The 54297-nt window shown below is 66.1% G+C and carries 63 protein-coding genes and 1 tRNA gene (2 of these 64 running past the window's edge); 27 read left to right on the top strand and 37 right to left on the bottom strand.

Annotated features, from left to right (window positions below; genetic code table 11):
• Positions 1-907: the beginning of an excinuclease ABC subunit UvrB gene (uvrB, locus tag FV220_RS00655; RefSeq protein ID WP_056144239.1), read on the bottom strand. The gene continues 1781 nt to the left of window position 1, outside the view; the window shows 907 of its 2688 coding nt (coding positions 1-907); its start codon is at positions 905-907; its stop codon lies off the left edge, out of view.
• A gap of 77 nt (positions 908-984) precedes the next feature.
• Between uvrB and FV220_RS00650 the strand changes: the two genes are divergently transcribed.
• The 7 genes from FV220_RS00650 to FV220_RS00620 all read left to right on the top strand — a co-directional run bounded on the left by FV220_RS00650 (position 985) and on the right by FV220_RS00620 (position 7444).
• Positions 985-1485, top strand: coding sequence for a VOC family protein (locus tag FV220_RS00650; RefSeq protein ID WP_147829013.1), 501 nt, complete (start codon positions 985-987; stop codon positions 1483-1485).
• Between the two features lie 220 nt (positions 1486-1705).
• A complete protein-coding gene (locus tag FV220_RS00645; RefSeq protein ID WP_147829011.1) occupies positions 1706-2536 on the top strand; it encodes a transglutaminase family protein in 831 nt (276 codons plus the stop codon).
• Between the two features lie 128 nt (positions 2537-2664).
• A complete protein-coding gene (locus tag FV220_RS00640) occupies positions 2665-3723 on the top strand; it encodes an SDR family oxidoreductase (RefSeq protein ID WP_147829052.1) in 1059 nt (352 codons plus the stop codon).
• 29 nt (positions 3724-3752) lie between these two features.
• Positions 3753-4313: an ankyrin repeat domain-containing protein gene (locus FV220_RS00635; RefSeq protein ID WP_147829054.1), complete on the top strand. Its 561-nt coding sequence runs from the start codon at positions 3753-3755 to the stop codon at positions 4311-4313.
• Positions 4314-4348: 35 nt separating this feature from the next.
• A complete protein-coding gene (locus tag FV220_RS00630; RefSeq protein ID WP_246689346.1) occupies positions 4349-6127 on the top strand; it encodes a PQQ-binding-like beta-propeller repeat protein in 1779 nt (592 codons plus the stop codon).
• A 236-nt stretch (positions 6128-6363) separates the two neighbouring features.
• Positions 6364-6888 (top strand): hypothetical protein, encoded by a 525-nt coding sequence (locus FV220_RS00625; RefSeq protein ID WP_147829007.1) that lies wholly within the window; start codon positions 6364-6366, stop codon positions 6886-6888.
• A 130-nt stretch (positions 6889-7018) separates the two neighbouring features.
• Complete coding sequence (locus FV220_RS00620; protein WP_018042647.1) at positions 7019-7444, top strand: acyl-CoA thioesterase; 426 nt, start codon at positions 7019-7021, stop codon at positions 7442-7444.
• A 33-nt stretch (positions 7445-7477) separates the two neighbouring features.
• Here the strand turns inward: FV220_RS00620 and FV220_RS00615 are convergent, their stop codons facing one another.
• On the bottom strand, positions 7478-8698 hold the full coding sequence (locus FV220_RS00615) for a phosphopentomutase (protein WP_147829005.1): 1221 nt from the start codon (positions 8696-8698) through the stop codon (positions 7478-7480).
• Positions 8699-8712: 14 nt separating this feature from the next.
• Entirely contained in the window at positions 8713-10341 is a 1629-nt protein-coding gene (locus FV220_RS00610) for an ABC transporter ATP-binding protein (protein WP_147829003.1), read from the bottom strand.
• Positions 10342-10472: 131 nt separating this feature from the next.
• Between FV220_RS00610 and FV220_RS00605 the strand changes: the two genes are divergently transcribed.
• From FV220_RS00605 to FV220_RS00590, 3 genes are all read left to right on the top strand, one after another.
• Positions 10473-11336 carry a lytic transglycosylase domain-containing protein gene (locus tag FV220_RS00605; RefSeq protein ID WP_246689349.1) on the top strand — a complete coding sequence of 288 codons (864 nt, stop codon included), beginning with the start codon at positions 10473-10475 and terminating at the stop codon, positions 11334-11336.
• Between the two features lie 82 nt (positions 11337-11418).
• Complete coding sequence (locus FV220_RS00595) at positions 11419-12333, top strand: alpha/beta hydrolase (RefSeq protein WP_056158261.1); 915 nt, start codon at positions 11419-11421, stop codon at positions 12331-12333.
• Positions 12334-12362: 29 nt separating this feature from the next.
• Positions 12363-12554 carry a DUF1192 domain-containing protein gene (locus tag FV220_RS00590; protein ID WP_147829050.1) on the top strand — a complete coding sequence of 64 codons (192 nt, stop codon included), beginning with the start codon at positions 12363-12365 and terminating at the stop codon, positions 12552-12554.
• Here the strand turns inward: FV220_RS00590 and FV220_RS00585 are convergent.
• Both FV220_RS00585 and zigA read right to left on the bottom strand, forming a co-directional pair.
• Positions 12544-12873, bottom strand: a complete 330-nt coding sequence (locus FV220_RS00585) for a hypothetical protein (protein ID WP_147828999.1) — start codon at positions 12871-12873, stop codon at positions 12544-12546. The two genes, FV220_RS00590 and FV220_RS00585, sit on opposite strands and share 11 nt — an antisense overlap.
• Positions 12873-14093, bottom strand: coding sequence for a zinc metallochaperone GTPase ZigA (gene zigA, locus FV220_RS00580; protein WP_147828997.1), 1221 nt, complete (start codon positions 14091-14093; stop codon positions 12873-12875). The genes FV220_RS00585 and zigA overlap by 1 nt, the downstream gene beginning before the upstream one ends.
• 195 nt (positions 14094-14288) lie before the next feature.
• Here zigA and FV220_RS00575 point away from each other — a divergent pair, with 195 nt between their 5' ends.
• Positions 14289-14933 (top strand): TetR/AcrR family transcriptional regulator, encoded by a 645-nt coding sequence (locus FV220_RS00575; RefSeq protein WP_018042655.1) that lies wholly within the window; start codon positions 14289-14291, stop codon positions 14931-14933.
• Between the two features lie 82 nt (positions 14934-15015).
• The gene (locus tag FV220_RS00570) at positions 15016-15471 is read left to right on the top strand and encodes a DUF2852 domain-containing protein (RefSeq protein ID WP_056144279.1); all 456 of its coding nucleotides are present in this window, start codon (positions 15016-15018) and stop codon (positions 15469-15471) included.
• A 77-nt stretch (positions 15472-15548) separates the two neighbouring features.
• On the opposite strand, the gene FV220_RS00565 is transcribed toward FV220_RS00570, so the two are convergent.
• Positions 15549-15815 (bottom strand): hypothetical protein, encoded by a 267-nt coding sequence (locus FV220_RS00565; RefSeq protein WP_018042657.1) that lies wholly within the window; start codon positions 15813-15815, stop codon positions 15549-15551.
• A gap of 214 nt (positions 15816-16029) precedes the next feature.
• On the opposite strand from FV220_RS00565, the gene upp reads away from it, so the two are divergent.
• The 3 genes from upp to FV220_RS00550 all read left to right on the top strand — a co-directional run bounded on the left by upp (position 16030) and on the right by FV220_RS00550 (position 18266).
• Positions 16030-16692, top strand: a complete 663-nt coding sequence (gene upp, locus FV220_RS00560; RefSeq protein ID WP_018042658.1) for a uracil phosphoribosyltransferase — start codon at positions 16030-16032, stop codon at positions 16690-16692.
• 85 nt (positions 16693-16777) lie between these two features.
• Positions 16778-17794, top strand: coding sequence for an NAD(P)H-quinone oxidoreductase (locus FV220_RS00555; protein WP_147828995.1), 1017 nt, complete (start codon positions 16778-16780; stop codon positions 17792-17794).
• 169 nt (positions 17795-17963) lie between these two features.
• Entirely contained in the window at positions 17964-18266 is a 303-nt protein-coding gene (locus FV220_RS00550; protein ID WP_056144286.1) for a hypothetical protein, read from the top strand.
• A 195-nt stretch (positions 18267-18461) separates the two neighbouring features.
• Here FV220_RS00550 and FV220_RS00545 read toward each other — a convergent pair whose 3' ends face one another.
• From FV220_RS00545 to FV220_RS00490, 12 genes are all read right to left on the bottom strand, one after another.
• Complete coding sequence (locus FV220_RS00545; RefSeq protein WP_018042661.1) at positions 18462-19343, bottom strand: 3-hydroxybutyryl-CoA dehydrogenase; 882 nt, start codon at positions 19341-19343, stop codon at positions 18462-18464.
• A gap of 210 nt (positions 19344-19553) precedes the next feature.
• Entirely contained in the window at positions 19554-20504 is a 951-nt protein-coding gene (locus tag FV220_RS00540; RefSeq protein WP_147828993.1) for an FAD-binding protein, read from the bottom strand.
• A gap of 133 nt (positions 20505-20637) precedes the next feature.
• Positions 20638-21387 carry an electron transfer flavoprotein subunit beta/FixA family protein gene (locus FV220_RS00535; protein ID WP_147828991.1) on the bottom strand — a complete coding sequence of 250 codons (750 nt, stop codon included), beginning with the start codon at positions 21385-21387 and terminating at the stop codon, positions 20638-20640.
• Positions 21388-21607: 220 nt separating this feature from the next.
• On the bottom strand, positions 21608-22180 hold the full coding sequence (locus FV220_RS00530) for a cob(I)yrinic acid a,c-diamide adenosyltransferase (RefSeq protein WP_018042664.1): 573 nt from the start codon (positions 22178-22180) through the stop codon (positions 21608-21610).
• A 32-nt stretch (positions 22181-22212) separates the two neighbouring features.
• Entirely contained in the window at positions 22213-22830 is a 618-nt protein-coding gene (locus FV220_RS00525) for an acyloxyacyl hydrolase (RefSeq protein ID WP_018042665.1), read from the bottom strand.
• 145 nt (positions 22831-22975) lie between these two features.
• Positions 22976-23161: a twin transmembrane helix small protein gene (locus tag FV220_RS00520; RefSeq protein ID WP_018042666.1), complete on the bottom strand. Its 186-nt coding sequence runs from the start codon at positions 23159-23161 to the stop codon at positions 22976-22978.
• A gap of 99 nt (positions 23162-23260) precedes the next feature.
• Positions 23261-25891 carry a TIGR02302 family protein gene (locus tag FV220_RS00515; protein WP_187273286.1) on the bottom strand — a complete coding sequence of 877 codons (2631 nt, stop codon included), beginning with the start codon at positions 25889-25891 and terminating at the stop codon, positions 23261-23263.
• A gap of 114 nt (positions 25892-26005) precedes the next feature.
• Positions 26006-27280 (bottom strand): diaminopimelate decarboxylase, encoded by a 1275-nt coding sequence (gene lysA / locus FV220_RS00510; RefSeq protein WP_056144296.1) that lies wholly within the window; start codon positions 27278-27280, stop codon positions 26006-26008.
• A 76-nt stretch (positions 27281-27356) separates the two neighbouring features.
• Positions 27357-27665 (bottom strand): hypothetical protein, encoded by a 309-nt coding sequence (locus tag FV220_RS00505; RefSeq protein ID WP_018042669.1) that lies wholly within the window; start codon positions 27663-27665, stop codon positions 27357-27359.
• Positions 27666-27778: 113 nt separating this feature from the next.
• Positions 27779-28051: a hypothetical protein gene (locus FV220_RS00500; RefSeq protein ID WP_018042670.1), complete on the bottom strand. Its 273-nt coding sequence runs from the start codon at positions 28049-28051 to the stop codon at positions 27779-27781.
• Between the two features lie 158 nt (positions 28052-28209).
• Positions 28210-28932: a hypothetical protein gene (locus FV220_RS00495; protein WP_147828989.1), complete on the bottom strand. Its 723-nt coding sequence runs from the start codon at positions 28930-28932 to the stop codon at positions 28210-28212.
• 142 nt (positions 28933-29074) lie between these two features.
• Positions 29075-29707, bottom strand: coding sequence for a DUF1134 domain-containing protein (locus FV220_RS00490; RefSeq protein ID WP_187273285.1), 633 nt, complete (start codon positions 29705-29707; stop codon positions 29075-29077).
• Between the two features lie 135 nt (positions 29708-29842).
• Here FV220_RS00490 and FV220_RS00485 point away from each other — a divergent pair, with 135 nt between their 5' ends.
• Positions 29843-30319, top strand: a complete 477-nt coding sequence (locus FV220_RS00485; protein WP_244973542.1) for a YHS domain-containing (seleno)protein — start codon at positions 29843-29845, stop codon at positions 30317-30319.
• A gap of 10 nt (positions 30320-30329) precedes the next feature.
• Here FV220_RS00485 and FV220_RS00480 read toward each other — a convergent pair whose 3' ends face one another.
• Complete coding sequence (locus FV220_RS00480; protein WP_147828983.1) at positions 30330-31199, bottom strand: 3'(2'),5'-bisphosphate nucleotidase CysQ; 870 nt, start codon at positions 31197-31199, stop codon at positions 30330-30332.
• A gap of 192 nt (positions 31200-31391) precedes the next feature.
• On the opposite strand from FV220_RS00480, the gene FV220_RS00475 reads away from it, so the two are divergent.
• The 6 genes from FV220_RS00475 (at position 31392) to FV220_RS00450 (ending at position 38041) form a co-directional block, all read left to right on the top strand.
• Positions 31392-32126, top strand: a complete 735-nt coding sequence (locus FV220_RS00475) for a histidine phosphotransferase family protein (protein ID WP_147828981.1) — start codon at positions 31392-31394, stop codon at positions 32124-32126.
• A gap of 144 nt (positions 32127-32270) precedes the next feature.
• The gene (locus tag FV220_RS00470) at positions 32271-34985 is read left to right on the top strand and encodes a hybrid sensor histidine kinase/response regulator (RefSeq protein WP_147828979.1); all 2715 of its coding nucleotides are present in this window, start codon (positions 32271-32273) and stop codon (positions 34983-34985) included.
• 38 nt (positions 34986-35023) lie between these two features.
• Positions 35024-35512, top strand: coding sequence for a chemotaxis protein CheW (locus FV220_RS00465; RefSeq protein WP_026175731.1), 489 nt, complete (start codon positions 35024-35026; stop codon positions 35510-35512).
• A 23-nt stretch (positions 35513-35535) separates the two neighbouring features.
• Positions 35536-35919 (top strand): response regulator, encoded by a 384-nt coding sequence (locus FV220_RS00460; protein WP_018042678.1) that lies wholly within the window; start codon positions 35536-35538, stop codon positions 35917-35919.
• 80 nt (positions 35920-35999) lie between these two features.
• Positions 36000-37169 (top strand): chemotaxis-specific protein-glutamate methyltransferase CheB, encoded by a 1170-nt coding sequence (gene cheB, locus FV220_RS00455; protein ID WP_018042679.1) that lies wholly within the window; start codon positions 36000-36002, stop codon positions 37167-37169.
• Positions 37166-38041 (top strand): protein-glutamate O-methyltransferase CheR, encoded by an 876-nt coding sequence (locus FV220_RS00450; protein ID WP_147828977.1) that lies wholly within the window; start codon positions 37166-37168, stop codon positions 38039-38041. The genes cheB and FV220_RS00450 overlap by 4 nt, the downstream gene beginning before the upstream one ends.
• Positions 38042-38445: 404 nt before the next feature.
• On the opposite strand, the gene FV220_RS00445 is transcribed toward FV220_RS00450, so the two are convergent.
• On the bottom strand, positions 38446-39147 hold the full coding sequence (locus tag FV220_RS00445) for a response regulator transcription factor CtrA (protein WP_018042682.1): 702 nt from the start codon (positions 39145-39147) through the stop codon (positions 38446-38448).
• Positions 39148-39566: 419 nt separating this feature from the next.
• Between FV220_RS00445 and fliI the strand changes: the two genes are divergently transcribed.
• The 3 genes from fliI to FV220_RS00430 all read left to right on the top strand — a co-directional run bounded on the left by fliI (position 39567) and on the right by FV220_RS00430 (position 42610).
• On the top strand, positions 39567-40922 hold the full coding sequence (gene fliI, locus FV220_RS00440) for a flagellar protein export ATPase FliI (protein WP_147828975.1): 1356 nt from the start codon (positions 39567-39569) through the stop codon (positions 40920-40922).
• An 83-nt stretch (positions 40923-41005) separates the two neighbouring features.
• Positions 41006-41413, top strand: coding sequence for a flagellar export protein FliJ (fliJ, locus tag FV220_RS00435; protein WP_018042684.1), 408 nt, complete (start codon positions 41006-41008; stop codon positions 41411-41413).
• Between the two features lie 141 nt (positions 41414-41554).
• Positions 41555-42610 carry a lysylphosphatidylglycerol synthase domain-containing protein gene (locus FV220_RS00430; protein WP_056144318.1) on the top strand — a complete coding sequence of 352 codons (1056 nt, stop codon included), beginning with the start codon at positions 41555-41557 and terminating at the stop codon, positions 42608-42610.
• Between the two features lie 464 nt (positions 42611-43074).
• Here the strand turns inward: FV220_RS00430 and flhA are convergent, their stop codons facing one another.
• Positions 43075-45192 (bottom strand): flagellar biosynthesis protein FlhA, encoded by a 2118-nt coding sequence (flhA, locus tag FV220_RS00425; protein ID WP_238253871.1) that lies wholly within the window; start codon positions 45190-45192, stop codon positions 43075-43077.
• 458 nt (positions 45193-45650) lie between these two features.
• On the opposite strand from flhA, the gene FV220_RS00420 reads away from it, so the two are divergent.
• Positions 45651-45740, top strand: a tRNA-Ser gene (locus tag FV220_RS00420).
• A 109-nt stretch (positions 45741-45849) separates the two neighbouring features.
• Positions 45850-47163 carry a site-specific integrase gene (locus FV220_RS00415; RefSeq protein ID WP_147828973.1) on the top strand — a complete coding sequence of 438 codons (1314 nt, stop codon included), beginning with the start codon at positions 45850-45852 and terminating at the stop codon, positions 47161-47163.
• Here FV220_RS00415 and FV220_RS25305 read toward each other — a convergent pair.
• The 16 genes from FV220_RS25305 to FV220_RS00340 all read right to left on the bottom strand — a co-directional run.
• A complete protein-coding gene (locus FV220_RS25305) occupies positions 47127-47294 on the bottom strand; it encodes a hypothetical protein (RefSeq protein ID WP_187273284.1) in 168 nt (55 codons plus the stop codon). The genes FV220_RS00415 and FV220_RS25305 overlap by 37 nt on opposite strands.
• 58 nt (positions 47295-47352) lie before the next feature.
• On the bottom strand, positions 47353-47550 hold the full coding sequence (locus FV220_RS00410; RefSeq protein ID WP_147828971.1) for a hypothetical protein: 198 nt from the start codon (positions 47548-47550) through the stop codon (positions 47353-47355).
• Positions 47540-47776: a hypothetical protein gene (locus FV220_RS00405; RefSeq protein WP_147828969.1), complete on the bottom strand. Its 237-nt coding sequence runs from the start codon at positions 47774-47776 to the stop codon at positions 47540-47542. Before FV220_RS00405 ends, FV220_RS00410 begins: the two co-directional genes overlap by 11 nt.
• Positions 47763-48218 (bottom strand): hypothetical protein, encoded by a 456-nt coding sequence (locus tag FV220_RS00400; protein WP_147828967.1) that lies wholly within the window; start codon positions 48216-48218, stop codon positions 47763-47765. Before FV220_RS00400 ends, FV220_RS00405 begins: the two co-directional genes overlap by 14 nt.
• Positions 48205-48819 (bottom strand): hypothetical protein, encoded by a 615-nt coding sequence (locus tag FV220_RS00395; protein ID WP_147828965.1) that lies wholly within the window; start codon positions 48817-48819, stop codon positions 48205-48207. The genes FV220_RS00400 and FV220_RS00395 overlap by 14 nt, the downstream gene beginning before the upstream one ends.
• Entirely contained in the window at positions 48809-49423 is a 615-nt protein-coding gene (locus tag FV220_RS00390) for a hypothetical protein (RefSeq protein ID WP_147828963.1), read from the bottom strand. The genes FV220_RS00395 and FV220_RS00390 overlap by 11 nt, the downstream gene beginning before the upstream one ends.
• Positions 49420-50361 (bottom strand): hypothetical protein, encoded by a 942-nt coding sequence (locus tag FV220_RS00385; RefSeq protein WP_147828961.1) that lies wholly within the window; start codon positions 50359-50361, stop codon positions 49420-49422. Before FV220_RS00385 ends, FV220_RS00390 begins: the two co-directional genes overlap by 4 nt.
• Positions 50361-51695, bottom strand: a complete 1335-nt coding sequence (locus FV220_RS00380; RefSeq protein ID WP_147828959.1) for a hypothetical protein — start codon at positions 51693-51695, stop codon at positions 50361-50363. Before FV220_RS00380 ends, FV220_RS00385 begins: the two co-directional genes overlap by 1 nt.
• Positions 51695-52186 (bottom strand): deoxycytidine triphosphate deaminase, encoded by a 492-nt coding sequence (locus tag FV220_RS00375; RefSeq protein WP_147828957.1) that lies wholly within the window; start codon positions 52184-52186, stop codon positions 51695-51697. The genes FV220_RS00380 and FV220_RS00375 overlap by 1 nt, the downstream gene beginning before the upstream one ends.
• A complete protein-coding gene (locus FV220_RS00370) occupies positions 52183-52464 on the bottom strand; it encodes a hypothetical protein (protein WP_147828955.1) in 282 nt (93 codons plus the stop codon). The genes FV220_RS00375 and FV220_RS00370 overlap by 4 nt, the downstream gene beginning before the upstream one ends.
• A complete protein-coding gene (locus FV220_RS00365; RefSeq protein WP_147828954.1) occupies positions 52461-52676 on the bottom strand; it encodes a hypothetical protein in 216 nt (71 codons plus the stop codon). The genes FV220_RS00370 and FV220_RS00365 overlap by 4 nt, the downstream gene beginning before the upstream one ends.
• A complete protein-coding gene (locus FV220_RS00360; protein ID WP_147828952.1) occupies positions 52676-53008 on the bottom strand; it encodes a hypothetical protein in 333 nt (110 codons plus the stop codon). The genes FV220_RS00365 and FV220_RS00360 overlap by 1 nt, the downstream gene beginning before the upstream one ends.
• A gap of 3 nt (positions 53009-53011) precedes the next feature.
• Positions 53012-53401, bottom strand: a complete 390-nt coding sequence (locus FV220_RS00355; protein WP_147828950.1) for a hypothetical protein — start codon at positions 53399-53401, stop codon at positions 53012-53014.
• Complete coding sequence (locus tag FV220_RS00350; RefSeq protein ID WP_147828948.1) at positions 53401-53823, bottom strand: hypothetical protein; 423 nt, start codon at positions 53821-53823, stop codon at positions 53401-53403. The genes FV220_RS00355 and FV220_RS00350 overlap by 1 nt, the downstream gene beginning before the upstream one ends.
• Before the next feature lie 3 nt (positions 53824-53826).
• Positions 53827-54021: a hypothetical protein gene (locus tag FV220_RS00345; RefSeq protein WP_147828946.1), complete on the bottom strand. Its 195-nt coding sequence runs from the start codon at positions 54019-54021 to the stop codon at positions 53827-53829.
• Between the two features lie 114 nt (positions 54022-54135).
• Positions 54136-54297, bottom strand: the 3' portion of a protein-coding gene (locus FV220_RS00340; RefSeq protein ID WP_187273283.1) for a helix-turn-helix transcriptional regulator. The gene runs 432 nt beyond the window's last position; 162 of the gene's 594 nt are visible here — the last part of the coding sequence; its start codon lies off the right edge, out of view — the gene reads right to left on this strand; its stop codon occupies positions 54136-54138.

Here is a 54297-nt window from a genome sequence, read left to right as displayed (position 1 = left end):
CGATACCGTAGATGCACGAGACCGACGCGACGATGATGACGTCGTCGCGCTCCAGCAGAGCGCGGGTGGCCGAGTGGCGCATCCGGTCGATCTGCTCGTTGATCGAGGATTCCTTCTCGATGAACGTATCGGAGCGCGGCACATAGGCCTCGGGCTGGTAGTAATCGTAGTAGGAGACGAAATACTCCACCGCGTTGTCGGGGAAGAAGCTCTTGAACTCGCCGTAGAGCTGCGCCGCTAGCGTCTTGTTCGGCGCCAGGATCAGGGCGGGGCGCTGCGTCGCCTCGATGATCTTGGCCATGGTGAAGGTCTTGCCGGAGCCGGTGACGCCGAGCAGCACCTGATCGCGCTCGTTCTTGTTCACCCCCTCCACCAGTTCGGCGATGGCGCGGGGCTGGTCGCCCGCGGGCTCGAACTCGGATTTCAACGTGAAGGCGAGGCCGCCCTCGGATTTCTTCGGCCGCTCCGGGCGATGCGGCGCCCAGGTCTTGCCGTCCCGGAACAGCGGGTTGCCTTCGGTGAGGAGGCGCGACAGGGCGTCCACCGTGGCGGACACGCCGTCGCTGGCCAGCGAACCCTCATCCTCGTTCGCCAGCGCCTCGGGTGCCGGACCGTCTTCCGGCGACGTGATCCCCAACGCCTGCGCAAGGCGTGGGTCGACCTCGGCCGCGTCGCCGAGGGTGAACCCGGCCTGCGGCGCTTCACCGAAACCGCCGGGGGGCGATGCGGCTTTCTTGGGCCTGCCGGGCTTCTTCGGCGGAGCCGGCGGCGTGGGATTCTCCACGGCGGGCAGCCGGTTGCGGTTGAGCGCCGGGCTCAGCAGGGCCGCCAGATGCTCGTCGAGCGGTTTCAGCTCGGGCTTCGAAGCCTTCGCCGAGGAGACGCGGGGTTTGTTCGCAGGAGGCATGGGTGGAATATGGCCCCGCGGAACGAAAGGGGAAAGGGCGGCCCATCGCTTCGCGACGATCAGGAGCGAGACCCATCATGACGACGACGTCGAACCCAATCCATCCGCAGGCGCGGATCGGCCATGTCCATCTCAAGGTCGCGAACCTCGACCGAGCGCTGGCCTTTTATTGCGGAGTGCTCGGCTTCACCCTGAAGGCTCGCTATGGCACCCAGGCCGCCTTCATCGCTGCCGGGGACTACCACCACCATATCGGGCTCAACACGTGGGAGAGCGAAGGCGGCAGCCAGCCGGCGCCCGGCACGACCGGCCTGTTCCACCTCGCCATACTCTACCCCACACGCGCCTCCCTCGCCGATGCCCTGCGCCGCCTCGACGAAGCCGGCATCGCCCTCGACGGCGCCAGCGACCATGGTGTCAGCGAAGCGCTCTACCTGCGTGATCCCGACATGAACGGGGTCGAACTCTACCGGGACAGACCGGAAGCGGACTGGCCGCGTGACGCGGAGGGCGGCCTCACCATGTTCACCCGCCGCCTCGACCTCGCCGATCTCCGCGCGGCTGGAGAGCATTCATGAGGAGCGGCAAACCGTTAGGCGGCAACCCTCCGGTGTGCTACCTGCTTGTTCAGACGGTGCCACCCTCGGTGAGGGTGGCTGAGGCGAGCATGACGGCACCAGACCGTCGCCGCCTCGACGCCCCTCGCTCGAGCAAGGCCGAAGGCCGCGGGAGCGCGCCGGCGGCGGGTGGAAATGAGTAGCGATCCCACCTGTCCCATTGCCTGATGCGAGCGAACTTATGAAAATCCGGACCGGCTACACGATCGGCTACGACACGTTCGGCCCGACGCCGATCACCTTGATGCTCAACGTCCATCCCTCGCGCGCGGGAGACCTGCTGACACCGGAGACGATGACGATCGAGCCGCCGGTGGAGGCCCACAGCTACCTCGATCCGTTCGGCAACGTCTGCACCCGCATCCTCGCCCCCGGTGGCCGGATCACGGTGTCGGCCGATTTCATGATCGAAGATTCCGGCGAGCTGGACGAGCTCGTACCCGAGGCGAAACAGCATCCGGTGCAGGATCTGCCGGACGACGTCATGCCGTTCCTGCTCGGCAGCCGCTACTGCGAGACCGACAAGCTCTCGAACATCGCCTGGGGCCTATTCGGGACCACACCCGAGGGCTGGGCACGGGTCCAGGCGATCCACGATTTCGTGCATCGGCACATCAAGTTCGATTACCAGCAGGCCGACGCCACCCGTACGGCCTACGAGGCCTATACCCAGAAGATCGGCGTCTGCCGCGACTTCACCCATTTGGCCGTGGCCTTCTGCCGCTGCATGAACATCCCGGCGCGGTACTGCACCGGCTATCTCGGGGATATCGGCGTGCCCGTGGTGCCGCCGGGTGACTTCTCGGCTTGGCTCGAAGTTTATCTCGACGGGCGCTGGTTCACCTTCGACGCCCGCAACAACAAGCGCCGCATCGGCCGCATCCTCATCGCGCGCGGCCGCGACGCCACCGACGTGGCGATCTCCACGAGCTTCAGCACGGCCCTGCTCGCGAGCTTCGACGTGCATACCGACGAGATCAGCGAGACCGGCGAGCTGACCCCCGTCGCCTGAAGCGGACCCACGCCGGATCGACATCCGACCTCCCGCGTTCTGGTAGACACATTCCCTCCTTAGCCGGTCCCCCCATCGGATGGGCCGAGGAGGAATGCACCTCTATTGGAGACAGCATGTCGGACAGGATCAAGGGTACGGCGCTCATCGCCGGTGCGAGCGGCATCGTCGGCAACAACCTCGCCCGTCACCTCGTCGCCGAGGGCTGGAACGTCCTGGGTCTGGCACGCCGGCCCGTGGATATCGAGGGTGTGACCCCGGTGACGGCGGACCTCACCGATCCTGTTTCCCTGCGGGCGGCCTTGTCGGACCTCGCGCCGACGCATGTGTTCATCACCACCTGGATGCGGCAGGCGACCGAGGCCGAGAATTGCCGCGTCAATGGCGCCATGGTGCGCAACCTCCTCGACGCCCTGCAAGCGGCTCCACTGCGCCACGTCGCGCTAGTGACCGGCCTCAAGCATTATCTCGGGCCCTTCGAAGCCTACGGGAAGGGGACGCTGCCACAGACTCCGTTCCGCGAGGACCAGGACCGCCTGCCGGTGGAGAACTTCTACTACGTGCAGGAGGATGAGGTCTTCGCCGGTGCCGAGCGCCAGGGATTCGGCTGGAGCGTGCACCGTCCGCACACCATCGTCGGCTATGCCCTCGGCAACGCCATGAACATGGGTGTGACGCTGGCCGTCTACGCGTCCCTCTGCCGAGAGACCGGACGGCCGTTCCTGTTCCCGGGCTCGTCGCAGCAATGGAACGGCCTGACCGACGTCACCGATGCGCGGCTGCTGGCCCGTCATCTCGCCTGGGCTTCCACCGATCCCGCCGCGGCGAACACCGCGTTCAACGTGGTCAACGGCGACGTCTTCCGCTGGTCGTGGATGTGGGGCCGCATCGCGGAATGGTTCGGCCTCGAACCGGCTCCCTATCCCGGCTCGCCGACCCCACTCGAGGAGCAGATGGCGCAGGACGGGCCGGTCTGGGCCGAGCTGGCGAAACGCCATGGCTTGGTCGAGTCCGATCTCGACCGTCTCGCCTCCGCATGGCACACCGATGCGGATCTCGGCCGTCCGATCGAGGTTGTCACCGACATGGCGCGCAGCCGCCGGCTCGGCTTCCTCGATTATCAGCCCAGCGACGACAGCTTCCTCGACCTGTTCGGCCGGCTGCGGGCCGAAAAAGTCATTCCCTGAGACAGCATTCACTGAGACAGAAAGTGACGATGCAATCTGAAATGCCGGCCTCGCCCACCCCAGCGCTTCCCGAACTCGACTCGGAGACCCTGGCCTTCGCGGGCCGGGTGTTTCAATACGCGCGGGCGGGGCATGTGGACGAGTTGGCAGAACTGTTCGCCCAGGGGCTCCCGGCGAACCTCCTCAACGACAAGGGCGACAGCCTGCTGATGCTGGCCGCCTATAACGGGCAGGTCGAGACCACGCGCCTTATCCTCGACAACGGTGGCGACCCCGAACTCTCCAACGACCGCGGACAGACGCCGCTGGCCGGCGCCGCCTTCAAGGGCGACATGGCCGTGGTAGAGTTGCTGCTGGAGAAGGGCGCCACGATCGACGGCACCGGAACCGGTACGCGCACGGCGCTGATGACGGCGGCCATGTTCAACCGCACCGAGATGGTGGAACTGCTCCTGTCGAAAGGCGCCGACCCAACCAAGCGCGACGGAAACGGGCAGAGCGCCGCCGATCTCGCCCGCTCCATGAATGCTGCGGATACCCCGTTTCAGCTCGAGGCCGCCGAACGACTCGCCCGACTCGTGATCGATTGAGCCGGGTTTTCATGATTCACCAGGGGCGAAGCGGCATGACAACTCGGCTTTCGATCGCGCGCGCGTCCTCCCTGTCCCTGCTGGCCGGCACGCTGACGCTCACTCCAAGTGCGCACGCCGAGGAATGGCCGATGTTCGGCCGCGACCATACCAACCGGCATTTCTCGCCGCTCACAGTCATAGACCGAGGCAACGTCGCCAAGCTGCGCCCGGCCTGGATCTTCCAGACAGGGATCACCGGCTACTTCCAGGCCGAGCCGGTAGTGGTGGACGGCGTGATGTATCTCTCCACCACGCAGAACCACGTGGCTGCCCTGGAGGCGAAGACCGGCCGGGTGATCTGGACCTACACCCACAAGGCCCGGACGGAGAAGATCTTCGGCCCGCCCTCGAATCGCGGTGTCGCGGTCTCGGGCGGCAAGGTCTTCGAGGCGACCATGGACGGGCGGGTCCTCGCTCTCGACGCCAAGACAGGCAAGGTCTTGTGGGACCATGAGGCCGTCCGCCCGGAGGAGGGCGAGTCCGAAACCGCCTCCGATCTCGCCGGAACGCTCGGCGCGGGTGCGATCCAGGGATCGAGCCGGCTCGGGTTCAAGATGCCGCCCCTCGTGGCCGACGGGCTCGTCATCGTCGGCGTGGCCGGGGCCGGTTACGGCCTCCACGTGGAGGACGAGAAGGGCGGGCTCGACGGCGGCGCCGTGGTCGGGATCGAAGGCGGCTACGGACGCCGCGGCTGGCTCGCCGCTTACGATGCGGCCACCGGCGAGGAGCGCTGGCGCTGGTACGTCACCAAGGAGGATGGCTGGGAAGGCGGCTTCGTCGAGAAGACCGCCGATGGTGTACCGCTCAACCGCGACATCGCCGCCGAGAAGGCGGCAGCCCCCCGGCAGAGGGAGGCCTGGAAGGTCGGCGGTGGCTCGCTCTGGATGACCCCGGCCTACGATGCCGATCTCGGCCTGATCTATGTCGGCACCGGCAACCCCGCACCGCAGAATTTCGGCCTCTCGCGGCCCGGCGACAACCTCTACACGATGAGCCTCGTTGCGCTCGACGTGAAAACCGGCACGCTGCGCTGGTACTATCAGCAGGTCCCGCACGACGAATGGGGCTATGACGTCGCGAGCCCGCCCTTCCTGCTCGATTACGCGACGCCGCAGGGTCCGGTGAAGGCGGTGGCCGAGGCGAGCAAGACCGGCTGGCTCTACGTTCACGACCGGGCGACCGGCACGCTCCTCGGCAAGTCCGCGCCGCTCACGACTCAAAAGAACCTCTACGCACCGCCCACAGAAACCGGAACCGTGGTCAGCCCCGGTCCCCTCGGGGCGATCTCCTGGCATCCGGTCGCCTTCGATCCGACGACGAGCATGGCCTACGCCCAGGTCCGGCACGGCGCGACCACCTATACGGTGAGGACCGTCCCGGCCTCGAATAGCAGGCCGCAGATCCGCTTCACCGAGACGAGCGAAGCGAAGGGAGAGCCCTCCTTCAGCACGCTCACGGCCGTCGATCTCGCCAAGGGCGGCGCGATCAAGTGGTCGGTCAAGGCGGGAAGCCGCCTTTCGGGCGGCACCCTCGCTACCGCTGGCGGCTTGGTCTTCTCCGGCGAGGAGGACGGCCATCTCGACGCCCATGACTCTGCCAATGGCGAGATGCTGTGGCGGTTCCAGTGCGGCGCCGGGATCGGCGGGCCACCGATCACCTATTCGCTGGAGGGCCGGCAATACGTGGCGGTGGCGGCCGGTGGAGCCTCCTTCACCAAGGGCTCGGGCTTCGGCACGGGCGACGCGCTCGTCGTGTTCGCCCTGCCGGACTGACGGGCTCTCGTCATTTTGCATGCCTGCCTCGACGGACTTCACATCGCCTTTAAGCGTGGCGCATTCGGCCGCGGCGACTCCGTGCCGGACCTCCCTCCTGCAAGCTTGGCCTGCAAGGCTACGAACCACCGTGGTAGGGGTTCGAGAATCGGCATGATCGAGGGGTCGGCGTACGACGGACGCCAGCTTGCGATGACCGGGCGAAGCGCATTTGCCCAATGGCGGGAAGCGATCACATGAACCCCAACACCCGGCGCTGGCTCATCAGTAGCGTCTTCGGCCTGTTCGTGGGCTGGGCGATCGGCGGGGTGATCTTCCCCGCCCTGACCGCCCTCATCGGTATGATGGTCCGACCCAACCCCGGAATGCGGGATGCCGCCATACCCTGGCCGGGACCGGCTTTAGACATGCTGCCTTTCCTCGCCATCGGTCTTCAGGCCGCCGTGGTGATCGCCGTGACGCTCCTCCTTGCCCGCGTGGGCGATGAGCGTCGACGCATCGGCTGGGGCTGCCTCGCCGTCGGGGGTGCCATCCTGCTGAACGGTATCGTCCTCCTGGCGGTCACGGGCGTCCTGGGCTGGCTTCTCGATCAGAACCCTGGCGGCGCCAGCGGTGATGAAGCGAGCGTCGGCTTCTTCCTATTGCTGTTGAGCCTGCCCTACGCCCTGCTCTGCATCGCGCTGCTGGCGGGCGGGGCGGTGATTCTGCGCAAGCGCCCGCCTTCGCCGGCGCAGGGAGGAACAGGACGGTCCGGACTGTGATCAGGGCGTGACGACCTCCGCCACCCCTCAAGCGGCTCACCTGTTCGCCGCCGGTCGGATGTGACAGGAGGACACAGGCGGCGTGCCGCTTGCATTGGCCGGCCGAGATCACGGGAGCCCGCACCACCCCATGTCGACCGATGTTTCCGAGACGCGACAGCCCACCGACCGCGGCTCTCCCGTAGTTCGCACGATCGCGATGCCCGCGGACACCAATCCGGCCGGGGACATTTTCGGCGGCTGGCTGATGGGACAGATGGATCTGGCGGCGGGCAACGTCGCTGCGCGCCGCGCGCGGGGCCGCTGCGCCACGATCTCCGTGGATGCCATGACCTTCCATCGCCCTGTCATCGTCGGCGACGAGGTCAGCATCTATGCCTGGATCGTGAAGGTCGGCCGCACCTCGCTTCGCATCCAGGTCGAGGTCTGGCGCCGCGAGCGCGAAGGCGAGACCACCATGAAGGTGACGGAAGGCCTGTTCACCTTCGTCGCCATCGGCAGCGACCGCCGTCCGAGGCCGATCCCGCCGGAAGTGGAAGAGACCTGGGAGGTGTGAGGTTCGCTCCCGCCGGGAATGAGCGGGACCGTATCACCACCACGATGTACCGCGTCCCAATTCGCCGACGTCGAGATGGTGGGCGATGGAGGCGCCGATATCCGCGAAGGTTTCCCTACGCCCGAGTGACCGGGCGGAAAGACCGGGACCGAAGGCCAGGACCGGTACCTGCTCGCGGGTATGCTCCGTCCCCGGCCAGGTCGGGTCGTTGCCATGGTCGGCGGTGACGATGCAGACATCGCCCTCCGCGAGCACCGCATGGATCTCGGGCACGCGCGCATCGAAGCGCTCCAGCTCGGCGGCGTAGCCGGGCACATCGCGGCGGTGGCCGTATTCCGTGTCGAAATCGACCAGGTTCAGGAAGACCAGCCCGCCCTCGGGAAGGGTGCGGAACGCGGCCAGCGCCGCATCGAGGCAGGCAATGTTGCCGGCGGCCTTGATCTCGCGGCCCGTGGCGCGGTGGGCGAAGATGTCGCCGATCTTGCCGACGCTGACCACGACGCGTCCCCGCTCGCTCAGGCGGTCGAGGAGGGTTTCGCCCGGCGGCTGCGTGGCGAAATCCTTTCGGTTCGCGGTGCGCCGGAAACCGGTCTCCTCGGAACCGAGGAAGGGGCGGGCGATGACCCGGCCGATGCGGTAGGGATCGCAGATCTCGCGGGCGGTCCGACAGAGCTCGTAGAGCCGGTCCAGCCCAAACGTTTCCTCGTGGGCGGCGATCTGGAAGACGCTGTCGGCCGAGGTGTAGAAGATCGGCTTACCCGTCCGGACGTGCTCCGCCCCGAGACGCTCGACGATGGGGATGCCCGCGGCGTGGCAATCGCCGAGGATACCGGAGAGTCCGCCCCGTTCGATCAGCGTTTGGGTGAGCGCAGTGGGGAAGGCCGGCACCCTGTCGGGAAAGTAGCCCCATTCCTCGGTGACGGGGGCGCCCGCGATCTCCCAATGACCGGAGGGCGTGTCCTTGCCGGGCGCGGTCTCAATGGCATGGCCGTATGCCCCATCGACCGAGCCGGATGGCTCGAGCCCGGGCGGGATGCGGCCACTCGCCCCCTCGGCGGCGAGACCGAGGCCGAGACGCGTCAAATTCGGCAGAGCGAGGGGGCCGCCTCGCAGGCCCTCGCGATCGCCCACACCGGCGGTGCAGGCTTCCGCGATATGGCCAAGCGTGTCCGAGCCCTCGTCGCCGTAGCGGGCAGCGTCCGGCCCTCCGCCGATGCCGACCGAATCGAGGACGATGAGAAAGACGCGCGCCATGGGTCCCGTCGTGTTCAGGCCGGGACCACGTCTTCGGTGGTGGCGCTGTTAAGATCGAAGGCGGCAGCGAACAGGGCCTTCGTGTATTCGGTCTGCGGCCGGGCGAAGATGGCCTCCGCCGGGCCTTCCTCCACGACCTTGCCGTTCTGCATCACCAGCACGTAGTTCGCCAACGCGCGCACGACCTTGAGGTCGTGACTGATGAAGAGGTAGGCGAGCTTGCGCTCTTTCTGCAGGTCGCGGAGCAGGGTGACGATCTGCGCCTGAACCGACCGGTCGAGGGCCGAGGTCGGCTCGTCGAGGACGACGAAGCGGGGTTTCAGCACCATGGCGCGGGCGATGGCGATGCGCTGGCGCTGGCCGCCGGAGAACTCGTGCGGATAACGATCCATCGTCGCCGGATCGAGACCGACATCGGTGAGCGCCTTGGCGACCACGGCGCGACGCTCTGCCCGCGACTTCACCGCCCCCTGTACCACGAGGCCCTCGGCGACGATGTCGGCAACCGTCATGCGCGGCGAGAGCGAGCCGTAGGGATCCTGGAAAACCACCTGCATGTCGCGGCGGAACGGTCGCATCGGTCCGGGGCCGAGCCCGGCGATGGACTGGCCGAGGAAGACGATAGGGCCCTCGCTGCCGGTGAGGCGCAGCAGGGCGAGCCCCAGAGTGGTCTTGCCCGATCCGGATTCCCCGACGATCCCGATCGTCTCCCCCTCGCGCACGGCGAGGGACACACCATCCACCGCTTTCACGTGGAAAGTGGTGCGCCGGAGAAGCCCCTCGCGGACCGGGAACCACACCTTGAGCGGACCGGCTTCGAGCAGGTGCGGAGCGTCGTCCGCAACCGGGTTCGCACGCCCCTTCGGTTCCGAGGCGAGCAGGCGCTGGGTATATTCGTGTTTGGGCCTGGCGAAGATCTCGTCGACCGGCCCCGCTTCGACGATGCGGCCGGCGAGCATCACGCAGACCCGCGAGGCGATGCGCTGCACGATGCCGAGATCGTGGGTGATGAACAGCATCGACATACCGAGACGCTTCTGTAGGTCGGCGAGCAATGTCAGGATCTGCGCCTGGACGGTGACGTCGAGGGCGGTGGTCGGCTCGTCCGCCACCAGCAGGTCCGGCTCGCAGGCGAGCGCCATGGCGATCATGACGCGCTGGCGCTGCCCCCCCGACAGTTCGTGCGGATAGGCGCCCATGCGCCGCTCGGCGTCGCGGACGCCGACGAGTTCGAGCAATTCGAGGATACGGGCACGGGCCTTGCGGCCGGACAGGCCGCGATGAATCTCCAGAACCTCGCCGATCTGCCGCTGGATCGTGTGCAGCGGATTGAGCGAGGTCATCGGCTCCTGGAACACCATGGTGATGTCGGCACCGCGGATCTTGCGCAGCTCCGGCTCCGGCAAGGCCAGAATGTCCCGTCCCTTGAACAGGATGCGACCGCCGGGATGGACGGCGCTGCCATCGAGGAGACGCAGGATCGACAGGGCCGTCACCGACTTGCCCGACCCGGACTCGCCGACCAGGGCCACGGTCTCACCCTTGTGAATCGTGAAGCTCACGCGATCCACCGCCAGCGTCTCACGCTCACGCGAGCGAAAGGCGACCGACAGGTCTTGGACGTCGAGCAGCGTGTCAGTCATCGAGGGAAGGGCACCGGGTCCGCGGATTGGGGAAGCCGAGGTTCTTATAGCGCGGCGCGATGAGATCGGCGAACGGCGATTGATCCGGCGCCAGACCGCATTACAAACGCCCCGTGACGTCCCTCCGCAGCCTGATCCTCGCCTGTTGTCTCCTCGCCGCCGCGCCGGCCTCGGCCGAGGTGGCGACGGAGACCGTGGAGCAGGCGCTCTGCCGCCTGATCGAGGATTCAGCCAGGGTGCGCGGCCTGCCCGTGCCGTTCCTGACACGGCTGATCTGGCGGGAAAGCAGTTTTCGCGTCACGGCCGTGAGTCCGGTGGGCGCGCAGGGTGTCGCGCAGTTCATGCCGGGCACGGCACGCGAGCGCGGGCTGACCGACCCGTTCGATCCCGAACAGGCGATCCCCCACGCCGCCCATCTCCTCGCCGATCTCAATCGCCAGTTCGGAAATCTCGGCCTCGCGGCCGCGGCCTATAACGGCGGCGCGGGCCGGGTCTCGGGCTGGCTCGCCGGAACGGGCGGCCTGCCCGCCGAGACGCGCGCCTATGTCATGGCGATCACCGGTGCACCGGCCGAGGATTGGCGCGGGGGCGCGGCCGTCAACGGTGCCGAGGGGGAGGCAGAAGCCCCCAAGAAGGAATCATCGAAGGCGGAAGCGCCGAAGACCTGCCTGCAGGTCACCGCCGCGTTGCGGATACCCTCACGCGGCGATCGCTTCGCCCTCGGCGGCAACGAGGGGCCGGCCGCCCCTTGGGGCATTCAGCTCGCCGGAAATTTCTCGAAATCCCTCGCCCTCCAGAGCTTCTCCCGCACCCGGAAACTCTATGCCGGCGTGATCGGCGAGGTGCGGCCGATGATCATCGGGACGCGCCTGCGCAGTCGCGGCACACGCGCCTTCTACCGGATCCGCATTCCGGCCGAGAGCCGGGCGGCGGGCGATATCCTGTGCGGCCGCATCCGCAAGGTCGGAGGCGCCTGCATCGTGCTGCGCACCTGAATCCGAAAAACCCTTCTTCCGGTCATGAATCCGCCGTGCGGCACGTGTCATTCGGGTCTTCGTTTCCCCGTTTGAGAGATGCATGACCCGCGCCTTCGCCGCCTTCGCCACTCTCGCCTGCCTCGCACTGGCCGCCCTCGGGGTCACGGCCTGTTCGCCCCTCGCCCTCTTCGATGCCATCGGCCCGCGCGACCAAGGCGGCCGGCTCGCCCAGAAGAGCGCCGCCTTCGGCACCCATCCGCGGCAGCGCCTCGATGTCTTCACGCCCGTCGGCGGCGCGGCGGATGCGACGGTCTTGGTCTTCTTCTATGGCGGCTCGTGGAAATCGGGCGCAAAGGACGATTACGAATTCGTCGGTCAGGCCTTGGCGGCCCAGGGTTTCGTCACCGTCATCCCCGATTACCGGGTCTACCCGGAAGTGCGGTTCCCCGACTTCCTCGATGACGGTGCCGCCGCAATCGCCTGGGTCCGCGACAACATCGCCGAATATGGCGGCGACCCGCGCCGCATCGTTCTCGCGGGCCATTCGGCCGGGGCCTACAATGCCCTGATGCTCGGGCTCGATCCGCGCTACCTGCGCAAGGTGGGGGTCGACCCGAAGGTGATCCGGGCCGTGGCCGGTCTATCCGGCCCCTATGACTTCCATCCTTTCGACCAGGACACCTCGCGGGACGTATTCGGACAGGCCCCCGATCCGGCGGCGACGCAGCCGATCACCTTCGCCGGACCTCATTCGCCCCCAGCCTTCCTCGCCAGCGGAGACAACGACACCATCGTGCGCCCGCAGAATACCCAGAGCCTCGCGGCGCGGCTGCGCGCGGTGCGCGTGCCGGTGCAGGAGCGGATCTATCCCGGTCTCGACCATGCCGACACGCTTCTAGCCCTCTCGGTCACCTTCCGTTCGAAGGCGCCGGAACTGTCGGAAATGACGACATTCCTCAAGCAATATGCCGGCACTCAACAGCACGTTCGCTCGGTCTCGCGGTGGGACCGTTAGGAGAGCGCCGGATGACAGGGGGACGAGCCATGCGCGACGACGACACGGACCGGCCGAAGCGCACGGTCTCCCATACGATGGGCGAGAGCCTCGACACCCTCTCCCTCGACGAGATCGCCGAGCGGATCGCCCTGCTGCGCGCCGAGATCGAGCGGCTGGAATCGGCCCGAACGGGCAAGAAGACTGCCCTGGACCGGGCATCCTCGATTTTCAAACTATAGGCGCGGAAGCTCCGGGCGCGGCCGCGCCCTCCCGCCTCATGGCATCCTCTTCCGCCCCCAGCCGGGCGATGTCATCGGCCACGACCGCCTCGAGTCCACGCGCGATCTTCAGCACCCGCGTCGGCTCGCCGACCCGCATCACCAGGACGATGGTCTCGCGATCGGCGCAGCCGGGCTCGCCACAGGCGATTTCGTTGACGGCAAGGACGTCATCCTCGCCGAGCCCGAGACCCAGGCGAAGCTCGCCTTTCAGCCTCGCCGCATCGGCCAACCGTGCGGCCGAGCGGGCGCGGGCATCCTTGAGGGAAAAGAACGCCATCAGGCGGCGGCACGCTGCCAGGCGGGAAACGGATCGGGCAGGGCGCGGTACGGCGCCGGATCGAACCGCGTCACATCCTCGGAACCGACCAGGCAGGCATCGAGTGCGGCGGTGATCGCTTCCTCGTCGAGACCCGTCCCGATGAAGACGAGTTCCTGGCGGCGGTCGCCCCAGGGCTCGCTCCAGTTCCGGGACAGGTGACTGCGCCACTCCGCATCCTCCGGCCAGCGCGCCTTCGGCACGCAGGCCCACCATGCCCCCATCGGCGAAACCCGCGCGATGGAACCCGCGAGGGAGAATTCGCCGACCCAGTCCGGGCGCGTCGCCAGCCAGAAATGCCCCTTCGCGCGGATGAGGCCCGGCCATGTCGCCTTGGTGAAAGCGTCGAACGCCTCGGGGGCGAAGGGACGGCGGGCGCGGTAGACGAAGGAGCCGATTCCGTATTCCTCGGTTTCGGGCACATGTTCGGCGGCACCGTAGAGCTCCTTGAACCAGAGCGGGTGCTCCTGCGCCTTCTCTTCGCTGAACAGGCCGGTATCCAGAACCCGATCGAGCGCGACGCGGCCATGGGAAGCCTCGACGATGTGGGCATCGGCATTGAGCCCGCGTATCACCGAGCGGACCAGAGCGAGCTGATCCGCCCCGACATCACCCGCCTTGTTGACGACGACCACATCGGCGAACTCGATCTGTTCTACGAGAAGGTCGACGAGGGTCCTGGCATCTTCCTCTCCCGCGGTCTGGCCCCGGTCGCGCAGGAACGCCGTCGAACCGTAATCGCGCAGGAGACTCACCGCGTCGGCCACGGTGACCATGGTGTCGAGGCGAGCGACGTCGCTCAGCGCAGCCCCGTCTTCGTCGCGGAAGGAGAAGGTGCTCGCCACCGGCAGCGGCTCGGCGATGCCCGTGCCCTCGATCAGGAGGTAATCGAACCGCCCTTCCTCGGCGAGCGTCCGGACTTCGGCCAGGAGATCGTCCCGCAGCGTGCAGCAGATGCAGCCATTGGTCATCTCCACCAGGCGTTCGTCGGTGCGAGAGAGGTTGGCGCTGCCCTCGCGGATGAAGGCGGCGTCGATATTCACCTCACTCATGTCGTTGACGATCACGGCGACGCGTCGCCCCTCGCGGTTGTTGAGAATGTGGTTCAACAGCGTCGTCTTGCCGGCACCGAGAAAGCCGGAAAGGACGGTGACGGGGAGACGGTGATCGCGCTGGCTCATCAGATATCCACAATGCAATGTAATACCATTACATTTTGTAGGATCGTGCCTGTCAATCGCCGTTCGAAAATCTCTGTCCACGGGTAGACAGAGGAGGGTCGAAAAGCGCGCTCCGCGTGTTAGGGGAGGGCCATCCCGGCAGAGTCGCGGCAAAGGTGCAGCCGCTGGCCGGCGATCGCCCGAGGATGGAATCCAGTGCGACCCTGGCGAGAAGGACCGGGAGACCGGCGAAGCTACCATCACGGCAACCTCAAAGAGGCGCTGATCGAAGCGGCGCGCCGGTTCATCGCCGAACGTGGGGTGGGCGGTTTCACCCTGGTGGATGCGGCACGCCTCGTCGGCGTGACACCGGCCGCGCTCTATCGCCATTTCCGGGGTCGCGAAGCTCTGCTGGAGGAGGTGGCCGGCCGTGGCTTCACCGACCTCGCCGAGCGTCTGGCACGCTCCCTCACCTCACGCGGAACACCACTGGAGCGCTTCACCCGAATGGGGGAAGCCTATCTCGCCTTCGCGGAGGAAGAGCCCGGCTATTATGCCGCCATCTTCGAGACGCGAGGCGCCCCGATGACGGCGGAGCAAGCAGCCTCCGACGTCCCGCCGAGGCCAAGCCCCTTCGACCTTCTGCTCGAAGCGCTGAAATCGACGTTTCCGGATGGCTTCGGCGGAGTCGAGCCTCGTTTCGTCGCCCTGGAAGTCTGGGCCCTCTCGCACGGGCTCGCCACGCTCTCGGCCTCCGGCCATCTGCCGAAGGGGCCGGGCATGCCGGACAAATACGAACTGTTACGCGCCGGCGTGCTGGCCCTCGTCCATGGCGCGGGTCGTCCCCGACACTCGGCCTGACACTCTCTGAGAACGACCCTTGAAACCACCACGTCGCGTTCGCAAGTAAATGTGGTTCACATTAACATCGGAGCTGTGAGCCGTGAGCTTTTCCTCGACCTCTCCCTGGGCCACCGGCAAAGCCTGCCGCAGCGGTCCGTTTCCCCGCCGCTCTTTCGAGATCGGCGCCGTCGTCGTCGCGTTCTTCTACTGGTGGCCGCTGGCGGCGGCCTACATCGCCTGGAAGGTGGCGGGTTACCCGGCATTGTCCGAACTGCGCGGCATGATCGGCCGCGGCTCTGATTGGCAGGCGGGCATGCGCAAATCGCGCTTTGCCCAGGCGTTCGAGGCCGCGGATCTGCGCGGCACCGGTAACCTCGCCTTCGACGATTACCGCCGCGCCGAGCTCGACCGGCTCAACGCCCAGCGCAAGGCGCTGCAGGAGGAGAGCCGTGCCTTCGCCGAGTTCGTAGAGGAACTGAAGCGCGCCAAGGACCGCGAGCAGTTCGACGCCTTCATGGCCAAGCGCAATACGAGCGGCCCGACGCAGAACGTCTGATCGATACCCCATCCGGGGTCACGGAGGGCTTCCGGCAGCAATGCCGGGAGCCCTTTTTCGTTCGTCCAGTGGCCCGATCAATCCTGCAGTTTCTTCAGGTGATGCAGGGCAATGAAATGCAGGCAGAAGCCGAGGATCAGCGCCGTCACGCTCACCGCACCCGGCTCGGTCTGGAAGAACCGCAGCGAGACGCTCCACGCCTCGGCGCGGGACAGGCGGTGGTCATACCCCTCGTAGAGCCGCATCCCCGGCAGGAAGAAGCCGACCATCACCAGGGACGCCCCGAGCGTGTTGAGGAACGTGGCGCGATAGCGGACCCGGTCGTTACGGGCGGACTTGCTCATGGGCGTGCTGTTTCGGATAAGTTTCATCGACGATCCGGACCACCCTGTTTGCCTCGCTCCGACGACCGGGACGCGCCCCCACCGCGTCATGGCCGCGCTTCTTTATCGGATTTTCATGCCCCGGGGGGCCATAAGGGCGGGAGTTCAAAAGAGCGTGGGGTCGGTCCGGTGCCGCTCGTGGCACGGTGGGCCGCTTCTCGGGGGAGTGAAGGCGATGGCGAATACGGACGTTACCGGCGCGGAGATCCGCGCGACGGTCACGGTGGTCGACCATCCCCTGGTCCAGCACAAGTTGACACTGCTCCGACAGAAGGAGCGCTCGACCAAGGGCTTCCGCCAGATCCTCAACGAGATCGGGATGCTCCTCGCCTATGAGGTCACCCGCGACCTTCCCCTGGAGCGGGTGACGATCGAAACGCCGATCCAGGCGATGGAAGCGCCGCAGATCGCGGGCAAGAAGCTGGTTCTCGCCCCGATCCTGCGCGCGGGCGTCGGCTTCCTCGACGGCATGCTCTCGCTGGTGCCCTCCGCGCGCGTCGCCCATGTCGGGCTCTATCGCGACCCCGAGACGCTTGAGGCGGTGGAATACTATTTCAAGGCACCGTCCGACCTCGCCGACCGCACCGTCCTCGTCCTCGACCCTATGCTCGCCACGGCCAATTCGGCCATCGCCGCCATCGACCTCCTGAAGCAGCGCGGCGCGCGCGACCTGCGCTTCGTCTGCCTTCTCGCCGCGCCGGAAGGCGTCGCCAAGCTCCAGGCGAGGCATCCCGACGTGCCGGTCTGGACCGCCTCCATCGACAGCCACCTCAACGACCACGGCTATATCGTGCCCGGCCTCGGGGATGCCGGCGACCGGATGTACGGCACCCGTTGAGACAGTCCTCGCTTACCAACTGCGCCCTTGCCAACCCGCCCTCCGGCCGCACATGACGGGTCAAGCCAACCGGAGATGTGATGCGATGACGTCAAGCCCAGACCTGCCCGAGACCATGCGCCAGATCCGGTTCGCGGGAGCAGGTGGGCCGGACGTCCTGACGCTCGAGACGGTGCCGCTGCCCCAGCCCGGTCCCGGCCAAGTGCTCATCGAAGTGGTCGCGGCCGGCGTGAACCGGCCCGACATCCAGCAACGCGAAGGCAAATATCCGCCGCCGAAGGGCGCCACCGAAATCCCGGGCCTCGAAGTCGCCGGCCGGATCGCGGCCCTCGGCGAGGGGGCTGAGGGCTTCGCCATCGGCGACGAGGTCTGCGCCCTCACCATCAGCGGCGGATATGCCGAATTCGCCGTGGCCGAGACCGGACAATGCCTGCCGCGCCCGGCTCCGCTCTCGCTGATCGAGGCCGCCGGACTGCCGGAGACCTATTTCACCGTCTACAGCAACGTTATCGAGCGCGGACGCCTGAAGCCGGGCGAAAGCTTCCTCGTCCATGGCGGATCGAGCGGCATCGGTTCTACGGCGATCCAGATGGCGAAGCTGCACGGCGCGCGGGTCTTCGCCACCGCCGGCTCGACCGAGAAATGCACGTTCTGCAAGGAGCTCGGCGCCGACGAGGCGATCAATTACCGCGAGACGGATTTTGCCGAGGAGATCAAGCGCCTCACCGAGGGCAAGGGCGTCGACGTCATCCTCGACATGGTGGGCGCGCCCTACCTCGCCCGCAACCTCGCCTCCCTGGCGATCGAGGGACGCCTCGTGCAGATCGCCTTCATGCAAGGCTACAAGGTCGAGAGTTTCAGCATGACGCCGATCATGATGAAGCGGCTCACATTCACCGGTGCGACCCTGCGGGCGCGTCCCAAAGCGGAGAAGGCGGCCATCGCCGAGGGCCTGCGTCGGGACATCTGGCCACTCCTCGCCGACGGCCGGATGAAGCCGATCATCCACGCCACCTTCCCTTTGGAGAAGGCGTCCGAGGCCCATGCGCTCATGGAGTCGAGCGCGCATCTCGGCAAGATCATGCTGACGACCGGGCGCTGAAGCAGGACTTCACCTCGATAGCGGTGCGGCTTTTCCGTCAGATGCCACCGCCAGGGCCGATCGCGTCGGAACAGGGAGCTCGGCCGTCGCGTTCAACTCACCAGATGGGACATCAATGTCTCAGGTTGAACATGACGGCCGCACTCGGCCGAGCTCCGAAAGATTTTCCATGGCAGAACGACTCGACGGTCAGAACGCACGTCAAGGCAAGAAGGGCAAGCCGGTCCTCTACGTCCTGATCGGCAGCCTCGTCCTCCTCGCCATCGCGATCACCGGTCTGATGACCTGGCAGGGTGCGAATTCCCCGAAGGACTACGCGTCGCAGAGCCAGGACGCTTCCCGCGCTCAAGTCACCGGTTCCGTGAATGGGGCCGGAAACGGAGCGTCGTCCGCGAACACCGGCAACGTTCCCGCTGGAAACCCGGCCTACCCGGCGCCGGCCCAGCCGTCGGCTAACGGTGGCCAGAAATAAGCCAGACGTCATGTCGGTTCTAACGACCGGCAACGACGACAGCGCGCTACGGCATTGCAGCGGACTTAACCGCTTCGAAGCCGTAGCGTTTTTTTTGAGAAGCGTCGTTGATCTGGAGAGATCCATCGCAAGATGTCTTCGCCCGATGAGCCACGACCCTCACTCGGGGCCTGAGCTTTCACGGACTGCCGTCTCTCAGCGGGTCGGAACCGGGACTTCGCCGCGATAATCGTAGAAGCCGCGCTTCGTCTTCCGGCCGAGCCAGCCGGCTTCGACATATTTCACCAGAAGCGGGCAAGGGCGGTACTTCGAATCCGCCAGCCCTTCGTAGAGCACCTGCATCACCGAGAGGCAGGTATCGAGACCGATGAAATCGGCCAGCTGCAGCGGGCCCATCGGATGGTTGGCGCCGAGCTTCATCGCGGTGTCGATGGCCTCCACGGAGCCGACGCCCTCGTAGAGCGTATAGATCGCCTCGTTGATCATCGGCAGCAGGATGCGGTTGACGATGAAGGCCGGGAAATCCTCCGACATGGTGGAGGTCTTGCCGAGCTTGGCGATGAAGGCCTTGGCGGAGACGTAAGTCGGGTCCGCCGTGGCGATGCCCCGGATCAGCTCCACGAGCTGCATGACCGGAACCGGATTCATGAAATGGATGCCGATGAACCGCTCCGGCCGGTCGGTCGCGGCTGCGAGGCGCGTGATCGAGATCGACGACGTGTTGGTCGCCACGATGGCATCAGGGTTCAGCGACGGGCACAGGGCGGTGAAGATCTGGCGCTTGGTCGCCTCGTCTTCCGTCGCCGCCTCGATGACGAGATCGCAGGGGGCGAGGTCGTCGTAGCTTTCGGCGGCGAGGATACGCGCGACGCCACTGCGCCTCTGCTCATCGGTGATCGTGCCTTTGGAGACCTGACGTGCCAGATTGCCGTCGATCGTCGCGAGCCCGCTATGGATGCGGGCGGTGTCACGGTCGTTCAGCCGCACGTCCAACCCGGCCATGGCGCAGACATGGGCGATGCCGCTTCCCATCTGGCCGGCGCCGATGATTCCGACGGTCTTGATCTCGATGGCCATCGCTTGAACTCGCACCCCTGAGGCGCGGCCGGTTCGGCCGCAGAACGCCCGCCTAGCGATCGAGGCGTTGGCACCGCAATTGAAATGCGGCGCACAAAATTCCTAGATCATTTTCTCGCTGAGGTGCAGCCCGGGCAAGCGCTTAAATGGGAAAAGAACTCCGCCGCGGATGCCCGCGGCGAAGTCCTGTCGTGGTTCAGGGACCCGGGATCAGCCCTTGGCTTTGGCGATCTCGGCCTGAAGCTCGGGGACGATCTGGAACAGGTCGCCGACCAGGCCGTAATCCGCCACCTGGAAGATCGGCGCGTCCTCGTCCTTGTTGATGGCGACGATGACCTTCGAATCCTTCATTCCGGCCAGATGCTGGATCGCGCCGGAGATGCCCACTGCCACGTAGAGGTCCGGTGCCACGACCTTGCCGGTCTGGCCGACCTGCCAGTCGTTCGGGGCGTAGCCGGCATCGACAGCGGCGCGCGAGGCGCCCACCGCCGCGCCGAGGGCATCGGCCAGTGGCTCGATGAGCTCCTTGAACTTGTCCGAGGAGCCGAGCGAGCGGCCGCCCGAGACGATGATCTTGGCAGCGGCCAGTTCGGGCCGGTCGGACTGGGCGATCTCCTCGCCCTTGAAGGTCGACTTGGAGGAAGCCGGCGCGCTCGCCGAGACCGGCTCCACCGGGGCCGTCGATCCCCCGGCGGCAGCGGCCTTGAACGCCGCCATGCGGACCGTGATGACCTTCTTGCCCTCGGCGGCCTGGACGGTCTGGATCGCGTTGCCGGCATAGATCGGCCGGTCGAACGTGTCGGGCGAGATCACGCTCATGATGTCCGAGATTTGCGCCACGTCGAGGAGGGCGGCCACGCGCGGCAGCACGTTCTTGCCTGTGGTGGAGGCGGCGGCGATGATCACGTCGTAATCGCCCGCGAGCGAGACGATCAGCGCGGCCGTCGGCTCGGCCAGGGCGTGGTCGTAGGCGGCGTCTTCGGCCAGCAGCACCTTGTCGACACCGTCGAGAGCGCCGGCGGCGTCCGCTGCGGGACGGCTTCCGGCACCGGCCACCAGGGCGTGGATCGGTCCGCCGATTTCCTTGGCGGCGGAGAGTGCCTTCAGGCTGGCGTCGCGCACGGCGCCGTTATCGTGCTCGATGAGGAGGAGAATGGCCATGCTATGCGTCGAACCTCATTGCGGTGCGGCCTGGCATCCGTCGCGGCGTCGCGCCGGTCTGCGGCCGAAGGGAGGGATTGTGGGCCGGCACCGGCCATCCTGCGACGGCCGATGCGCGAGCGGGGCGTAAAGCTCAGATGACCGAGGCTTCGCCCTTCAGCTTCTGGACGAGTTCGGCCGCGGAGCCGACCTTGATGCCCGCCTTGCGTCCGGCCGGCTCGACGGTCTTCAGCACCTTGACACGCGGCGTCACATCGACGCCGAGGGCATCGGGGCTGAGCTCCTCGAGAGGCTTCTTCTTCGCCTTCATGATGTTGGGCAGCGACGCGTAACGCGGCTCGTTCAGACGCAGATCCGTAGTCACGATCGCCGGCAGGGCGAGGGTGACGGTCTGCAGGCCGCCATCGACCTCACGGGTGACGTCGATCAAACCCTCGCCGAATTCGAGCTTGAAGGCGAAGGTGCCCTGTGGCCAGTCGAGCAGGGCGGCCAGCATCTGTCCGGTCTGGTTGGAATCGTCGTCGATGGCCTGCTTGCCGAGGATGACGAGGCCGGGGGCCTCCTTCTCGACGATTGCCTTCAGGATCTTGGCCACCGCCAGCGGCTCCACGAGCCCGTCGGTCTTCACCAGGATCGCCCGGTCGGCACCCATGGCCAGAGCCGTGCGCAACGTCTCCTGCGCCTGTTGCGGTCCAATGGACACGGCGACGATCTCGGTCGCCTTGCCCTTTTCCTTGAGACGGATCGCCTCTTCGACGGCGATCTCGTCGAAGGGGTTCATCGACATCTTGACGTTGGCGAGTTCGACACCCGAACCATCGGCCTTGACGCGGATCTTGACGTTGTAGTCGACGACCCGCTTGACGGGCACCAGAACCTTCATGGCGGTCACAATCCTCCAATGATTTTCTTGGCAAGGGCCGGCGCAGCGCGCGAGGGGCCTTCGACGTGGTCGAAGGTCCGGGCACCCTCTTGGAATGAAGCGGCGGACCGTAACGGGGGGATTTCAGACTTGTCAACGCGTGCGACAGTCTAGCCCCGCGTCGAACACATGCGAATCGTAATCCACGTTCGCTTGTATGCGGTCTACCAGATATCCCGCTTCAGCGGTTCTTGCCCGGAACCCAGAGCACGTCGTCGGCTCCATTGGCATTTGCCGTGCGGCTCGCCACGAAGAGGAAGTCCGACAGGCGGTTCAGGTATTGCAGCGCCTCCGGCGAGACGCGCTCGCCTTCCACGGCAGCGAGGGCCACCGTCAGGCGCTCGGCCCGGCGGCAGATCGTGCGGGCGAGATGGAGCGCGGCGGAGGCTGCCGAACCGCCGGGGAGCACGAAGGATTTCAGCGGCGACAGCTCGGCGTTGAGCAGGTCGATATCCGCCTCGATGCGCTTCACCTGGCTCGCGACGATACGCAGGGGCTCGTAAGCCGGCGGCTCGTCGCTTTCCGGGGTGGCGAGATCGGCACCGAGATCGAACAGGTCGTTCTGGATGCGGCCGAGCATGGCGTCGAGGACGATATCGGCATGGAGCCGGACGAGGCCGATGCAGGCATTGGTCTCGTCGACCGTCCCGTAGGCCTCGACCCGCAGATCCGCCTTGGAGCGACGTTCGCCATTGGCGAGCGCCGTGGAGCCCTTGTCGCCGGTTCGCGTGTAGATGCGGTTCAGGGTGACCAAGGGTTATCCGATCTCAGATCCAGGCGTCGGGCTTAGAACGTGTAACCGATCTTGCCGCCGAAATTCGTCAGGCCGCGATTCTCGTGGCACAGGCCGGCATTCGACATGTGCTCGACGGTGGCCATGATGCTCCAATGCTCGGTCAGACGATAGCCGAGCGCCGCGGCTTCGCGGAACAGCGGATTACAACCGAGGGAGTTGAAGCCGGCCGGTGCGTTGGCTTTCAGGCCGGTATAGCCGTTATGCGCGCCCGCGCCGAAGAATCCTTCGAGGAAGACCCGGTTGTTCAGGGTCTGCGGGAAGAGGTCCACCGTCCAGGTCAGGCCGATATAGGCGTAGCTGGTGCGGCCATCGAAGTTGTAGCTGCCACCCACGGTCGGGCGCGCCACGAAGGCCTGCCAGAACGGGTCGAGGCTCACGATTGGCTTGTAGAACAGGATCTCGCCGTTGATGGCGTTGGTGTTCTTCTCGGCGCTGCCGGGATCCTGGACGGCCCCGCCGATACGCACCTCGGAGACGATGCTCAGCGGCTGGACAGGCGTGACGTAGGCCGCGGCGGGAGGCGGCGATCCGAGATCGGCGGCCTGGGCGGAACACACGACAGGCAGGGCGAGAATGCCGGCGACCAGGCGAGAGCAGATGGCTTGCATCGATGACGGATCCAAAGTGAACGGAACCTTCCTACCACGCGGAAATACGCTGGCGGCAGTCCGACGGCTCAGTAATCCCGCCTCGTCATCGTGTTAGATCGCGTGTGAGGCCCGTCCGCCACACTCACCGAGATGTGATCGTGGCTCAGGCGGAGCGCCACCACACCACGCCCATGATGAAGACGATCGCCACAAACTGCAGCAATACGCGCAGACGCATGAGGCGTTGGGACGTGTTGGCGCTGCCGCCGCGCATCATGTTGACGAGGCCGAGCAACAGCACGACGGCCACGGCGAGACAGGCGACGAGGACGAGGGAGTTGGAGGACATGACGGCTCGGGCTCGGAACGCGGGGACGAAGCCCATATGGCTCCGATGCTACCCTAGCCCATAGGGCAGGGCATCGCACCCGATGAACGGATGCGCTCCTCAGTTTCGCCGGAGCAGTCGCTCGAAATAGTCGAGCTCTTCTCTCGGCCGGCTCGGATCGCCGAGCTTGCGGCGCAACTCCTCCATGATCCGGCGCGTGCGCTGGACCGCGGATTCGTCGGCGGTCGGAACCTTGCCACGTCCGTCGGAGAGGTCGCGGCCCTTCGTGGGACGGCCGAGCGGATCGTCGTCGCGATTGCCGGCCTGCCCCTGCTGACTGGGGTTCTCGCCGCCCTCCTGCTCGCCCTCGCCTTCACCCTCGCCCTGGGCCATCTCCTCCATCTGCTTCTGCATCCCGTCGGCCCCGCGCTTGAGGCCATCGAGGGCGCGGCCCTGAGCGTCGACGGCATCGCCTTCCTTGCCCTCGCCGAGGGCGCCTTCGGCGTCGCGCATCGCCTCCTCGGCGTCGGCGAGGCCTTCCTCGCCCTGCATCCCGAGCTCCTTCATCCGCTTCTGCAGATCCTCGAGCCGCTGGCGCAGGGCCTGCTGGCGTTCGCCGGCGCCGCCCTGGCCCTGCTCGCCTTTCTGGCCCTTCTGACCCTTTTGGCCTTGCTGCCCTTGCTCTCCGCCCTGCTGGCCCTGATCGCCATTCTGCTGCTGCCCCTGCTGGCCGCGCTGGGGCTTCTGGCCCTGCTTCTGCCCGGGCTGCTGGCCGCGCTTGTTCTGGCCGTCCTTGAAAGTCTCGTCGCGGAGCGCCTGCTGCTCGCGGGACATCTTGTCGAGTTCCTCGGCCTGCTTGCTCATCTCACGGCCATTCGGGTCGGATTTAGCTCCCGGCTCGGCTGTCTGAAGATTTTCGAGGATGCTGCGAAGCTCTTCGAGCAGGCGTTGCGCCTCGGCGGTGTCGCCGCGCTTCATCGCCTCTTCCATGTCCTTCAGCATCTTGTTCAGATCGTCCGGAGTGACGGTCTTGGCGTTCTGCTGCGACTTGCCCTTCTCGCCCTGCTGCTGAGGCTGCTTCTGCTGGCGCTCGGCCATCTGCTTCATGAACTTGTCGAGGGCCTGTTTCAGGTCCTCCGTCAGCTTCTTGATCTCCTCGTCCGGCGCGTTGCGCTCGATGGCGTCCTTCAGCTTGTCCTGTGCGGCGCGCAGGCTCTTCTCCGCGTCGGACAGATCGCCGTCCTCGATCTTGAGCGCCATCTCCCACAACAGGTCGGCGACCTCGACGAGGGCTTCGTCGGTCCGCGCAGCTTTGAGCCGGCGGGATGCGGTGCGCAGCCCGAGGAAGATCGACGGCTGCGGTGTGAACTGGTCCGGCGCGATCATCAGCGCGTCGAGGGCGGTCTGCACCCGGCGCCGACTTTCGTCGGGAGCGGTGACGAGGCGTCGGCGCTCTTCTGCCAAGGCGCGCGCCAGAGGCTCGCGGAACGGCCGCGCCGGCAACGTGATCTCCGCCGTCTCGGTCCGCCCCTCCTGGCCGGCCTCGTCCTTGACCACGAGGGTGAGGCGGACACGCGCGCCGGACCATGGGTTGTCGGTCAGATCCACCAGCGTCTTCGTGTCGGTGTCCCCGCTCACATCGGAAGGCAGGGCGAGTGGCATCTTCGGCACCGGAACCAGGGAGCGCGCGCCGGCCAGGGGCTCGATGATCCCGTCGGCCGAGCCAATGCCGTAATCGTCCTTGGCTCGGTAGGTCAGGTTGAAGGTACCGCGTGCATTCACCTCCAGGCCGCCGATACGCCTGACTTCCGGGGCGAGATCGGGGATGGTCTCGACGATGAGATGCTGCGTGGGCGCCGAGCCCGCGGCGATGACGAGATCGGCGGTGCCACCGACGAGCTGGAAGCGGTCCTCACGGAGGTCCGGACGCGCTTCCTTGCCAGGCATTGGCTTGAAACCGGCATTCGGGGTCAGCACGACATCGCCCTGGCCGGCGATCCGGACGATCAGCGTCGCGTTCACCGGTGCGCGCAGGCGCTGCTCGGTGCCGTTCATGGTGACGACGAGGGGCGGAAGCCGGGTGTAGAGCGGCGGATCGATCCAGGCATCCACCCGAAAGCTCGGTGCAGGGCCGGCGGCCTCGTGCCAGTCGAAGGCGCTGCCGATGCGCTGGCGCCATTCCGGGCCGGCGACGAACAGGCTGGCGACCGCCGCCACGACGAGCCCCGCACGCAGGGCGAAGGGGTCTCGGCGCGGCATACCCGGACGCGGTAGGCCGACGTTCAATCGTGCCACCGCCTCGGCCGCACGGCGCTGGTGCAGGGCCCAGAGAGCCTGTGTCGCCGGATCTGTCGTCCCGACGGCGAGCGTATCCTCGATGGCGGAAGCGGGATTGTGGGACAGGCTGGAATTGCCCGCAGCGGCATCGCGGTCGAGCCGCGCGAGGGCATCCCGGCGGCTCGGGCGGGAAAGCCGGATCAAGGGAACCAGCGCGGCGAGGAGTGCGACGGCGAAAGCGGAAAGCCCCGAGATCCGCCAGATCGGTGGCAGATCGAGCCAGAGCCCCAGCCATGAGACCGCCAGGAAGGCGAGGATCACGGCGAGCCCCCGCCAGAGCAGGGGCCATGCCCGCTCCCACAGCCCGGCGGCCTGCGATCGCGACACGAGCCGATCGAGCCGGCTTCGCGCGGCCGGCGGCTTCGGGGTCGTCATCTGGCTCGCACCGGAGGTCGTCGCGTCGGCCTCGTCCATTCTGCTGGGCTCCCGAGGCGGTGAGTGCTCGCCGCATCCCGCGCTGTCAGCCTAGCATGGTGGCGGCGCACGGCGATCGGGTCAAATCGGCCCACCCGCATCGCGGGCGCGCGGCTATTCCGACCGCAGCCAGTCGGGCACGCGGTCGAGGCCGATGAGGTCGTCGTAGGTCTGGCGCGGCCGGACGATGGCCGCACGGTCGCCGCTCACCAGAACCTCGGCCACGAGGCGGCGCGTATTGTAGGTTCCGGCCTGGACAGCCCCGTAGGCGCCCGCCGTCATCACGGCGACGAGGTCGCCCGGTGCGACATCGGGAATGTCGCGGCCCAGCGCGATGTAATCGCCGCTCTCGCAGACCGGTCCGACCACATCGGCGACGAGGCGTGGGGCGTCGGCACCGGGCTCGATGACCGGACGGAGGGCGTGGTAGGCCTCGTAGAGCGTCGGGCGGATGAGGTCGTTCATCGCCGCGTCGACGATGACGAAGGTCCGGCCCTCCGTGCGCTTCACGTAGAGGACGCGGGTGACCAGGATGCCGGCATTGCCGGCGATCATGCGGCCGATCTCGAAGACAGGGCGCAGGCCGAGGGACCGATAGTGAGGGCGCAGGATCTCCGCCAGGGCGGCGGGCTCCGGGGGAGGGGCGTTGTCCTCGCGATAGGGAATGCCGAGGCCACCGCCGAAGTCGATGTGATGCAGGGGGTGACCCTGCGCCATCAGGCTGCGCGCCAGTTCCGCCAACAGCCCGGCCGCATGGGCGAAGGGCGCGAGATCGGTGATCTGACTGCCGATATGCATGTCGACGCCGGACACCGCGATCCCCGGCAGCGACGCCGCGCGGGCATAGACATCGGCCGCGCGCCCGATGGGGATGCCGAACTTGTTCTCGGATTTTCCGGTGGAGATCTTGGCGTGGGTTCCGGCATCCACGTCCGGGTTGACCCGGACGGAGACCGGAGCGGTCGCGCCAAGAGAAGAGGCCACCTCGGACAGGGTTTCGAGCTCGGGCTCGCTCTCCACGTTGAAGCAGTAGATGCCGGCATGCAGCGCCGCCGCCATCTCCTCGCGGGTCTTGCCCACGCCGGAGAACACGATCCGCTGCGGATCGACGCCGGCGGCAAGGGCGCGGCGCAACTCGCCCTCGGAGACGATGTCCATCCCCGCGCCGAGACGCGCCAGCGTGGTGAGCACCGCCTGGTTCGAATTCGCCTTCATCGCGTAGCAGACGAGGGCGTCGTCCCCGGCGAAGGCCTCGGCGAAGACGCGGTAATGCCGCTCGAGCGTCGCGGTGGAGTAGCAGTAGAACGGGGTACCGACCTCCGCGGCCAGGCCGGTCAGATCGACATCCTCGGCCGCCAGCAGGCCGTCGCGATAATGGAAATGGTGCATCGACGGGCCTTGGGACGCGGATCCTGAAACGCGGATTTGAAAAGGAGAGCGCGGCGGTCGGCCCGCCGGCGATCCTCTACAGCAGCGGATCGAGGATGAAGGGCTGTTTGGGAATGGTGTAGCCGCGCTTGACGCCCTTCGATGTCTGCACGGGCGCTTCCTTGATCGCCTGAGGCGTGCCGGAAATCGCCGAGGGGTCGAGATCGTCGCCGTCGGCCACGGCGGTGGAATCCGCCACCGGGGACGATCCGAGCCCGACTCCGGAGGATTGCACCGGTGCCCGCGTATCGGGGGCCTGCAGGGCACCGCGTCGGCCGCAGCCGGAGCCGGCCAGGGACACGCAGCCCAGAACGAGGAGCAACGTCAGTCGGGAACGAAACAACATCAACGTGGGTCCGGAGCCTCGGGCGTCGGCATCATAGCCGTTGCGTCCCGCTGATGCGAGCGCAACGGCCACGCTTTGTGCTGCCTGAGGCACCGGGGCCTCAATGAAGGGGATCAGCCCTTCTTGCCGCCCGTCTTCTCGTAGGCGTCGATAGCGCGGCGGCAATTCTCGGACAGCTTGGTCCAGTTGGTCTGGAAGCACTTGTCCACCGCCGGATCGTCGGGAGAGAGGTTGCCGCAATAGGTGAGGTAATCGCCGGTGCAATACTTCTTGAGCGTCTCGTTGCCCCGCTTCGTCTGGGGAGCGGCTTGGGCGAAGGCCGCCGCCGACGAGAACACGGACACTGTCACGAGTGCGAGGGCAAGCGAAGTCATCTTGGAAGTCATAGGGAACGCGATCCGTCTCAGACAGTGAGGATGTAACGAACCCGATGATGCCTTTGCATGGTCGAAACAAGGCACGCCGGTGGTCATCCCATGAAGACGCGGCTTCTACGCCACTCCTCCGGCCGCCTGCAACGGCCCTCTCTCCACCCGCGGGTAAATCAGACGGGTTCGGTCTGTTTCACCGGAATCGAACCGGCCTGCGAGCCCGGCATGGCGAAAACATCGACGGACGGAAGCCGGTTCTGTCGCAGCAGCGAATCCGCCACCTCGACGATGCGCTGGCGAAGGGCGGCGATCTCAGCGTCGGGAGACGCCTTTGCCGTGCGCAGGGCCTCACATTCGGCGAGGAGCGCCGAGTAGCGCTCCTGTAGGTCCTGCCCCGCCTCGTCGTCGGCTGGCGCGTCAGCCTGCGCCGCTCGCGCCTCGCGCAGGGCGTGGAGATCGTCGAGGAGATCGCGATGGGCGTTCTCGAGAACTTCGAGCGTGGCGAGGCTGAGGGTTCCCTCCGCGCGGGCGGTGGCGAGGTCGCGCTCGACTCCGTCCAGGTTCGCCCGCGTCGATGCCAGGGCGGCATCCCGCTCCTCCACGTTCCGCGACAGGGCGGCGATCTCAAGGGTCCGCGCGCCGATGGCCGCCATATCCGCATGGCGGCTGGCGCGCGCCGCTTCCACCTTCCGCTCGAGGCGGCGCTGGGTGACGGCGAACCGCGCGCGCAGATAATCCTTCTCGGCGGCGATTTCGGAGGCAGAAAGGGGAACGAGGCCTTCGAGCCGGCGCTTGGCCAGGCGGGTCGCCCGGGCGTTGACGGCCGGCAGGACCATGAGGGCGCACAGGCTCGCCGCGAGGAAGCCGAGCGCGAAGATCATCACGGTTTCGATCACGCGGGAATGCTCTTCCTAGCCCCTGGCGCGGTCGGAAAAACCGCGACGCGCATGTCTTTAGACCATTTCCCCCAGGCGAGACCAATCCTTTGACGGGTTAGAGACGAACCGCCGCCGGCCGAGGCCCACGAGTCGGGTCGGATCAGAAGGGGTTCCAGGTCGGCTTCGACGTGAATTTCAGATAGCCGACATTGATCCCCAGGCGCGCACCGACGCCGGTCCTGATCGGCACCACCACCATTCCGTCATTCGTCACGGCGGTCATCCCGAACCCGCCGATGAAATAGGCGGAGCCGTCGACCCCGGCAAAACGCCGGTAGAGGCCGGAGACCGAGGGCATGTTGTAGAGAAGCATCATCGTGCGATCGCCGTCGCCGCCGAGGTCGAACCCGATGGACGGACCCTGCCAGTAGATCCGGCGCTGCCCGGCATTGCGTGTATAGAGTGTGCCTTCGCCGTAGCGGACGCCGCCGACGATGGCGCCGGACGCTTCCTGCCCGAGGATGTAGCCGTTGGGCTCGCCCCAGCGCCGGGTCGCCTCTTCCACGGTGAGGGCGAGACCCCGCGACATCGAGCCGAAGAACTTATGCCCGTTATCCACGATCTCGGCGGGCCGGAACCGTCCGGGGGGCGGCTCGTCGAAGGCCAGGGCCGGAGCTACGGGCGCCGCGATGAGCAGGGCGACCGCGGCTGCACCGAGGATGAGAGCGCGGCGCCGGGCTGTCAGCGGCGAGGGCTCGCCCGATGCGGCGAGGGGGTTCGAAGGATCTGTCATCCGGAGCACCATGTTCGCCCATCACAAGGTTCGACATCCGTCCCGTTCGCCGACATTCTCCTGGCCGGATTTGTCCGAGCCGGGACAAGCGGAGGCACGAGCCCGCGTAGCGCCGATTAGAGCATGAAGTACCGCATGATAGGGTTAACGCGCCGTAACCTTGCAGGAATCGCACTGGCATCGTGCCTCGTCGCACCTCGTGCCTCCTTCGCGCGGCCAGGACTCATCGCCCTCGATGGGTTCGACGCGGTCAGCTATTTCCTCGATCCCGAGGGACAGCCGGTACCGGGCAAACCGGCCTTCGAATGGGATTGGAAAGGTCGGACCTGGCGTTTCTCGCGCCCGGGAAACCTGGCGGCCTTCCGCGATGCGCCCTCCGCCTATGCGCCGCGTCTGTCCGGCTACGATCCGATCGGGGTGCTCGATGGCCGGATCGTGGACACGGACCCGCAGATCTTCGCGATCCTGGCCGGTCCGGCGGGGGAGGGTCTCTACCTGTTCCGCAATCGGGAACACCGTTCGAGGGTCGTCGCGTCACCGGCCATCGTCGCGGCGGCGGAAGAGAAATGGCCGGCCCTGCGCAAGCTCACCGAGGATGGCGCGCCACCCTGAGAAGGCTTTCTCACACCCGAGGCGTTGTCTGCGCGGCAGATCCCTGGCGGACCGTGTTCAGGCTCGGCCCGCGATCGGGCAGGCCGAGGCGGCCCGTATAGCTCGGATCTCCGAGGGCCGCGAAAGGGCCGTTACGGTAGAAAATGCCGTAATGGCCATAGGTGATCTCACGCCCCGACGACACGATGACGCAGCCGCCGGCGGTGGTCAGCACATGGTCTCCGGCGGCGGTGTCCCATTCCATGGTCGGGCCGCAGCGCACATAGATGTCGGCCTCGCCGGACGCGATGAGGCAGAATTTCAGGGCCGATGCGACGCCGCGCCTCTGGCCGATGGGAAGTCCCGCGAGGCAGGCCTCCGTCTCGGTATCGCCGTGGCGCCGGCTGACCAGGGCGACGAGTCCGTCCTCCGGCACCTTCCTGACCCGGATCGCATTCCGCGTCGTCGGTCGCCCGCGATGGATCACCGCCTCGAAGGCCGTGGCGCCGGCCCCCCAAACGCGGCCGATGCCCGGACCCGCCACGGCCGATGCGACCGGCCTGTTCCCTTCGATCAGGCAGATATTGACGCTGTAATCCGGGTTTCCGGCCAGAAAATCGCGCGTGCCGTCCAGAGGGTCGACCAGAAAGAACAAGTCGGCCGGCGGCAGGTCGTGAGTGGATTCCTCGGAGACGATGGGGATCGTCGGGTAGCGCTGCCTCAGGGCATCGAAGATCAGCTTTTCGGATGCGATGTCGGCGACGCTCGACGGAGTCCCGTCCGGCTTGATCACGTGCGCGCAGTCGCCACCATGATGTCGTCGGAGGATGTCGCCGGCTTCGCAGGCGATGTCGGTCAATGTCGTCGCGATGCTGTCGCGCATCCGCGGATCGAGGGGCATAGGAAAGTCTTGCCTTGCGAGCCGCGCCTTGTCGACTCTAGAGTCGGCTCCGAAGCGGACTACGCACTCCTCGCGTCGCTTTTCAAAGCATCCTGTGCCGTCTATCGGTGCCGCCCTCGGTTGGTTTCATCTCTCGAAGCCGACGGACCGGCCGCATCCGCGGCCCCTTCATTGCCCTGTGCGGAGAGCACGATGACCCCCGTCGATCTCGATTCCCTCGATCTCTCCGCGCTGCTTTGCTCGCGCGTCTGCCACGACGTCATCAGCCCGGTCGGCGCCATCGTGAACGGGCTCGAAGTCCTAGAAGACGAGAGCGACACCTCGATGCGGGAATTCGCCCTCGAACTGATCGGCAAGAGCGCGAAGCAGGCCTCGGCACGGCTGCAATTCGCCCGCATCGCGTTCGGCGCCGCCGGATCCGCGGGCGCGTCGATCGACCTGGCCGATGCCGAGAAAGTCTCGCGCGGGATGTTCGGCGACGAGAAGACCCAACTGGCCTGGAGCGCACCGCAGGCGCTCTATCCGAAGAACAAGGTCAAGCTCCTCCTTAACCTCGTGATGATCGCCACCACCACCATTCCCCGTGGCGGCCGGATCGACGTGGTCGTCAGCGGCGACGGAGAGGCCCCCTCCATCGTCATCACATCGAAGGGGTCGCACGCCCGAATCCCCGCCCATGTGGAGGATCTGATCGCGGGAACGCCGGAGAACGGCGCGGTGGACGCCCACAGCATCCTGCCGTTCTATGCTGGGCTCGTGGCCCGCGCGGCCGCGATGAACGTCCGCTTCGGAATCGAGGGCGACGAAGTGACGATCCGCGCCGAGCCGGTGGCCGCCACCGTCGCACCGGCTGCGGCACCCGCCGGGCGCCCCCTGGAGGATACGCGCCCCTCCGACAGCGAGCCGCCCGAGACGTCGCTCGCCTGATCGCCGGAACGACCGTCGCGGCAGGCTGGATCAAATCCTGCCGCGACCTGTGAATTTGTCTCTCTCTCGAAACTCTTCACTAACCTGTCGGCCTCAAGGTGGAACTCGCACAAACCTAGTGCGCGTCTGGACCGAGTGCCTCTAATGGATGACTTGCTGCGTGAGTTTCTGACCGAGAGCGCAGAGCATCTCGATACCGTGGACGCCGAGCTCGTCCGCTTCGAGCAGGATCCCAACAACCAGACGATCCTCCGAAACATTTTCCGCCTCGTCCACACGATCAAGGGGACGTGCGGCTTCCTCGGCCTGCCGCGCCTCGAAGCGCTGGCGCATGCGGCCGAGACGCTGATGGGCCAGTTCCGCGACGGCATGCCGGTGAGCAGCCCCGCCGTCAGTCTCATCCTCGTGACGCTGGACAGGCTCAAGCAGATCCTCGGCGATCTCGAAATCACCGGCACCGAGCCGACCGGCAACGACGACGACCTGATCAACGCCCTCGATGCGATGTCGGCCGCCCCGTTCGTAGCGCCGGCCCCGGTGGTCGAAACGAAACTCCCCGACCCCGTCGTTCGTGAGCTGAAGCCCGGCGAAGTCTCCCTCGACGATCTTGAGCGCGCCTTCCTCGAAGCCGAAGGTCCCGACCTGTCGGAGCCGCTCCCCCTGGAGCCGGCACCCGTCGCCATGGCCGAACCGAAGCAGCCGGAATTCACAGCTCCCGAGTTCGAACCTGCGTCGCTCGCCGAGGATTCGTCCTCCAAGGGCGCCAACCGGAAGAACGGGTCGGACGCTCCCTCCGGAGAATCCGAGGGCGGAGCCTCGAAGGTTCAGAGCATCCGCGTCAACGTCGACACGCTCGAACACCTCATGACGATGGTGTCCGAGCTGGTGCTGACCCGCAACCAGCTCCTCGAGATCGCCCGCCGCCACGACGACTCGACCTACAAGGTCCCCCTGCAGCGCCTCAGCCACGTGACGGCCGAGCTGCAGGAAGGCGTCATGAAGACGCGCATGCAGCCGATCGGCAACGCCTGGCAGAAGCTGCCCCGCGTGGTTCGCGACCTCTCGTCGGAACTCGGCAAGCAGATCGAGCTCATCATGAGCGGCGCCGAGACCGAGCTCGACCGTCAGGTGCTCGAGGTCATCAAGGACCCGCTCACCCACATGGTGCGCAATTCGGCCGATCACGGCATCGAATCCACCGCCGACCGGAAGGCGGCGGGCAAGCCTGCCCGCGGCACGATCCGTCTGGCCGCCTATCACGAGGGTGGCACGATCACGATCGAGATCGCCGATGACGGCAAGGGCCTCGATCTCGCCGCCATCCGCCGCAAGGCCGTGGAGCGCAACGTCGCGAGCCAGAGCGACATCGACAAGATGACCGACGCCCAGGTGGCGAAGTTCATCTTCCATCCCGGCTTCTCCACCGCGAAGGCGGTCACTTCCGTCTCCGGCCGCGGCGTCGGCATGGATGTGGTGAAGACCAATATCGAGCTGATCGGCGGTGTCATCGACATCAACACGCAGCTCGGCCGCGGCACCACCTTCACCATCAAGATCCCGCTGACCCTGGCGATCATCGCCGCCCTCATCGTCAAGGCCGGCGACCTTCGCTACGCCGTGCCGCAGGTGGCCGTGCTGGAACTCGTGCGCGTCGACAAGGCCACCGCCCAGAAGGTGGAGCGCATCAACGGCTCGCCGGTGCTGCGCCTGCGCGAGCGCCTTCTGCCGATCGTGACCCTCACCGGGGTGCTGGGTCAGAAGGAGAATGCCGAGAGCATCGATTCCGGTTTCGTGGTGGTCGCACAGGTCGGTCGCCAGCGCTTCGGCATCCTGGTGGACGAAGTCTTCCACACGGAAGAGATCGTCGTGAAGCCGATGTCGTCCAAGCTGCGCCACCTGCCGCTCTTCGCCGGCAACACCATTCTCGGCGATGGCGCGGTGGTCCTGATCGTCGATCCCAACGGTATCGCCCGTCAGGTCAGCCAGGGCACGCAGACGGGCGCCATCCCGGTTGATGCCGAGCCGGAGGAGACCGATGCCGCCGACGCCAAGGCGACGCTGCTGGTGTTCAAGGGCGGCGGAGGCAGCTTCAAGGCGGTGCCGCTCTCGCTCGTGACACGGCTCGAGGAAATCGAGGCGAGCAAGATCGAGTGGGTCGGCGGACGCCCGCTGATCCAGTACCGTGGCCGGCTCATGCCGCTGGTCCCGGCCGATCAGTCGATCGAGATCAGGAGCGAGGGGACACAGGCCCTGGTGGTATTCTCGGACGGCGAACGGGCCATGGGCCTCGTGGTCGACGAGATCATCGACATCGTCGAGGAGCGTCTCGACGTGGAGATCGCAGCCGAGCGTTCGGACCTCATCGGTTCGGCGGTCCTGCGCGGCCGCGCCACCGAGATCATCAACATCGCCCACTTCCTTCCGCTGGCCTATGACGACTGGGCCCGGGGCGCGCACAAGCCCGAGAAGCGCAATGCGACGCTGCTTCTCGTGGACGATTCGGCCTTCTTCCGCGACATGCTCAGCCCGGTCCTGAAGGCCGCCGGCTACAACGTGATCACCGCCGGAAGCGCGGAAGCCGCCCTCACCACGCTGATGGCCAACGGTCGTATCGACGTGGTGGTGTGCGACCTGGAAATGCCGGGCCGAAACGGCTTCGACCTAGTCGCCGCCATGCGGAAGGGTGACGAGCGTCTCTCCCAGCTACCGGTCATCGGCCTCTCCGGCACTGTCGGCGTCGACGCCATCGAACGGGCTCGCTCCCTCTCGATCCTCGATCTGGTGGCGAAGTTCGACCGCAGCGGGCTGATTTCGGCCCTCGGCGAAGTCGACATCGTCAGCCTTCCCAAAGCCGCCTGAACTTGGCCCTCGAACGAGATCGGACAATCTGAGCCATGATGCAGGCCGCCAACAGCAACAAGGGCGTCGAGAACGGCGCCATCACCGACTTCATCACGGTCTTCGTCGCCGACACCATGTTCGGCCTCGCCATCGACCGGGTTCACGACGTCTTCATCCCCGCCGGGGTGACGCCCGTACCGCTGGCTCCGCCGGAGATCGTCGGTCTTCTCAACCTGCGCGGACGCGTGGTCACGGCCCTTTGCCTGCGCCGCCGTCTCGGTCTCCCGGATCGTGCCGACGATAGCCAGAAGATGGCGATCGGGCTCGAGCAGGGCGGAGAAACCTTCGCCCTCGTGGTCGACGGTGTCGGCGAGGTGCTGAAGCTGGGAGGCGACACGCACGAGCCGGTGCCGATCAACCTCGATTCCCGCTGGCGGAATCTCTCCCTCGGTGTGCACCGCCTCGATGGCCGGCTCCTCGTCATCCTCGATGTCGATGCGCTTCTCGCCTTCGGAACGCAGCGCGACATCGCTGGCGCCGCCTGACCTTCGAGATCGAGGACAGCCCCATGAAAAACTGTCTCGTCGTCGACGATTCCGCCGTCATCCGGAAGGTCGCGCGGCGCATCCTCGAGACCATGAATTTCAAGGTCGGTGAAGCCGAGGACGGCGCCAAGGCCCTCACGGCCTGCATCGAAGCGATGCCCGACGTGATCCTGCTCGACTGGAACATGCCGACCATGGACGGCTACGAGTTCCTCCGTGCCCTGCGCCAGACCCCCGGCGGGATGGTGCCGAAGGTTTTGTTCTGCACCACGGAGAACGACGTCGGCGCCATCGCCAGGGCCCTGCATGCCGGCGCCGACGAGTACATCATGAAGCCCTTCGACCGCGACATCGTCACGGCCAAGCTCGAACAGGTGGGTTTCGGCCAGGAGGCCGACGCCGCCTGACACGGAAGGCGGCGTGGGTCTCTGGTCTCGCAGGATCGTCGCTGAATCATCCCCGTCATCACGACGAAGCGTAGAGTTCCATGGCCGCTGCCGCCTCCGTTCCAGTCTTCGCTCCCTCCGCGGGAGGCACCGCGAACAACGCCGCTCGTGTGCGCGTCATGATCGCCGACGATTCGGCTGTCGTTCGCGGCCTCGTCGCCCGATGGATCGGCGAGGCGGGATTCGAGGTGGTGGCGACCGCCTCCAACGGCCGGATCGCACTGGACTCCATGGCGCGCACCGATCCCGACGTGGTGCTCCTCGACATCGACATGCCGGAACTCGACGGGACGCAGGCCCTGCCTCTGATTCTCGCCAAGAGCCCGGGCGTCCAGGTCGTCATGATGTCGACGCTGACGACGCGCAACGCCGACATCTCCCTGCGATGTCTCGCCCTCGGCGCCGTCGACTACCTCGCGAAGCCGGAGAGCAATCGCGGCGTCACCACCTCGGACACGTTCCGCGTCGAACTGATCGAGCGAGTCCGCGTGTTCGGAGCCGCCCGTGCCCGGCGACGACCGCATGCGGCTCCGGCTGCGGTGGGAGCGGTCCACATCGCCCCGGCGCCGGCTCAACGACCGGCGACGCCGTTCGTCCTACGCCCGAAGGCCCGCACCGGGATCCCGCCGCGCTGCCTCCTCATCGGTTCCTCCACGGGCGGCCCGCGCGCGGTCGGCGAAGTACTGGAGAAGATCGGCAGCGCCACCCTGCGCCAGTTCCCGGTGCTGATCGTCCAGCACATGCCCCCGGTCTTCACGGCAGTCTTCGCCGAACATCTCGGTGCCAGAGTCGGCCTGCCGGCCGCGGAAGGGAAGCCCGACGAGCGTATCCAGCCGGGCCGCATCTACGTGGCGCCGGGGGGCCGCCATATGGGCCTGCAGGGAAGCCGGAACGACCTCTCGATCCGGCTCGACGACGGACCGGTCGTGAATTTCTGCCGGCCCGCGGTGGACGTGCTGTTCCACGATGCCGCCGCCCTCTACGGCGCGGCGGCCCTCGCCGTGATCCTCACCGGAATGGGATCGGACGGGACCAACGGCGCGCGCTCCCTCACGGATGCCGGTGCGCCCGTGCTCGCCCAGGACGAGGCGACCAGCACCGTCTGGGGCATGCCCGGCAGCGTCGCAAAGGCGGGCCTCGCCCAGGCCGTCCTGCCGCTCGGTGAGCTCGGATCGGCACTCCGCAACCTCCTGACGGGGCATGGCGCATGACCGACCTCGAGTTCGACTTCCTGCGCGGCTACCTCAAGATGCGCTCGGGCCTCGCCCTCAGCGCCGAGAAGCGCTACCTCATCGAAAGCCGGCTCACGCCGGTTTGCCGCCGCTTCAATCTCGCGACCCTCCACGATCTCGTCACCATGCTGAAGGCATCACGCGACCAGAGCCTGGAACGCGCGGTGGTCGAGGCGATGACCACGAACGAGACCTTCTTCTTCCGCGACCGCGTCCCCTTCGACCTGTTCCGGGACGTGCTGCTGCCGGAAGCCCTGGTCCGCCGTGCGGCCCAGCGCCGCCTGCGGATCTGGTGCGCGGCGTCCTCCACGGGCCAGGAGCCGTATTCCCTGGCCATGCTGATCCAGGACGCGGCGCCGCGCCTCGCCGGATGGCAGGTGGACATCGTTGCCACCGACCTGTCCACCGAGGTGCTGGAGAAGGCCAAGGCCGGCCTCTACAGCCATTTCGAGGTCCAGCGTGGCCTGCCGGTGCAATCCCTGCTGAAGCATTTCGAGCAGGTGGGCGAGCAATGGCGGATCTCCGCGAGCCTGCGCCAGATGGTGGATTTCCGCCCCCTGAACCTGCTGCATCCATTCGATTCGCTCGGGACGTTCGACATCATCTATTGCCGCAACGTGCTGATCTATTTCGACGCGCCGACGAAGGGCGACGTCTTGGGACGTCTCAGTTCCAGCCTGACCCCGGACGGCGTCGTCCTTCTGGGCGCCGCCGAGACGGTCATCGGTCTCACCGACCGGCTCGTACCGCACCCGCAGCATCGCGGGCTCTACGGCCAGGCGCCAAGCGCCGCACGGCCGGGCCTGACCACGCAGCCGCCGCTTCCGCTGCGGAAAGTGGTCGGGCTGTAATCGCCGGCCGGCCGTTGCCGGCCGGTCCGGGACGCAGGAGAGAGCGTCCGAGCAAATTCGTATCGGCGCGACAACGCTCGCCTCTCGTCTGGCCCTTTCAAGAGGGGCCGGACCTCTGGCTCCAAACCAGTGCCCGCTTGCGCGAATCCCGCTCATACCATTTGTCGACGAGCCTGAGTCGTCGAGGTCCGTCCACGGGACTGCGAAGCCGCATACGTCCGCCGAACCTCACCACCTCTGACACCTCACTCGCCCCTGACATATGGGTTGGGGTCACTACGCCACTGGGCGTCCTCGCGCCGCGTGTCGTCGCACAGAGATCGATGTCCCGCTTCGTTTGGCCATCGCCCAACAAAAAAGCCCCGCTCCCGCGAGGCCTTTTTCGAGTTCCGAAGCGAGGAGGATCAGACGGCGATGCGCTCTTCGCCTTCGTTGGGCTCGCGCAGCACGTAGCCGCGTCCCCAGACGGTCTCGATGTAGTTCTTGCCGGAGGAGGCGTTGGCGAGCTTCTTGCGCAGCTTGCAGATGAAGACGTCGATGATCTTCAGCTCAGGCTCGTCCATGCCGCCATAGAGGTGGTTGAGGAACATCTCCTTCGTCAGGGTCGTGCCCTTCCGCAGCGAGAGAAGCTCCAGCATCTGATATTCTTTGCCGGTGAGATGGACCCGGCTGCCGGTCACCTCGACGGTCTTCTGATCGAGATTCACGATCAGATCACCGGTGGTGATGACCGACTGGGCGTGGCCCTTCGAGCGGCGGACGATCGCGTGAATGCGAGCGACCAGCTCATCCTTATGGAAAGGTTTGGTGAGGTAGTCATCGGCTCCGAAGCCGAGGCCCTTCACCTTGTCCTCGATGCCGGCCATGCCGGAGAGGATCAGGATCGGCGTCTTGACCTTCGCCACGCGCAGGTTGCGCAGCACCTCGTAGCCCGACATGTCGGGAAGGTTCAGGTCGAGAAGGATGATATCGTAGTCGTAGAGCTTGCCGAGGTCGATTCCTTCCTCGCCGAGATCCGTCGTGTAGGTGTTGAAGCTCTCCGACTTGAGCATCAGTTCGATGCTCTGCGCGGTCGCGCTGTCGTCTTCGATCAGAAGTACCCGCATCGTCGGTCCCCAGCCCAGCCGGCCGTATTCAGCGTTCGGGCAAGCCCCCGCCGTTCGTCCACCACCGGCCCGTGGCGGACGCTCCCTCGTCATAGACGTGAAACGCTAATGGTTAATCGTTAACAAAACCTGATTCTCGGTGGCAAGCACAGATTTGAATGTCTTGAGAAATGATGCTGCCGCCGATCGGTCATTTGGCCCCGCGAGGTGAGGAGCCGGCAGATGCATTACATCAAAACATTCCGCTAAGCACTTGATCGATTTGCCTTTGTCGTCACATGTAACTCAAGAGACACTCCCAAGCGGCACATCGTGACCGGTACCGAAAGGCATCCGCCACCCAATGACGACGGACCGCTTCGTGCCCGATATACGCAGTGTTAAGGAGGGAGGTAAACGAAACGTTGCGAGAAGCGCAGATGACCGTGCGACCCCGGGTTTCCTCCACACTCAATCTGGCCTCGGCCCAGGCCGCCCTGGCCGGAATCGAGACGCTGGAGACCTATGGTCGCGTGGTCGCCATCAAGGGGCTGCTGGTCGAGGTCGCAGGGCCGGTGGGCGCCATGCGCCTCGGAGGGCGCCTCGACATCATGGTTGAGAACGCCACGGGCGCCGTTCCCTGCGAGATCATCGGTTTTCAAGGCGACCGGGCACTGGCGATGCCGTTCGGATCCCTCGAGGGCGTCCGTCGCGGATGTCCGGCGATGGTGCGCGACGAGGCCGCCGGCGCGATTCGCCCGTCCGCCGGCTGGCTCGGGCGAACCATCGACGCCCTCGGTCGACCCGTGGACGGTCTCGGCCCGCTGCCACCCGGGCCGGCCATCTACCCCCTGCGCGCGGACCCGCCACCGGCCCATGCCCGGCGCAGGGTCGGCCCGCCCCTGGATCTGGGCATCCGCTGCATCAACACCTTCATCACCATGTGCGCCGGCCAGCGCATGGGCATCTTCGCCGGCTCCGGCGTCGGCAAATCCGTCCTCCTGTCCATGCTGGCGCGCTACACGGCGGCGGACGTGGCGGTGATCGGCCTCGTGGGCGAGCGCGGGCGCGAGGTGCAGGAGTTCCTGCAGGACGATCTCGGCCCCGCCGGCCTCGCCCGGTCCGTGGTGGTGGTGGCGACGTCGGACGAGCCGGCGCTCATGCGGCGGAACGCCGCCTACGTCACCCTGGCCATAGCCGAGTATTTTCGCGATCAGGGCGCGCAGGTTCTGTGCATGATCGATTCGATCACCCGATTCGCCATGGCCCAACGCGATATCGGCCTCGCCGCGGGCGAGCCGCCGACCGCCAAGGGCTACACGCCGACGGTCTTCAGCGAGTTGCCGCGCCTGCTCGAGCGCGCCGGCCCCGGAACGGGGCAGGGCGCGATCTCGGGACTCTTCACGGTGCTGGTTGAGGGCGACGACCACAACGAACCGGTGGCCGACGCGGTGCGCGGCATCCTCGACGGCCATATCGTCATGGAGCGCGGCATCGCCGAGCGGGGACGCTACCCCGCCATCAACGTGCTGCGCTCGGTCTCCCGGACGATGCCTCGGTCCTGCGATCCCGTCCATCTGCCCACCGTGAGACGCGCGAGGCGCATCCTGTCCACCTATGCCGACATGGAAGAGCTGATCCGGCTCGGTGCCTACAGGGCCGGCGCGTCGGCGGAAGTCGACGAGGCGGTGGCGTTGATGCCAAGTATCGAGGCTTTTCTGGGTCAGAGTAAGGAAGAAGCAACCTCGATAGGCGAGGGTTATCAACGGTTGGCAGCGATCGTCGGTAGCGCCTGAGTGACGTTCGGAACGTCATCTCATTCGCTTCAGGCGCCGACAGCACCGGCCTTTCGTGCGTGGCGTGGAATGGGACCCTCAATATGAAATCGCGTGACACGTTGATCCGGCTGCGCCGCTTCCAGGTCGACGAGAAGCGTCGGCGGGTGACGCAAATCGAGATGATGATGGCCGATTTCAACCGGATGGCATCCGAACTCGACCGCGAGGTCGCCTACGAGGAAGGCCGCGCCGGCATCACCGATACCGGCCATTTCGCCTATCCCACCTACGCCCGCGCCGCCGCGACGCGCCGGGACAACATGCGCCAATCCGCGCTCGCCCTCGAGAGCCAGCTCACCGATGCCAAGGCCGAACTCGGCGAGGCGTTCGAGGAGCTCAAGAAGATCGAGATCCTCGAGGATCGCGAGCGCACGGCCGAACGCGTCGCAGAAGCGGCCCGCGACCAGGCCGCCATGGACGGCATCGGCCTCTCCCGCATTCGCGCTTGAGCGATCCGTCGGCGCGGGCGGCACGAAGTCGTCATGTTCACATGACATCTGTCCGGGGAATGCCTTAGCCGGCCGTCTCGCTTGCGATGCTCAGCGCGGTCGTGCAGGTAGTCTGGGCTGTGGGGGCATGACCGGTTCGCAATGAAGACAATCAAGGATTTCGCCTGGCCGCTCATCGGCATCCTGGCGATCGCGATCTCCGGCTACTTTCTCTACCAAGAGCTGAAGACCACATCGATGGCGGCGGTATGGGGGGCCATCGTCGCCATCCCGCCCCATCGCATGGCCCTGGCGGGGCTCTCGACCCTCGTCGCCTATGCGGCCCTCGCCTGGTACGACCGGATCGCGCTGCTGCATCTCGGCGTGCGCGGAATCTCGTGGTTCTTCGTAGCGGTGTGCTCGTTCACGACCTACGCGCTCTCCCACAATATCGGCGCCTCGGTCTTCTCGGGCGCCCTGGTGAGGTACCGAGCCTACACGGCCAAGGGCCTCTCGGCCGCCCAGGTGGCGGTGCTGGTGGCTTTGTGCTCGTTCACCTTCTTCCTCGGGACGATCCTGCTCGGTGGCGTCGTCCTGGTGATCGAACCGCAGCTGCTCTCGCGGCTCAAGGGGATCCTGCCCGGTTTTCTCACCGACCCGAAGACCGCGCTCATCGTCGGCATCGGCCTTCTCGCCTTCGTCGCGCTCTACGTCGCCGGGTCGATCCTGCGCCTCCCGCCGCTCCACATCCGCAAGTTCAAGCTCGAATATCCGCGCCCGGCGATCATGGGGCGCCAGCTTCTAGCGGCACCGCTCGAACTGCTCGGCGCGGCCGGCATCCTATATTTCGCCCTGCCGGAAGCAGTGAATCCCGGCCCCATCGCCGTCATCGCGATCTTCCTCGCCTCGTTCTCCGTCGCTTTGGTCTCGAACGCACCGGGCGGGCTCGGCGTCTTCGAATTGGTCTTCATCACGGCGATGCAGATCACCGATCCCGGACAGAAGGATGCGATCATCGCGGCCGTCATCGTGTTCCGGGTGTTCTATTTCTGGATCCCGGCGCTGATTTCGGTGGTGGTCGTCCTGCTCTACGAGCGCTCACGCCTCGCCGACCTCGCCAGAGCGCCGCAGGCCTCGGCCGTGCCAGCACCGCCGGTCGTCGCGCCCGGTCTCGATCCGACCAGGATCAAGAAGAAGCTGGAGAAGAAGCCGCTCTGAGCCTCCGCTCGATCGGATGTCTCAGCGGGTACTCTCACGAAGGTCCATCATCCAATCAGACCACCTCATCCTGAGGTGCCGAAGCGCAGGGAAGGCCTCCAATGAGACCTGCGGTGGTCGTCGTAGCGCGATCTCCGGAAGTCTCCTTCGAGGCCGCAAGGCGGCGCTTCAGGATGAGGTGGAGCGCTGCGAGAACGAAAGAAACAGTCCCTCAAACGGCTCCACACCACGTCACGTGAAAGCCGAGCGCCGAGGCCAAGCGGCTCGAGGCCCGTCCGCCGCGATACGGTCGGGCGGACAGGTCCCCGCTCACAGACACATCTCACTTCGGGTCCGGCGGCAGTTCCGCCAGGAACCGAGCAAGGGTTCGGCCAGTTCGACGCTATAGCCTCAGGGCCGGTCCGGAGGGTCTGTCTCCGGACTCGGCGGCAGGCAGACGCTCACGGTAAATCCGGATCTCGGCCTCAGACCGAACCCACCGTCCGCAGCCGGGCGCGCGGGTGGATTTCCGCCTGGCTCATCACCGCCGTCTCACGGCGGAAGCGCTCGATGATGGAACGCACGAAAGGCCGGGCCTGAGCCGAGGTGACGAGGACCGGCATCTCGCCCATGCGTGCTGCCTGTTCGAAGCGGTCGCGCACCGTGTTGACGAATTCCGAGAGTTTGGACGGCTGCATGGCGAGGTAGCGCTCGTCGCGCTCGCCCGCGATGGATTCGAGGAAGGCCTGCTCCCAGGCCGGTGACAGGGTGATGATCGGCAGCATGCCGTCATGGCCCTGGTACTGCGCGCAGATCTGACGGCCGAGGCGGGCACGGACATGCTCGACGATGTCGCGCGGATTCTTCACATGGCCCGCCACTTCGGCGATGCCCTCGACGATGGAGCCGAGGTCGCGGATCGAGACCCGCTCGGCCAGCAGGAACTGCAGCACGCGCTGGATACCCGTGGTGCCGATCTGCGAGGGCACCACCTCCTTGAGAAGGTCGGCATGGTCCTTCGAGAGTTCCTTCAGGAGCTTCTGGACCTCCACGTGATTCAGCAGTTCCGAGACATGCGCCTTGATGATCTCGGTGAGATGGGTCGAGACCACCGTCGCCGCATCCACCACGGTGTAGCCCTTGAGCTGCGCCTGATCGCGCAGGGAGGCGTCGATCCACGTGGCGGGCAGGCCGAAGGTCGGCTCGAGCATGTGCTGGCCGGGCAGCTGCACCTGTCCGCCCATCGGGTCCATGGCCATGAACTGGCCGGGGAAGATCTGCCCCGTGCCGGCTTCGATCTCCTTCACCCGCACCACGTAGGCGTTGGAATCGAGCTGGACGTTGTCGAGGATGCGGACCGAGGGCATGACGAAGCCGAGTTCCGCCGCGAGCTGGCGGCGCAGGGCCTTGATCTGGTCCGTCAGGCGGTCCTGGCCCTCCTGTCCGTTGACGAGGGCGAGGAGCGCGTAGCCCATTTCGAGCTTGAGGTCGTCGAGCTTGAGGAGATCGGTCACCGTCTCCTCCTTGGCGGCCTGGGCGGCGGCCACCGCGGTGGCGTCCATCGGCGCACCATCGGAATCGAGGGGAGGGGCCTCGCGGGCGATCTTGGCGAAGTGCCATGCGGCGTAGCCCGAGGCCCCCGCGAGGGCGAGGAAGGGCAGCATCGGCATGCCCGGCAGGAACGAGAGCAGCACCATCACGCCCGACGACATGCCGAGCGCCTTCGGGTAGTTGGCGAGCTGCTTGCCCAGCGCCTTGTCGGCCGAGCCCTTCACACCCGCCTTGGAGACGAGGATGCCCGCCGCCGTCGAGACGATGAGGGCCGGCACCTGGCTCGCGAGGCCGTCGCCGATGGTGAGCAGTGTGTAGGACTTCGCGGCCGCGCCGAAGGGCATGCCCTGCTGGGCGACGCCGATGATGATGCCGCCGATCACGTTGATGAAGGTGATGAGCAGCGCGGCGATGGCATCTCCGCGCACGAATTTCGAGGCACCATCCATGGCGCCGAAGAAGGAGGATTCTTCCTCCAGCGCGGCGCGTCGGGCCTTCGCCACCTTCTCGTCGATGAGGCCGGCCGAGAGGTCGGCATCGATCGCCATCTGCTTGCCGGGCATGGCGTCGAGGGTGAAGCGGGCGGCGACTTCCGCGATACGGCCCGAACCCTTGGTGATGACGACGAAGTTCACGATGATGAGGATCGCGAACACGATGATGCCGATGACGAAGTTGCCGCCCATCACGAAGTTGCCGAAGGCTTCGATGACGTGGCCCGCCGCCGCCGTCCCCTCGTGGCCATGGCCGAGGATGAGCCGCGTCGAAGCGAGGTTCAGGGCCAGCCGCAGAAGGGTCGCGACGAGGAGAAGGGTCGGGAAGACGGTGAATTCGAGCGGGTTGTCGATGAACAGCCCCGTCATCATGATCAGCACCGAGATGATGATCGAGACGGCGAGCAGCAGGTCGAGCAGGAACGCGGGCAGCGGGAAGATGAGCACCGTGAGGATGCCCATCACGGCGGTGGCGAAGAACAGGTCCGTGCGCTTCGAAAGCGCGGTCAGGTTGGTACGGTTCGGGATCGCGAAGCTCGCGAATTGCGAGACGCTCATCCCCGGACCCGACGCGGCGGAGCCCGCCTCGCTCATTCTCGACACCCTTCACGTCCCACGTGGACCCGGCAAGAATTGCCGGGCTCAGGGTTAGCGAAGAGTTAACGAGGCACGGTGGAGGTCGATAAAACTCGGTCTCGCTCGCGCCGTTCCCGATCCGGGAGGATCCCTGGCGATACCGGGTCCGATCCCCCGAGCCCGCGGTATCGCACCTGCCCGTGGCATCCTTCGACGCATCTCGCTCGGCCAGCCTGATCCTCAAGCGGTGACGCAATCTCCGCCCTCAGTCGCGACCGCCCCGGTGCCGATGGGACACAGGCACCCGGCGGCAGCCGGAAAATCGCATGTTTCCTCACCGGATCGGTACGCTGGTCCCTTGCACGGGGGGAACTCGGCTTGTACAGCACGCCACTCGCTCATCGCCGCCGCTGCAAAAGCTGGCAACGATGTGAGAGACTGGAGGGGTGGCCGAGTGGTTGAAGGCGCACGCCTGGAAAGTGTGTATACCGGAAACGGTATCGCGGGTTCGAATCCCGCTCCCTCCGCCATACCACATAACCTAAGCTCCTGTTATTAAAGGGCTTTTCGGTAGGCGCTTGCGCTTCGCCTTCGAACCGGTCTACATAATGTAACTCATAGCGAGATACATTGGAACGCATGTCCGGCGACTATCTGCTCAACCGGAACGGAATTTGGCACTACAATCGGCGCGTCCCGCTCAACCTCGCGGGTCTCGATCCGCGCGGGTTTGCCAGGCAGTCGACCAAGATCCGAGTTGCGGATGATCCTCGCGGGGCAAAGGCCCGGCGCATTGCCGATAAGATCAACGCCGACACAGAGACGTTCTGGCGTGGGCTTCTTGGCGGTCAGGCCGCTGATGCGCAGGAGCGATATGACTCCGCTCGCACGAGGGCGCGCGGCTTCGGCTTCGACTACCTACCCGCCGAGGAGGTCGCGAAACTCCCGCTGGCCGAGAGACTGGCCCGCATCGAAGCGGTGCGTGCGGCCCCGCCAGCGATGGAGGGGCCATCAGTTGTCGCCCTGCTTGGCGGCGAGGCGCCGCCAAAGCTCATGCTGTCCGGTCTGTTCGACGCATTCGAGCGGCTCAGCAAAGCCGAGAACCGCGACTTATCTCCCGACCAGCTTCGCAAATGGCGCAGCCCGAAGCTTCGCGCGCAGACGAACTTCATCGACGTGATTGGGGATCGACCGGTCGCGGAGGTGACGCGCGCCCAGGCCCTCGACTTTCGGGCGTGGTGGCAGGATCGCGTCATGAACGAAGGCATGGAGATCGCCACCGCGAACAAGGATTTCGGCCACCTCAACACGATGTTCAAAGCCGTCGAGCGCGCGATGCGGATCGGGCTGGGGCCAGTCTTTTCGGAGATCCGTATCGGCGGAGAGACCACGGGACAACGAACGGCCTTTGCTCCGTCCTTCGTTCAGGATCGGCTACTGGCGGATGGCGCTCTAGATGGCCTGAATGACGAGGCGAGGCGGATCATCTACCTTATCGCCGAGACAGGCATGCGTCTGTCAGAGGCCTGCAACCTCACCGAGGACACGATCCGGCTCGACGCACCCATCCCGCACGTCATGGTGCGTCCAGATGGGCGGCGGATGAAGACGGACCAATCAGAGAGGGATATCCCGCTCGTCGGGTGCGCTCTTATAGCGGTTCAGGCGCAGCCCTCTGGCTTCCCTCGCTACCGCGATAAGGCCGCGAGCCTCTCCGCGCTCGTCAACAAGGTACTAGCCGGACGGAAGCTGCTCCCCGGCTCGGGCTACACCCTTTATTCGCTACGCCACACTTTTGAGGATCGGCTGACGGCGGTCGAGGCGCCCGACAAGATGATGGCGGCTCTCATGGGTCACAAATTCCATCGGCCGCGGTACGGGCTGGGGCCGAGCCTTGAACAGAAGCATGAATGGCTTCAGCGGATCGCCTTCAAGCCCCCGTCCAAGGTGTAGGTTTCGAGGATGCGCCGAGCCAGAATGTTCGGTGGCTCGGTCAATCTGGCCGCTTCGAGATCGGCGACCAGGGAAGTGAGGATCGGCGCATACTGGTCGCCATAGGTCTCGACGACGTAGGCGGCGAACACGGCAGCATCCCGGATGCGCTCATAATCCTCAGTCGGGTTTCGTCGAGGCGTCCTAGCCCTAGCCACGGTTCGCCTCCTTTATTTCGGGAGCGAGAGCGGAGCGGCCTTCGAGGCAATAATCCTCTTCCTGATCCATCAGCCGGACCCAGTGTTCATGCTCAGCGGTTTCGCAGGCGTTGCAGGTGTTGACGAGATATTCCTTCTCGTCGGCGGTGAGGACACTGCCGCACCCGATGCACTTCACCTCACTCCCCATGACCGGCCTCCATGACGAAGCGCTCGACGAAGGAGCGGGCGGCAGAGGCGGTGGGGAAGTATTCGGAGTGGAACTTTGAGTGGACATCAAGGACCGAACCGAGCCACAGTTCGGTCCGGTCGTCGTAGGATGCGCCCCCGACAACCTCGTCTCCTTTCCATGCCGTCTCTCCGCCTTCGCCGTCGGGGCGCCAGTCGAGGGGCTGGGTGGTGTTAGCGGGAGGCATGGGAGGGCTCCGACTGCTGGAGGAGGGCGCGGGCGAGCATGGCTTGGAGCATGCACGACAGGATTGCGTAGCACTCGCGGTGCGGGCCATCGCCGGGAGCAAGGTCGGCGTGGAAACCGCTGTGGAAGTCGGCTTCCGGCCACTCGCCGCGAAGGCGTTCACCGGCTGGCCCATTGTAGTCGGGGCCGATGCTGGCATGGCCCGTCAGCGAGCACAGGCCCGAGGACATCCAGAAGTCGGGGAGGGCGCGCCGCGCTACCTCGCGAGCCGCATCTACCGAAAACGTGGGATTGAACGTCATCCGCACGAAATCGGCAGGCCACTTGCTCATGTCATGCCCGAAGACGGCGCGGAGCAGGTCGGCCTCGAAGTTGAGGTCCATCCCTTCGGGTGCCTCCTCCACCAGAGCAATGAGCGCGCGCAAGGTCTCAGCGGTTGGCATCGGCGGCCTCCTTGGTGAGCGGAAGGGCGGGAGGAGCCGGAAGGGGACACCAGTGGGTGGCCGGATTTTCTTTGCTGAAGCCCCCATCGGATGACATCCAATAAGGGTCATCGAACCGGTATTCGGGGCATCGGCACTCGCCGCCGCAATCGCCGATTTCGACTTTAAGGTCTTCCTCTTGGGTCCAGTAGCCAAGCGTGACGCGGGCCGGCACAGGCTTGCCCTCATAGGTCTGCGGGTAGGAGCCTAGAAGTATTTCCGTCCCATCCCTCGGCGCCGTCTCAATCGGCTCCCACCCCTCCGCCGCGCGCGCCGTGTCTTCTGCTAGCGCGGAGCGGTGGATGAGGGAGCCGTCGCGGTAGGCGTTGACGAGGGCCGCGACGAACTCGAGATTGGACCGGCCGGAGCAGGTAGCGTCGTCCTCCATTTCGACGACGAACCGAGCAAAGCCAGACCACTTCACGTTCCGGTCGGGACCGGGTTTTGACGGGATGCCGGCTGCGTCGAGAAAGCGGTAGCCGCCCTCGACTTTGCCCAGCGACCACTCGCCTTGGGATGCCATCTCAGATAGCGCCCGCAGCGCCTCAGCTTCAATCGCCATGGGGATGCTCCGGGGTGGTGAGGGCGGGAAACTCGTACTTGAAGGTGCTGCGCCACCAGTCCGCCTCTGACATGCGGCCATTGCAGTAGCCGGCCTGCCAAGCCGCCTCGTCACCGATCGGTGTGTAAGTCTCGCCGTCTTCGCTGATGCCGTCTTCGAGGCATTTCTCGGCAACTTGACGCTGGCGCCAGTAGGCGACCTGCTCTTCGGCCTTGGCCCGCATCGTCGCGGCGCCCCGCTCCGCCTCCTCGGCCCTGGCTATCGCCGCATCCCGTTCGGCCTCGGCGGTGACGATGCGCTGGTAGACAGCCTCACCATGCTTCGCGGTATCAGCTTCGTCGGGGCCATCGCCGCAGATTGAAAGAAGGCAGGCCGGGCATATGACGTCTTCATCGTCAGGTCTGCATTGCTCGGACGAGCCGACCCAACCGCAGTGTTCGCACTCCGTCAGGTAGTAGCGGCCGCGAACCGGGATCGAAGGTGGGGCCGGCTGGCAGAACGGATCAGCGGCAGTGGCCTCGGCGATTTCCTCTGCCGTCATCGCGCCCGTCCGCGCCACGGCCTCCCGCTCTCCCAGGCACGGTGGTGTTGGGGTGGGGGTCATGCGGTCCTCCGCATTGGTTCGCAGGCCGAACCGCATTCGACATCGCGGTCATCATCATCGGTGAGACCTGGGAGCAATGGCTCGCGCCCCACCCGGTCGATCAGGCTCTGCATTGAATATTCGGTGACGAACTGGCCCTTGCCGAGCACTTCGCCGTAGGCCCACCAAGCCAGCGTCCCCGGCCGGGTTCGCTCGGTCCACATCAGGCGCTTATCGCTCTTCAGAAAGCAGCCGTCGCAGTTCCCGTCACCGTCACCGGAAGGGATGCCGAGGTCGAATGGCTGTTCGGCCCAGAACTCATCGACATCGGCGCGGGTGGCTCCCGCTGCGTAAAGCGGGAACTCTGACTTGTAGGGCTCCTTCCATTTCGGATCACCCTCGGCCGCCCATCGACGGTGAATGCGCTTCGTCTCGTCAGCCCGCAGGCCGACAACGTTTTTCCAAGATGTCCACTCGCATCCCCCATTAGGAACCCACGCGGTCAGGAACCGCTTGATCGTCAGCACCTTCAATTCTTCGGTGCAGAAGCGTGCAAGCGCGTTCGGTGTGTACTGCTTCATCGCGATGAGAGCAGCGAAGGGCTCGCCGTTCTGCGCCGCGGAATTGTAGCCAACGCGTTCAAAGCCGGCCGCATTGACCAAGCCAGACCGCCCGGCGTCTTCTGCGAGCCAGCGCTTAAGGCCCGCGCGCCCTTCGGCTTGAGACGGGGTCGCCCGCCATTCCAGCCACTCAATCTGGACGCCCCAGCGCGTGCCGATCTCATGGACGAAACGCAGCGTCTCCGGCCGCTCCTTGCCGGTATTGGCGAAAGCTACGACGACGTCTTGAGGGAGCTTGCCACCATGGGCGTCGAGGATATGGCGCAGCATAAACGCCGATGTGCGACCGCCGCTGAAGCTAATGAGGGCCGGGCCAGTGATGAGGTAGGGGCTCGCCATCACGCCTCCTCCCCTGAGCTTTTGGAAGCTGAAGTCGGGATCCACGGACGCCCGGTCGGGATCGGCTCGCCGTCTCTTAGGGGCTCGCCGTCGCGCCCGACGTAGCTCTCACGCTCGGGTCCGAAGCACCCGATATGTCCGAGCCCTCCCTCGTACTCATTCAGGACAAGATCGCCTTCCTTGAACGGCTGGCCGCAATAGACGCAGCCCTCAATCCCATCGGGCGGCATGGGCTTGCCGGAGTAGGAAAGGTGGTGGCCATTGCCGGGCGAGACGGCCGGGTCCGGCTCTGACGCCGAGCGGCCAAGATGATCGGGCCGGATCTCACGGAAGCGGATCGGCATCGGTGCGCCGTCGGCCGTGTCCATGTGGATGTAGCGATCCTGGCACCAACTCCATCCGGCATAGGTCAACCGATCCTCACCGTCGTGGTCGCCGTTGTTCGATCCGACGGTGATGCTGGTCTCGGCGTCGCGGAGGCCCTTGCCATCGCTCGGCACCTCAAGCTCGTAGAGCGTGCAATCGTGCCGAGCCTCGGAGATGGGCTTCCACCCGTCCCGCTCCCCTCCTTGAGGCGGATGGGCGAGGGCGGCAGAAAGGGCGTGCTCTACTCGCGACTTAAGGCCCTGTAGGCATGACGCGATCCAGGTGACGTGATCTTCTGGACTCTCGACGGTCGCGTTGCCGCCGAGCATCTTGTTCACGCCCGTGAGGATGTGCCGAAGGTTCTCGACCGCCTCCCCCTCACCTGTCGGTGTCGAGACGGAGAGGGCGGCGCGGGCCATCTGCGCCATCCATTCCATATCATCTGTGTCCACACCCCCGTGTTGCCGCATCTGCCATTCGATACGGGACAGTCTGTCGTGCGAAGGCTCGTGAGCCTCCTCCAACGCCGCCCGAACCGGGTCTCCGGGGGAGGTGCGTGCGGAGGCGGCAGGAACAAGAGCGAAGACGCCGACGTGATCTGCGAAGTCCGAGGCAGCGAAATCGGACGCCTCTTCGGCCGTCGCGCACAGGTCAGAGGAACCCGTCACTAGGTCGCCGTCATCGTCGCGATAGACGTTCAGGTATCCGATGACGTCGGTCGCCTTGGCCTCGCGCTCGTCCTCGCGCTTCGTGTTCGGGTTGGTGAGGGATGAGGTGGATCTCTCGCGCCGAACGATCTTCATGATCTCAGCGATGACGAACGGCTTGCCATCTCGCTCCCACAGGATAATCCCGCCCTGGCCGCCGTGCATGGAGACGTAGCCCTCTTTACCCTCACGGCTCACCGTCGGGCTGGAGTGCTTGCGGATCGCCTCCCAGATCTCTTGTTCGATGTTCTCGACACTCATCACGCAGTCCTCATGATCTTGCCGGCAAGGCGAGGCACAGCCTTGCGCGCGGGCTCGGGATTGCTGGATTGGTGCTGATACCGACCGCGGTACGGACGCTCGGTCGGCTCGTTCAGCAGCGTGAACTTGATCTGCGCGATGGGCGTCCCGGCCTTCAGGCGGATCGGCCACGGCAGCATGCGGGTGAGTTCGAGGGTAAGACCACCTTCAAATCCCGGATCGATCAGCGTGTTCTGGACGAGCACGAAGATGCGGGCGTTCGACGACTTGTCCTTAACCTCGGCGAGCACGTCGTCCGGGATGCGGAACGTCTCGACGGTCGAGGCGAGGCGACCCCAGAAAGGCCAGAGCCACATGTCCTGCTTAAGGCGGACATCGTAGCTGGCTGGTCCTAAGCCGAACGTGCGGTCGTGGGAGATCGTGCGCTCGAAGAACGGGGCGATCATGCCGGCCAGAGCGCGGTCGCGGATCTGCTGGTAGGGGAGGATCATCGCCCAGCCCTCATGAAGTCTGGCGTGTAGCGACCGCAGAGAGCGGACCGGCCAGCGCGCTCGGCATCGAAGGCCAGCCGGCGGAGTTCGGCCCGAACCGCGTCGTAGTCGCTGGGCGCCGCGGCCAGGCGCTTGCCGTGAGCGATGAAGCTGTCCGCGATCTTACGGGCGAGCCCTTCGTCGGTGGCGACGTCGAACAAGCCGACGCCACGGTCGAGAAGCATTTGAGCCGTCTCTTCGACGGAAATCGGCTTGGGCTGGGTTGCGGTACGGGTCACAGCCAAACCCTCCCGAGCCAGATCACGCCGACGAGGTCGGCAGCCAGGAGGCCGGGGCCGAGGATCGCGATGGTGATCGCCGTCACGTCCCAGGGATTGTCGTTAGCGGCGGTCTGAGAGCGCGCAGCGTTGCGAGCCTGGAGGAGAATGCCGCCGGCGATGACCATGCAGGTGATGATCGTCGCGATGATGATGAGGAGCTGATCGTCCATCACAGCGCCTCCATGCGGCGGTCTTCAGCGCGGCGCTCGGCGGCGTCTTCGCGGGCGGCCTGGTCGGCTTCGACCGCATCGGCGACGAGGCTATCGAGCAGATCCGTGTCGGTTTCGACGAAGTTCGTCAGCCAATCCGGGACAGGAAGCTCGCTCTGCCCGTGCCAGAGCTTGATGGAGACGACTTCCGCGTCCGCACCATGGCCCGGCTCGTCGTAGCTACCCTTGAAAGCCGGAGTGAAGTCGTAGCCGACGATCAGGGAAAGCTCGCGCTCGCCGCCGTCGTTGATGGACAGGCACAAGCCCGTCTTGAAGAAGCGGGTCTTAGCCATGGCTCAGGCCTCCGCTTTGGCGAGAGCGGCGCGAGCGGTGCGCCAAACAGCGATGGTGTCCGGCGCAATTTGTCCAAGCCCGTAGGACAGATCCGCCGCGTCAGGGCCGCCAGGAAAGGCCGCCGTCCAGTGAGCGTCTAGGGCCTTCAGCGCCGCTAGCATGCCAGGGGCGGCAGCGATCAAGCGAGCATTTGCTTCTGCCTCGACAGTGCCGATCCGCCGACCGTTGCCGTCGATCAGATCCTCACTTTCGCCGACCCAGCATTCGCAGACCGTCGCTGTCGAATGGTAATAGGTCTTGGTCCCGTCGGTGGTGCCGACGCGAACTCGCCTGTCGTTCTCCATGCAGAAATCGTCGGCGACCCAAGGTGCCGGAGTGTGCTTCGCGGCCATCACGCGCTCCACCGGTTCGTGCCGTGGATCTCGTAGGACTGCTGCTCGTCCGCCCACTCGTCGCGGAAGTCTTCCTGAGCCCAGGACATCGGCGCCTGGACGCCATAGGCCGCATAGGCGTCGGTCAGGCCGCGAGGGAGCTCCACACGTTCGGCATCGAGGCGGGCAGAGACGAGCTTAAGGACTTCCGCCGTGACGTCGTGCCAGAGGCCGCGCTTCTGACCGGGGATCTGCTCGATGACGATGACGCTTTCCAGAGGGCGATCATCGAGATGCGCGCCGGCCAGGTATTCGGCGGCATCGGTCGCGGTCTCACCGACGCGGGTCTCGGACAGGACCGAGTACGGCTCGGACGCCTTCATCGGCATCCGGAAGCGAACGACGTGCGTGCGCTCGGTTTTGGGGAAGGGGGTGGCGGCCATGGCTCAGGCTGCCTTCTGCGGATAGCGAGGCGGGGACACGCGCTGCCAGGCCGGAGAGGTGCCGGCCGGTGCGCGGCGCGCGATCGCGGCATGTCGGATGAGGCGACGAGCCTGCTTGGCTTTCTTGATGGCTTCGATGCGGCGGGGCGCGCGGTAGCTCGTGGCTGCGCGCGGTGTCTTCTGTCGCTTGTCTGACATTGGCGTGGCTCCATCGGCTCGGTGAGCGGCGATGGAGACAACAATACGGATACGCATATGCATGTCAACGCATAATATGCGGAAACGTATAAAATCTTTGGTCCTAGGGGCGGTTCAGCGCGGTCGAATGTGCTTTACCATTGCCGCCCAGGTCACTTCGGCATCATAAATCGGCGGCTCGAACTGGGCATGAAGATGATACAGTCCGTCTTCGGAGCCGTTCTTAATTTTTTTTATTAGAACGCGCCCATCACTCAATCCACAAACGCAGATAGC

Origin of the sequence: Methylobacterium sp. WL19, assembly GCF_008040005.1 — a bacterium.
In the GTDB taxonomy this organism is placed as follows: domain Bacteria; phylum Pseudomonadota; class Alphaproteobacteria; order Rhizobiales; family Beijerinckiaceae; genus Methylobacterium; species Methylobacterium bullatum.
This window is presented reverse-complemented; position numbering and strand designations above follow the sequence as displayed.

Excerpts from the sequence above, each read along its gene's own strand:
- FV220_RS00650 (WP_147829013.1), top strand. The coding sequence starts at position 985 with ATGACGACGACGTCGAACCCAATCCATCCGCAGGCGCGGATCGGCCAT.
- FV220_RS00645 (WP_147829011.1), top strand. The coding sequence starts at position 1,706 with ATGAAAATCCGGACCGGCTACACGATCGGCTACGACACGTTCGGCCCG.
- FV220_RS00635 (WP_147829054.1), top strand. The coding sequence starts at position 3,753 with ATGCAATCTGAAATGCCGGCCTCGCCCACCCCAGCGCTTCCCGAACTC.
- FV220_RS00630 (WP_246689346.1), top strand. The coding sequence starts at position 4,349 with ATGACAACTCGGCTTTCGATCGCGCGCGCGTCCTCCCTGTCCCTGCTG.
- FV220_RS00625 (WP_147829007.1), top strand. The coding sequence starts at position 6,364 with ATGAACCCCAACACCCGGCGCTGGCTCATCAGTAGCGTCTTCGGCCTG.
- FV220_RS00620 (WP_018042647.1), top strand. The coding sequence starts at position 7,019 with ATGTCGACCGATGTTTCCGAGACGCGACAGCCCACCGACCGCGGCTCT.
- FV220_RS00615 (WP_147829005.1), bottom strand. The coding sequence starts at position 8,698 with ATGGCGCGCGTCTTTCTCATCGTCCTCGATTCGGTCGGCATCGGCGGA.
- FV220_RS00610 (WP_147829003.1), bottom strand. The coding sequence starts at position 10,341 with ATGACTGACACGCTGCTCGACGTCCAAGACCTGTCGGTCGCCTTTCGC.
- FV220_RS00595 (WP_056158261.1), top strand. The coding sequence starts at position 11,419 with ATGACCCGCGCCTTCGCCGCCTTCGCCACTCTCGCCTGCCTCGCACTG.
- FV220_RS00590 (WP_147829050.1), top strand. The coding sequence starts at position 12,363 with ATGCGCGACGACGACACGGACCGGCCGAAGCGCACGGTCTCCCATACG.
- FV220_RS00585 (WP_147828999.1), bottom strand. The coding sequence starts at position 12,873 with ATGGCGTTCTTTTCCCTCAAGGATGCCCGCGCCCGCTCGGCCGCACGG.
- zigA (WP_147828997.1), bottom strand. The coding sequence starts at position 14,093 with ATGAGCCAGCGCGATCACCGTCTCCCCGTCACCGTCCTTTCCGGCTTT.
- FV220_RS00565 (WP_018042657.1), bottom strand. The coding sequence starts at position 15,815 with ATGAGCAAGTCCGCCCGTAACGACCGGGTCCGCTATCGCGCCACGTTC.
- upp (WP_018042658.1), top strand. The coding sequence starts at position 16,030 with ATGGCGAATACGGACGTTACCGGCGCGGAGATCCGCGCGACGGTCACG.
- FV220_RS00555 (WP_147828995.1), top strand. The coding sequence starts at position 16,778 with ATGACGTCAAGCCCAGACCTGCCCGAGACCATGCGCCAGATCCGGTTC.
- FV220_RS00550 (WP_056144286.1), top strand. The coding sequence starts at position 17,964 with ATGGCAGAACGACTCGACGGTCAGAACGCACGTCAAGGCAAGAAGGGC.
- FV220_RS00545 (WP_018042661.1), bottom strand. The coding sequence starts at position 19,343 with ATGGCCATCGAGATCAAGACCGTCGGAATCATCGGCGCCGGCCAGATG.
- FV220_RS00540 (WP_147828993.1), bottom strand. The coding sequence starts at position 20,504 with ATGGCCATTCTCCTCCTCATCGAGCACGATAACGGCGCCGTGCGCGAC.
- FV220_RS00535 (WP_147828991.1), bottom strand. The coding sequence starts at position 21,387 with ATGAAGGTTCTGGTGCCCGTCAAGCGGGTCGTCGACTACAACGTCAAG.
- FV220_RS00525 (WP_018042665.1), bottom strand. The coding sequence starts at position 22,830 with ATGCAAGCCATCTGCTCTCGCCTGGTCGCCGGCATTCTCGCCCTGCCT.
- FV220_RS00520 (WP_018042666.1), bottom strand. The coding sequence starts at position 23,161 with ATGTCCTCCAACTCCCTCGTCCTCGTCGCCTGTCTCGCCGTGGCCGTC.
- FV220_RS00515 (WP_187273286.1), bottom strand. The coding sequence starts at position 25,891 with ATGGACGAGGCCGACGCGACGACCTCCGGTGCGAGCCAGATGACGACC.
- lysA (WP_056144296.1), bottom strand. The coding sequence starts at position 27,280 with ATGCACCATTTCCATTATCGCGACGGCCTGCTGGCGGCCGAGGATGTC.
- FV220_RS00505 (WP_018042669.1), bottom strand. The coding sequence starts at position 27,665 with ATGTTGTTTCGTTCCCGACTGACGTTGCTCCTCGTTCTGGGCTGCGTG.
- FV220_RS00500 (WP_018042670.1), bottom strand. The coding sequence starts at position 28,051 with ATGACTTCCAAGATGACTTCGCTTGCCCTCGCACTCGTGACAGTGTCC.
- FV220_RS00490 (WP_187273285.1), bottom strand. The coding sequence starts at position 29,707 with ATGACAGATCCTTCGAACCCCCTCGCCGCATCGGGCGAGCCCTCGCCG.
- FV220_RS00485 (WP_244973542.1), top strand. The coding sequence starts at position 29,843 with ATGATAGGGTTAACGCGCCGTAACCTTGCAGGAATCGCACTGGCATCG.
- FV220_RS00480 (WP_147828983.1), bottom strand. The coding sequence starts at position 31,199 with ATGCCCCTCGATCCGCGGATGCGCGACAGCATCGCGACGACATTGACC.
- FV220_RS00475 (WP_147828981.1), top strand. The coding sequence starts at position 31,392 with ATGACCCCCGTCGATCTCGATTCCCTCGATCTCTCCGCGCTGCTTTGC.
- FV220_RS00470 (WP_147828979.1), top strand. The coding sequence starts at position 32,271 with ATGGATGACTTGCTGCGTGAGTTTCTGACCGAGAGCGCAGAGCATCTC.
- FV220_RS00465 (WP_026175731.1), top strand. The coding sequence starts at position 35,024 with ATGCAGGCCGCCAACAGCAACAAGGGCGTCGAGAACGGCGCCATCACC.
- FV220_RS00460 (WP_018042678.1), top strand. The coding sequence starts at position 35,536 with ATGAAAAACTGTCTCGTCGTCGACGATTCCGCCGTCATCCGGAAGGTC.
- cheB (WP_018042679.1), top strand. The coding sequence starts at position 36,000 with ATGGCCGCTGCCGCCTCCGTTCCAGTCTTCGCTCCCTCCGCGGGAGGC.
- FV220_RS00450 (WP_147828977.1), top strand. The coding sequence starts at position 37,166 with ATGACCGACCTCGAGTTCGACTTCCTGCGCGGCTACCTCAAGATGCGC.
- FV220_RS00445 (WP_018042682.1), bottom strand. The coding sequence starts at position 39,147 with ATGCGGGTACTTCTGATCGAAGACGACAGCGCGACCGCGCAGAGCATC.
- fliI (WP_147828975.1), top strand. The coding sequence starts at position 39,567 with ATGACCGTGCGACCCCGGGTTTCCTCCACACTCAATCTGGCCTCGGCC.
- fliJ (WP_018042684.1), top strand. The coding sequence starts at position 41,006 with ATGAAATCGCGTGACACGTTGATCCGGCTGCGCCGCTTCCAGGTCGAC.
- FV220_RS00430 (WP_056144318.1), top strand. The coding sequence starts at position 41,555 with ATGAAGACAATCAAGGATTTCGCCTGGCCGCTCATCGGCATCCTGGCG.
- flhA (WP_238253871.1), bottom strand. The coding sequence starts at position 45,192 with ATGAGCGTCTCGCAATTCGCGAGCTTCGCGATCCCGAACCGTACCAAC.
- FV220_RS00415 (WP_147828973.1), top strand. The coding sequence starts at position 45,850 with ATGTCCGGCGACTATCTGCTCAACCGGAACGGAATTTGGCACTACAAT.
- FV220_RS00410 (WP_147828971.1), bottom strand. The coding sequence starts at position 47,550 with ATGGGGAGTGAGGTGAAGTGCATCGGGTGCGGCAGTGTCCTCACCGCC.
- FV220_RS00405 (WP_147828969.1), bottom strand. The coding sequence starts at position 47,776 with ATGCCTCCCGCTAACACCACCCAGCCCCTCGACTGGCGCCCCGACGGC.
- FV220_RS00400 (WP_147828967.1), bottom strand. The coding sequence starts at position 48,218 with ATGCCAACCGCTGAGACCTTGCGCGCGCTCATTGCTCTGGTGGAGGAG.
- FV220_RS00395 (WP_147828965.1), bottom strand. The coding sequence starts at position 48,819 with ATGGCGATTGAAGCTGAGGCGCTGCGGGCGCTATCTGAGATGGCATCC.
- FV220_RS00390 (WP_147828963.1), bottom strand. The coding sequence starts at position 49,423 with ATGACCCCCACCCCAACACCACCGTGCCTGGGAGAGCGGGAGGCCGTG.
- FV220_RS00385 (WP_147828961.1), bottom strand. The coding sequence starts at position 50,361 with ATGGCGAGCCCCTACCTCATCACTGGCCCGGCCCTCATTAGCTTCAGC.
- FV220_RS00380 (WP_147828959.1), bottom strand. The coding sequence starts at position 51,695 with ATGAGTGTCGAGAACATCGAACAAGAGATCTGGGAGGCGATCCGCAAG.
- FV220_RS00375 (WP_147828957.1), bottom strand. The coding sequence starts at position 52,186 with ATGATCCTCCCCTACCAGCAGATCCGCGACCGCGCTCTGGCCGGCATG.
- FV220_RS00365 (WP_147828954.1), bottom strand. The coding sequence starts at position 52,676 with ATGGACGATCAGCTCCTCATCATCATCGCGACGATCATCACCTGCATG.
- FV220_RS00360 (WP_147828952.1), bottom strand. The coding sequence starts at position 53,008 with ATGGCTAAGACCCGCTTCTTCAAGACGGGCTTGTGCCTGTCCATCAAC.
- FV220_RS00355 (WP_147828950.1), bottom strand. The coding sequence starts at position 53,401 with ATGGCCGCGAAGCACACTCCGGCACCTTGGGTCGCCGACGATTTCTGC.
- FV220_RS00350 (WP_147828948.1), bottom strand. The coding sequence starts at position 53,823 with ATGGCCGCCACCCCCTTCCCCAAAACCGAGCGCACGCACGTCGTTCGC.
- FV220_RS00345 (WP_147828946.1), bottom strand. The coding sequence starts at position 54,021 with ATGTCAGACAAGCGACAGAAGACACCGCGCGCAGCCACGAGCTACCGC.